Below are 57,671 nucleotides of genomic sequence, written 5' to 3' on the forward strand. Positions count from 1 at the left end.
TTTGCCCTCGGCCTGGCTGGGTTTTACGCTGTTTTTGATTATCTATTTGGGCGGCTTTATTCCCAATACCCACTATTCCTTTTCGCTGGCTGCTTTAGCCGTTTGCAGCGCTTTAACTTACATTGGCGTCATCGTCGAACGGCACGAGCCAATGCGCATCAAACGCTTACTGGATTATTGGCGACAAGCGAATTGGCGCCGAGTGGGTGAGGAACTACCCTTGAGCGCATTGAGTTTTGCGCTAAGCCTGCCGTTTGCGATATTTCTGAGCTTCCAAGAGCAACGCTTTGCCTGGCTGGACATCTCCCTGCATGCCTACCCACTGGCTGTCGCACTATTAGTATTACGCGATTGCGCCGTTTACCTGTTTTTTTGCTACGGCAAAAATCCGCAACGCGCTTTTAGCCTGAGTTTACTGTCCGCAGCGCTGCTGTACGGCATTCTCCCCGGCCTGTTCGGCGCAGTCGGCATGACCAGCGTTTCAGCGTTATTCTTTCCACTATGGGCGGATTCCGCATTCTCGGCGTTAGCTTTTGCCGCGCTGCAATGTGCGCTGATTTTACGCCTACTTTATCAACGCTGGCGGCAAAGTGTTTAAGGCCAATAGAATTTGTTGGTGCGTTAGCTAACTTTTCTTGCTTAGGCCTACCGGAATAGAGAAAATAAAGCCCAGCTACAAAAACAACAATAACTTGGCTATCGGAAAAACTGATGCGCTCTTTGCGCCGCATCGAGTACGATGGTTGCGACCAAGACCGGCGGCATGCGCGTACCAAATCCATTCATCGAACATCTTGCCGGCAAGGCTTTTTTTCGCGCCCCCACCCACCGTCCGCTCGGACTTTTTCTCGATACCAAACTATCGCTCAGCCTCACCAAACTGTTTGCCATCCCGCAGTTCGATGAAGATAGCGAACGGCAGTTTTGGGAAGAACGTTACCTAGTATTACTAAGCCCCCTCAAATGGGCGTTAGGCTTGGGAGCCGTCGCATTCCTGGTCTATATCCTGCTGGATCTGCATACAGGTAATACCTCAACCGCAGAAGCCATCTTAAGACTTCCCATAGTCCTGGTACTTTTGGGCTTATTCAGATACCTAAATGTCTGCGTAGAAGCAGCGGCAAAAATCAACACCATCGCCAAACTCAGCGCCGGACTGTCCGCAGCCAATTTAATCGCCATCTTGCTGTACGACGGTAATCCCCGCTACTACGCTGAAACCTGGCCGGCCCTATTGCCCATGTATTTTTTCAGTTACGGGCAAATGTTCATGTCGTTGCGGGCGACAATGAGTTTTGGCTGGAGTACTGCGCTGACCATGCCGCTGGCCGGCTATTGGCTTGGGCTGACTATGATTGACTTGATCCCGTCTATTCTGAACCTTTGCATCGTCAATATCTTCGGCGTCTGCACTCGTTGTCAATTGGAAGCTTACGCCCGCAAATCCTTCCGCGAAAAACGCAAAGCCCAGGTCAATGCGGAAGACAAAACCCGCTTTTTACAGCAAATGGGCCACAATCTGCGCCAACCACTTCAAGCGTTGGCCTGCTACGCCGCCGTATTGGACGCCGCGCAAACAAAGCCGGCCGGTAATAACGCGGCATTTATGCTCAACCGCATGGGCCTGGTGATAGACGAATTGAACGCCGCCTTTAACCATGTATTGGACATCGCCAACCTGGAAACCGGCCGGCAAATTCCGCAACCGGCCAATATCGATCTCAATACGCTGCTGACCAGCCTGGAAAATCAATATGCCCCGCAAGCCGCCAAGCGCGGCATCCGGCTTAAAGTAGTTTTACGCCGCCAGGAGCCTTACAACCTATGCAGCGACAGCAACATCCTGCGGCAAATTCTCGGCAATTTGCTGGATAACGCCATCAAATATACCGAGAGTGGCTGGATATTGGTCTCTGCTGTAAAAACCGGTAAGCACCGTCTGACGCTACATATCTGTGACAGCGGCCCCGGGATCGCCGAGGAAATGCGCGAAGAGGTATTCAAGGAATTTGTTCGTAACCAGCGTCGCCAGAACGACAACATAGTACCGGGCTTGGGCATAGGCTTGGCTTACGTGGCCGCAGCCGTTAAATGTTTACCCGAACACAGTCTGAGCTTGGTATGCGGTTCGCGTTTTGGCTGCGACTTTAAAATCCAACTACCGGTTGCCGAGCCGATGCTGGCTATATACATCGGATTAGATCAAAACGGCGACTTCTCCGGCTACTTTGTGATGGTGGTGGACGACGACGCCGAGGTATTGCAAGCCATCGCCAAGCAACTCAGAGCTTGGGGCTGCCTGGTACAGGAAGCAGCATCGCTCACGGAAACCACAGCACTACTAGCCGAAAACGATAGAGATCCGGATTTATTGATCACCGACTTTTACCTGGGCAACCGCGAAACCGCCCACGACATTATCGCCGCAGTCCACAGCGCTTGTGGGCCGGTACCGACCATGATCCTCTCCGCCCGCGCCATCTCGGACCACGAAAAAGCCCTGTTGCCGGCACACACCGCCGTTCTGCGCAAACCTGCCGGCGCCAAAGCCCTGAGGGAAACCATGGTTAAAACGTTGCAGATAACCAAATCCGTGTGAAGGATAGTCAACAAAGAAAATCCGTTTATTAACCATTGGCGTTAAGTTAAGCTTTGGCGCTATTAATTCCCCTCTTAGAAAAAGAGGGGCTAGGGGAGATTCTATATAAATCCCCTCAACTTCAAAGCCGTCAATTCCCCACCCCCGGCTTCCCAAACACAATCCCCCGCTCAAAAATCTTCACCAACAACTCGGTACGTTTAGCGACACCGAATTTTTGGTAAATCGGCCGCAGATGATTGCGCACCGTTTGTTCTTCTATACCCAACTGCCGAGCAATCTGCTTATTGCCTATCCCCTGTGCTAACCAAGTCAGCACTTCGAACTCGCGCGCTGTCAGGCCTAAACTGGCCGAATCGGATACCTTAGGTATTTCTGTAACATGGCCGGCATATGAATCGACAGTTCGTTGCGGGCCCACCGCGGATGCCGGCAAATAAACCTTCCCGGCCAACACGTCCCGCAACGCATCGACAAACGCCTGCCGAGATACAGTTTTGACGATAAATCCCATAGCTCCCGCCCTTAGCGCCTTAAATACCAACTCCCTATCGTCCAGCCCGGAAAACATCACCACGCACAAATCCGGAAATGCCGCCTTCAATTCCACCAGCCCCGCCAACCCATCCTTGCCGGGCAACTGCACATCCAACATAACCAGATTCAACGGCGTTTGCTGAGCCAAGGTCAACCCCTCGTCGAAGCTCTCCGCTTCAAACACCTGTAATTCCGGAATGATTTGTTTCAACAAACAAGCCACACCCTCGCGGGCGCAGAAATGGTCGTCGATCAGGAGAATATTCATGGATAGAGCCGTCCAAATGTAATTTCATCCGATTGTAAATGTTGGTTAGCTTTAATGTCGCGCAGTACATTTGTACTAGTACAAATACACCGTAGACAATATCTAAAAAAAAACAGATTATTACTGAAAATATCCCAGGCCAATAAAATGAAAATAAAAATATTCCTATTTAGCCTTATATTCATAACAAATGGGTGCGCTTTTATTGATAAACACATATTTGATCCAGCAGCATCTCATGCGAGAGTAGCACCGCTATTTCGCAGTCCGGAATGTAAAAACTATAGTGCGCCAGATGGCAAACATTGGTTAAGCACTTTAAGCGAAGACACGTCAACAAAAAATTTTGGTAGCTTTATTGTTAAAGATGAATGTGAATATCAGACAATTTCTATAAACGACTCAAACAATAAAAATACAAATGCAGATAGATTATATTTTGAGCAATGCGAAAATAAAAATCCTAATGAAAACGCATTGAAATACAAAGAAAATATTATAGAAGATAAAAAAATAATTGAAACATTAAAGAAAGATTTAGAGAAATCAAACAAAATTGCACAAGAGCATGAGAAGGAAGCTTTAAGTGTTGAAAAACAGGCTAAAAAACAGATAAGTCTAGTGCCTATAGCTAACGAAAGTAGGATTTTAGCCAATGAATGGAAAGAAACAGCCGAAAACAAAAAATCCGAACTCGATTTGGCTATTGAAAAGTTAAAAATTAGCGAAGCACAACTCGCAAGCATTAATGCCTATTCATTGGGATGTCTTACTTATTTAATAAGTAGATCAGATGAAATTTGTGAAATACACAAATCACATATATACGGTAATAGAACCGCAATGAATACCATATTTCAAGTCATGGCAACTGGCGCAGGTATTGCTGGTAGTATGTCTGGCGTCGGCGCGGCACAAGCTCTTGCGGGTTCTGCTAGTTTCCTGACCGGCAGTCAGGCCATAATGAATGAAGAGGTTTTTCAAAATGTTGTTACACCAGCAATACTAATGGAAATCAATACTAACCGACAAAATTTTTTGAACGATAAACTAACAAGTTATAAAAACGCATCCCAAGCAATAGGACTCGGAGAAATACGTTTCGACGCAATGAATTATCACAATAAGTGCTCATTTTACGATGGACTCAGTTCACTTTTGGATAAAGCTGGAAAAAATCAGATAAAGCTAGAGACCTCCAATAAAGCAATAGAAAACCTGTTAAACCAGAAGAAGGCATTGGAAAATAAAATTAGCACACTACGCGAAACCTTAGATAACGAAAGAAAGGCATCAAATCGCGATGAGTCAAAAATTAAAGATATTGAAAAAGAACTGAAATATTTAGAAGCAAAACTAAATTCCACAGACGCGGCCATACTACAAATCAGTGTCGCAACTATTCCAGAAGAAAATTCAAAAGATAAGAAATAGCAACATATAAATATTAACTCGTAAGTTAATGATCGCCATGGACTATAATTCAAATTATTTATTCAATCTTATACCAAATAAACATTTCTACGATAATAATCTTAACCCTTAACCTAACTAAATAGGTTTAACGCCACATAAATTCAAATCACTAAATTAACACATATATAGTATAACGATGATGAAAACCCTATAAAACTTAACGGGAATACTTACCCAATAAATTCCGACTCAATAAAAAAATGACACGGGAGTGCTAACATGCTGTCTTTGGCAAGCATCAAAAACCAAATTACAATGAGTTTGAATAATGACGAGCACAATCTTAAATATACAATTAATTGAATTTATTCAATAGAGGTTGTCATGGCAATAAACTTCAACGAAATATACAGTGTAATTGAACTGACAGTGACATTTATTCCATTTCATCAAGGCATCATCGAGTTGTGGAAGCTATTTGGATCCAGAACCAGAAGATATTGGGAAGCATTAAACTATATAGTGTATGGCACAGAAAACGGATTAGACGATAAAGAAGAACTGAAACGCTCTGCATCAGATATTCTTAAAGGATTTGTGGTTGGAATACCGACAACTTTCCCTAAAAGAATTCGTGATCATTATAAGAAATCTGGCAAGCAAGTGCGGCTAATTCAGAGCTTTTTATTACGCTCAGTTGGAGACAGCCCAATTACAGAGGTGTCAGATGCCGATATTCGCAATGTTTCGGATATATCCAAATTAATGGCACCCTTGGGAGTCCAACAGACAGCTACGGCATTAGATGAACTGATTCGTTTGAATATACGCAATCCTAATGATGCACAAAATATATTAGATGCAGTTCTAACCAACTTAGACGACCATAAGGATCAAATCTTAAAAAATACCTTACGGAACTGGATTAATATCTTAAATACTGAAGGACAAGATGTAAGCCCTGCTCTATTTTATGTATGGAGGGTTCAGTTTATCGAATCTTTCCTACCTGGAGTAATCCGAGCCGAACGTGAACTCGCAAATGCGCTGAAGTCGGCTGAATTCCGCTATCACAGGCAACTTCGTTCCTTTTCGGCATTTCTTGCAATTACCGAGGCTTTTGCAATTAATTTTATTTTTATTAAATCAGATTCTCACATCCAAATTATTGGTTTTCTATTCGGATTTGGAGCTCTCACACTTGGGTCTGAAGCAGGTAAAAGTCTACTTCAAACTATAGTAGGAATTGGCGCCAGATTTAGGAGATAAATATGGCAGATCTGAAGTTGTATCCCGGAGCAATTAACGCTGAAGGCAATACATATTCGCTACGATTAAGAGTTGATGGCTGGCCTTCCCACTTACCATGCAAAGCAAGTAATCACCTAGAAATCACTCCAAATAGCAATAATGAAAATATAATTGGTCTTGACCCAATACCTGGTGCATTGGGATTAGATAGCCACATCGCTCTCATCACCGGTCTTAAGCCAAATGAGAAATATGTGATAAAGCCAAAATTTCAAGCTACCAATGATGATGAAACTATACTAATAAGAACCCCGCCAGTCTCTTTAGAGCATCCGGAAGACGAGTTAGTTATCGCTCTATCATCATGCTACTTTCCTTCTGACCAATTTGTTGAATATCCAATCAGGATGGAAAATTTCATAAAAAATAATATCCCTCATCTGAAAATATTTTCTGGTGACCAGATATATGCGGATGTTCCAGCAGCATTCAATTCTATTTCACCAAAAATGTTATACCAAGACCGCTACCAGAAGGCTTTTCAAGCGGACAGACTTGGAGGCCTTCTAAAAAAGGGAGCGAATGTGTTTACATGCGATGATCATGAATATTGGAACGGATATCCCGAATCAATGCCTTATTTAACAAGGAGTTGGAGTGAGAATAAATCAAATTGGGCAAAATGTGGACAAGAAGCGTTTTGGAGAAATCAAGGTGTAATGAATATGATAGGAGATTCTCCGCTTGAATTTGAGCGTTGCTGGGCTTCCTACAAATTAGCAGGTATAGACTTATTTATTTCAGATACCCGCACTGACCGTACGAATAGAGATGCCAACAAACCTCACACATTATCTGCGCCGCAAAAGTCCGCATTAATATCGTGGATTAACACAGTTGAACGAATTGGCTTGTTGGTCATTGGTCAACCATTGATGCAGGGACCAATTAAGCTCGTTAACACACTATTTGATAACGCACTAGAAGACTATAAGCGAGAATATCAAGAGCTACTTAGCAATCTCGTAAATAATATTAACGAGCGGGGCGTAAGCTTTATTATTCTCACAGGGGACATTCACTGGGGACGCTTAGTTTACTGGGTCCCGCCGAAAAATAGTCAAGCCAAGCTGATTGAATTTGTAGCATCCCCGCTAGCAAGAGTAGGTGGAATTAACAGCTTACTAAGCACCGAATATAATGTTGGGGTACCAGAAGATGTCTCATTGAGCTCAAGTGAATTCTATAAATTCACACAAAAACTACCTGGTTTCATGGGCGTAAAAGCATTTTCCACAAACGCCAATAATTTTGGAATATTAAAATTAAAAAAGCCTTATACAGATTTTATAACAGCTGGATTTGAGTTATTGAACCTTGCCTTTCCCGAGCCGGAAACCGCAATTGACAATTGGTGTATATCAAAAAACCAAAATAGATGCAAAATTGAAGATCTACCGGTTTAAAAATCACATAGAAAGAGTTTTATTTTACCAGTTTTTACCAGGATAGCCTCAGATGAAAACAACATTCCAATGCATTGCAACAGCTTTAAATATTAGATCCACGCCACGCGGTAGTATTATTGGTGAACTGAGGCTAGGAGATCTGTTTGAAATAGATGCTCAGAAATCGGATTTAACATGGGTTTCTGGAAACGTTTTGAGCGGGATTAACACGGGAAAATCCGGAGTAGTTAGACGCAAGTGGTTGATACAGTATTTTCAAAACTCTCCTGTCCTTTCCTCAGTTAATAGAGATAAAGCAGCCCAGATAATCGCGGATCGTACTCTTGAGTTCGATACCATTAAATATTCATTAGGGGACAAAGCAAAAACATGGAAAGATTTGCAGCAAAAAGAATATGTTGACTGTTCTGGTTGGATTTACCTTTTATCTAAAGAAATATTAAATGCCTATAGTCTTTCCACTAAGCCTAGTCAATTATTTACTTATTCAGACGAGCAGATTACTAACGTAGGCAAGATCACTAGTCAAATTATTTCAGCAAATTGGTTGACTGAGGATATGTTTAAACCGGGTTGTCTGGTAGGAATCGATTTTGCTGAATATTCATGGGATCGTGATCGCGCGTTGGACATTGATCATATTGTAATTGTTGGTGAAGATGCCAATGAACGGTTCATATCTCAAAGCTCGAGCAGCGGTGGCGGCGTAAATCGTGTTGCGCTTTCAAAATGGCTCGCTAGCAATAATGGATTGATAGCGCTTGGGCGAATGCACTTAGTTGACCTCCTGGCACTACCCTAGCTTGTCATTACTCCCACCAGCTATTGTGGATTTTCCACAATAGCTGCCTCTTACTTACCGCCGCCAATCAACGCCACCATCTCCTCCCGCTGAATCACCTCTTTCTCCTGCAACAGCTCGGCCAACTTATCCAAATAACCGCGTTTCTCGCTTAATATCTTTTGCGCGCGGCGTTCTGCGTCTTCGATCAAGGCTTTGATTTCAGCATCGACGACTCGGGCAGTTTCCTCGCTGAAGTTGCGTTGCTCGTTGACGTCGCCGGGCAGGAATTGCAGTTGCTGGCGTTGTCCGTAGATTAGCGGCCCGAGTTTTTTACTCATGCCCAGGTAGCAAACCATGTTGCGGGCGATTTCGCTGGCTTTTTCCAGATCGTTTTGGGCACCGGTGGAAATGCTTTGTAGCGCCAATTGTTCAGCCACTCGGCCGCCAAGCAGGATGGCTAATTGGTCTTTCAGTTCGTTTTCGGTGGAAAGATATTTTTCCTCGACCGGCAACTGCAACGTAAAACCCAGCGCTGAGACACCGCGCGGGATGATGGAGATTTTATGTACCGGCTGGCCGGTGGGCACGTTTTCTGCGACGAGCGCGTGACCGGCTTCGTGATAAGCCACTCGGCGCTTTTCGTCCGGGCCGAGAATGCGGTTTTTCTTTTCCGGGCCGGCCATCACTCTATCTATGGCTGCTTCGAAATCTGCCATATTGACGGTGTCGCGGCCGCCGCGCGCAGCCAATATCGCCGCTTCGTTGGCGATGTTGGACAGATCGGCGCCGACGAAACCGGGTGTGCGTTTAGCAACCGTGTTTAAGTCGATATCTTTGTCCAATTGCATGGCTTTGCTGTGCAATTTCAGGATAGCCACCCGGTCGATCAGGTCGGGTTTATCCACCACAATTTGCCTGTCGAAGCGGCCGGCACGCAGCAAAGCTCTATCCAGGATTTCCGGCCTGTTGGTGGCTGCCATCACCACGACGCCGGAGGTGGCGTCGAAGCCGTCCATTTCGGTCAATAACTGGTTCAGGGTTTGCTCGCGTTCGTCGTTGCCACCCAGCATAGCCGGGCCGCCACGGGAACGGCCAATCGCGTCCAGTTCGTCTATAAAGATGATGCAAGGGGATTTTTGCCGGGCTTGTTCGAACAAGTCCCGCACCCGCGCCGCGCCGATACCGACAAACATTTCGATAAACTCGGAGGCGCTGATGTTAAAAAACGGCACCCCGGCTTCACCGGACACCGCGCGGGCCAACAGGGTTTTGCCGGTACCCGGCGAGCCGACCAACAACACGCCTTTGGGCATGCGGCCGCCCAACTTTTGCAGTTTTTCCGGGGATTTTAAAAACTCAATGGTTTCTTTTAATTCCTGCTTCGCGCTTTCCGCGCCGGCCACGTCATCAAAAGTGGTTTTAGAGGTTTCCTGCTGGATCCGGATTTTATTGCCCAAGTTCAAAAAGCCGCGCCCTGCTCCGCCGGTCATTTTCGGCAATAGCCACATCCATATGCCGGCAAAAATCGCCAGCGGAATTACCCAGTTAAACAGCAAATTGCTCAACCAGTTGTCACCGCTTCTGACCACATATTCCACTTTATGCTCTTGCAGATTTTTAACCAGCGACTCGTCCCATAGCGGCACGGTGAAGAAATGCTTGCCGATTTTCTTATCTTCTTCTTTTAATGTGCCGTTGATGAATCGCTGGGTAACCACGGCGTTTTCGACTTTATTGTCGTTAACCAGGGTTAAGAACTGGCTAAAGGGAATTTCCTGGCCCTGGATGCGTTCGCCGCCGGCGAATAGCGACATTACAAAAATCCCCAACAGCACGTATAACCATACCGGTGAACGCTTAGGCTCACTGCCGTCGGGCTGGTCGGTACCCGGTTTAGGTTTGGATAGGCTTTGCCACGTCGATTTGAGCCACGCCCAAAACACGCATAACCATTTAACAAAAGTCTGATAAAGCTCGGTTAGTCTTTGCTGGTCTATCATGACGCACTCCCCTCTTGTAGTTATCGAGGCCATTGCAGGGTCCCTAATCCGCCATTCCAGCCAAAATGGGGAACCTGTTTAGGCCTCTTTGTTCGTTCACTGTACTCCAGTTTTACCGGTTTTTAGCGAGTAAGCAAATGCACTGAGCCGGAAATATTTTCTTGAATATACGGAAATCCAGTTTTTAACTATCTCCAGGCGCCTATCTTCGTGCGAACGACGCCATTTGAGGCGCGGGTTAATGATCTAAAGTCGGACGCACTATTTTTTGTCGCTAGGAAAGTGAAAAATGCATCCAAAGCTTGGGTATTTTCGTACATCCTCATACACGCCAGTGTCGGCATAATCGCTTTATCAATTGAGTTGCTGTTTCGTCGCGTTTGCTATCTAATGACCAACGGTCAAAGCAACCGGGCGCACCGCGTCCCGCAACTCATTTTTCCCAACTTAGAAGGAGGGACAAAATGTCAAACCCGCTTAGCACGCTGATCGGCAAACTATTCACAGACCCGATCGAACAAGTCGGCATCGCTCTGCCGTCCGCTACTTTGGTAGCAGTATTCTTTAATTATCGAGAACAGATTCACCCCGCATTGCAGCGTTTGCCTGACCCGTTTGCCGCCAGCACGGCAGGTGCATTGATTTTTCTGCTGCTGACACTGGCGATCTCCCTTATTGTCAAACGCTTGTCGCACGACATACTCAATACCACTTACGATTATTTATATCGGAACCGTAAACGCCTGAAAACGGATAGTTGGTACCGGCGCGCGCAAAATCTGGCTTTAACCACCAACGACCCGTTGTTGAGTCAATATCACGAAGCCTTGGATAGGCTTAGGGACAACGACAACCCCGTGGTGGCCAAGGTGGAGGCGTTGCAATTGCAATCCAAATTAGCGCGCAGCCTGACTTTGATATTGGCCATTTTTACTGTGGTCTTGTTTATTGAGAAGTTGCTATTACTGGGATGGGTATGCGGCGGGGTTTCAGGATTAATGCTTTCCAGTTTTTGCAAGGAACGTTGGGCCGCGTCCGAAATGGTTTATCAAGCGCTTTACGAAACCTATTACCGCCAGGAGCGCCGTCACCCCATATGGACTTCCCCGGTCACTCGTATCAAAAAACCGGCGCAGCAATTACCCGAGACCGAGTCTATAGAATAAAAAATCGTCATTGACACATCAAAAGACGGCAAGAGGCGCATAGAACGAATCCTAGACCGGCGGATAGAGCGGGTATATCATCCGCGCGGCAAGCCTAATTAGAGACCTTAATCGATCAACGAGATCGTTACCCAAAAGGCGGACTTATGCATAAACCGACATATCGACTTAAAACCCTGGGTTACGCCGCGCTGAGCCTGCTCCCGCTCTCCGTTGCCGCGCAAACTGCGGCCGTTAACGGCGAGGAAAAACCCATCGCCCTATCGATTCATTTTTTGATTACGTTGGGCATCTTGGCGTTGGTTGTGCTCGCTTTTTTACTGTATTTGCGGCATCTGCAAAAAACCTTTCTGGAAACCTGCACCCGCGAAAAACAACTGGCGCTGTTTTTTCAAAGTCCGGCCGGCCTGCCGGAGGGCACGATACGCGGTGTGATCGCGATGCTGATCGTCACGGCCTCAATGTTGTTTTTGGCCTTGCCGAACAATCAGTTTCCGGACGTATTGGGCGGCATCCTCGGCACCATCATCGGCTTTTACTTCGGCGCACGCGGCCAGAATCGAGATTCGGAAAGCGCCGCATTGCAGCAAGCCCATGAAGCAACCACGCAACGCGACGCAGCGGTCAGCCAACAACAGCAATCCAAAACCGGCTCCATGCTGGAAACCGTCAGCAGCGGCATCGACATGGCGCGCACGGTGGCCGGTTTGCTGCCCAAGGAAATTGGCGGCAAATACGTCGATCTGGCGAACAAAGTCGAAAAAGGCGTAAATGTCGCCAAGGGCCTGATGGGCGAAGGTAAAATCGAAGATGCGCTGCACGCGGTCACCGACACGCAAACCGCGCTGGACCAGGATGGGCCGTTGACAGACATCCTCGGCAGCGCGGTAAAAACCTTCGGCGCCACGCTGGGGACCTTCATGCCGCCTGCTGCGTTGATCGCCGCCGTGGTGGCCGGCACCGTGAAACTGACTGGTATTTATTATCAAAAATGGAAAGCCCGGATTTTACACATGCCCTTCTCACCGGCGGCCGGTTTGACGCTGGAGCCGGTCGATGACAACACCGGCTTTATGTTGCTGCGACAAAGCCCGTTATTTCGTGCCGCGTTTCAGGCGCAGATGGAAAATCCCAAGTTTATGAAAGACGCGGTCAACGACTTTATCGGCAATGCCGATTCGGCGGCATTATTCGAAAAATATGCCGAACTGGGCGGCTTTACGACGTTGCAGCAATTTGAAGAAGGCCTGGACGAATTCCATCGCACCGCTGCCGACCGGGAATTGAAGTCTTTGATCCTAGCCCGCGACCCGGCGATGTTCGGCAGCACCGGCGGTTACGAATCGGTGTTGCAAGCCGTGGACAAACTGCACCAAAACCCCGATGCATTAAAGGACCTGGATAGCTTGATTGTGGTGACCGAGAAGCTGCAAGCGGAGGACAAACCGGTCTCCGGCATGATTAACAAAATCCTCGAGGGCCAAGCGTCATGAGGCCGAATCTGAAAATAGTCATACCGCTATTAGCAACGGTTTTGTTAGCCTCCGGCTGCGCGACCCGGCAATTGAAAAACTTCAAAGAAGCCGCTGATGAAAATAATTGGCACGAAATAGCGGGGGCGGAAGTCGATTGCAAAGCCGACGACGAGACCTGTAACCAATTGCATCTGCTGAAAGGCGACGCCTGTTACCGGCTAGCTAAACAAAACACCGACAGCATCAAAAATTATCAATGCGCAGCAGAGCAACTCGAACAAGGCATACATTTGACAACGGATTGGGCTGCGGCCGAGGCTATCGTCGGGCAACGCGCCCAGTATTTCGAAAACTGGTGCGAGTCGTTGCGCTCACTGCGTAGCGAACAGACCAGCACAGCCGCTGCTAAGCCTTACAACCAAAAGTTACACGCTTGTGCCCGCGAATTTCTGCAAGCGCCCGGCGACTTAAAACCCGCCGCCACCTTTTTTCTGCATAACGCCGAGTTGGCAGCGATTCGTTTTCAAATCAACGATACCGGCAGTTGCCAAGCGCTGAAACAATTACAACAAAACGAGAACCAAGCTGCCGCGCAGGCTGGCCAAAGCCGCTACGCCGATTATCACCGGCGCTTGTTAAACGACATCGCCGGAATCAAAGCTTCGATTCCCGGCTGCCCATAAGCCTTTAGCGGATAGGAGCCGGTCATGGCATTCAGTCGCCCACTTAAATTTCAACTGCCTATGCTGCGCGGCCGCGATGTGTTGGAAGTACAGACGCGCTTAAAAAGCCTGCAAATAAACGGTGTCGGCCAGCCCGACGGATTATTCGGTGCCAAAACCTCCGCAGCCGTGGTGGCGTATCAAAGCAGCCACGGCTTGGACAGCGACGGCATCGTCGGCCCGCTAACCTGGAGCAGTTTATTCCAGGACGACAGTTCTCCGAATATGCAACGTCCCGCCGCTAACGATGCCGGCAGCACGGTTATCGGCCAAGATTTACTCGACGAGTTAAAAACCCGGCATGCTTATCAGGACAGCGTGACCTGGCAATTGACCGATCAAGGGTTATTGGTAGGCAGCGACGATACCCCAATAGGCACTGGCGGCGAGCCGAAAACGGTAGGCAAAGTCTGGAACCAGTTCGGCAGTGCCTTGACGCATTGGTCTACCGAGTTGAAAGTGCCGGTGGAGCTGATCATCGCCACCATTTGCACCGAGTCGTCAGGCAATCAAAACGCGGTGCGCGAAGAACCGGGCTTTATCGACGAAGTGCGCACACCGCATAAAATTTCGCCAGGCCTGATGCAGACTTTGATTTCCACCGCCCGCGCGGCTTTAAACAAAGATGACATCGATAAAGCCTGGCTATTAGTCCCCAGCAATTCGATTCAGGCCGGCACCGCCTACATCGCCGGACAATGGAAGCAAACCCATTTCGATCCTCCCAAGGTCGCATGCGCTTACAACGCCGGCGGCATCTATCGTAACGACTCGGCCCGCAATCGTTGGAAAATGCGTCAATACCCGATCGGCAGCGCCGAACACGCCGACCGTTTTGTGAAATGGTTTAACGATTGTTTTGTGTTTTTCGAGAGTAACGGCGGCGCGCCCGAGTGTAGTTTTTTTAATGCCCTGCGCAAATAAGCTGCGCAGCTTTCTCCGCAAAAGTTGGGGCCGGTAGGCGGCTAAGCAAATCCATTGCAAGCACTGAGCTCCCGCCTGCGCGGGAGCGGCGATTTTTAAGTTTAGATCAATCACTAGACAGACTCTGCGATTCCGAGACGTCCCTCCCACCGCAGTTTGACAATTACCTACCCCGAGGAATCTTAGCGGTATGAAGATGTCGATTGGCAGAAGGTATTGCCGCATCGCCACCATCCATGGCATAACGTCGGCTGACCTGCTTGCCGACATTGAGGCCCAACATGCTGCAAAAACGCCTGATTGCTCTGCTGTTGCTGCTGATCCTGTTGCCGACTTTATCGGTCGGTTACATGGCCTATCGGTTTGCCATCGACAATATCCGCACGGACCGCTTTAATATTGTCAGCCGCGTCGCGGATAACCGCCATGAACAACTCAAACTGGTACTGGCACGTGCCGACACGCGCGCCCACGCCTTCCTGGCCGAGGTGCTAATGAAATGCGTGGCGGCGGAGCAATTGAACCGCGCCTGTGCCACTGATTTCATAAACGACTATTTACTCACCGAAGGCGCTGCCGGCGCGGTGTTTTTCCGGCTCGACTCCGAATCGGGCACGGTCAGCGTCGGCGAGCAGCCGGTGGCACTTTCTGATCTAAAAAATTTTCAAGCCGGACAACTGGCCGACTTCAGCAAACCGGTTCCGGACCAGCCACGTTTTTATTATGTGATTGCCAAAGATGCCAAACTGCCCTGGCAATTGTTGATCAGCTATCCGGTTAGCCTGATTCAAAGTATTTTTACGGCTCACTCCGATTTGGGCAAATCCGGCGAATCTTTCCTGGCCGACAGCAGCGGCTTTTTCGTTACCCAGCCGCGCTATGCCAATAGCCACCCTATCGCTACGCAACCCATGCAAAGCTGCCTGGCCCGGCAAAACGCGGAAATGATGGCCAGCGATTACCGGGAGCGTGCCGTCATTCATGGTTTCCGCACGATTCCGGAAATCGGCGGCGGCTGCATCATGGCGCATATCGAACAGGCCGAGGCGCTGGCCCCCATTCAGCGCCTGGAAAAACAAATGCTGCTCATCGTGCTGGTCTTTGTCGGCTTGACGACGATAATCGCCAACGCCCTGGCCCGGCGTATCGTCCGGCCCATCTCGCGCCTGACCTGCACCGCCCGACGCATTCGCGACGGCGACTTGTCGGTGCGAGCCGAAGTCCGAGGTCTGGATGAAATCGCCGAATTGGCCAACTCCTTCAATCACATGACCGATGCACTGGCGGATGCCCAACATAATCTGGAAGCGAAAATCGCCGAACGCACCCACGCCCTGCGTACCAGCGAGGAACGCTATATGCTTGCCGAACGGGCCGTTAACGACGGTATCTGGGACTGGGATATCGTGCATCACGAATACTACTTATCACCGCGCTGGAACAAGATTCTGGGTTATGCCGACGGCGAATTGCCGAACGTGGAATCGATTTTCTTCGAATTAATCCACCCCGATGACAAAGCCCGCGCCAGTGAAGCGTTTCGCAAACACTTGGAACATAACGAGCGTTACACTACCGAACTGCGTCTTCGGCACAAGGACGGCAGCTACCGTTGGGTGCTGGATCGGGGGGATGCGTTGCGCGACGCCGAGGGCCGGCCGGTGCGGATGGTCGGTTCCATCACCGACATTACCGAACGCAAGGCGGCGGAAGCCGAATTGCTGAAATACCGCGAGCACTTGGAAGAACTGGTGGCGATGGCCACCACCGAGGTCAAAGCCATCGTGCAAACCGCCGTAAACGGTGTGATTTCCATCGACAGCAGCGGTCTGATTCGGATGTTCAATCCCGCCGCCGAAAAACTGTTCGGCTGGAGCAGCGCCGAGATCGTCGGTAAGAATGTCTCGCTACTGATGCCGGAACCGGATGCCTCTGCGCACGACAGTTACATTCAGCATTTTTTAGCCACCCATCAAGCCAAAATTCTCGGCATAGAGCGGGAAGTCATCGCCCAACGCAAAGACGGCAGCCGCTTTCCGGCCAATTTGGCGGTGGGTCACGGCATTATCTCGGAGGGCCGGCATCTATTTGTCGGCTTTATTTCTGACATCAGCTTGCAGAAACAAGCCGAGCAGGAATTGAGACTGGCTAAGGAAGCAGCCGAGGCCGCCGCCAAAGCCAAGGCCAATTTTCTGGCCAATATGAGCCACGAAATCCGTACGCCCATGAATACCGTGATTGGCTTTGCCGAAGTGGCCTTGCAAGATCAAAACCTGGCCGCCGATACGCGCGGCCACATCAAAACCATCCTCAGCTCCGGCCGGCATCTGCTGGGTGTGATTAACGATATTCTGGATTTTTCCAAAATCGAAGCCGGCAAAGTAGAGTTGGAATCGGTGTGCTTCAACCTGCCGTTTGCGGTGCAAGAAGCCTTGCAAATTATGGGACTGCGCGCCGCCGAAAAAGGCTTGCGCATCGATTTGGCTATAGAAGCCGGCTTGCCCACCCATTTCGTCGGCGACCCGAACCGTTTACGGCAAGTGATTTTGAATCTGGTCGGCAACTCGGTAAAGTTTACCGATACCGGCAGCATAGGCGTCACCATCACCCGCGCGGAAGGTGTGGAGATGTTGCATTTTGCCATCAGCGACACCGGCATCGGCATGACCCAGGAACAAACCGAACACATCTTCGAATCATTTTCGCAAGCGGATACCACCACCAGCCGTCGCTTCGGCGGCACCGGTCTGGGCACCACCATCAGCAAACAAATTGTCGAGTTGATGGGGGGCCGGATTTGGGTGGAAAGCCAGGTTGGCGTCGGCTCGGTGTTTCATTTTACTGTGCATATGCCGGAATCAGCCAGCGCGGAAAACTGCCTGTACGATGTGAGCTCGGTGCATAGCGTGGCTTATTTTTCGCCGCGCCGCTTCAAGGTATTGCTGGCGGAAGACATAGAAGCCAACGCCACTTTGGCGCGCTTGCGCCTGGAGCAGCAGGGCCATCAAGTCAGCTGGGTTAAAAACGGCCAGGAAGCGGTGGACGCCTTTCGAAGCGGTGACTACGACTTGATTCTGATGGACTTGCAAATGCCGGTGCTGGATGGCATAGCCGCCACCCGACAAATCCGCGAACTGGAACAAGCCGGCAGCAGCCACATCCCAATTCTGGCCCTGACCGCCAGCGTGTTGAGCCACGAACGCCGCGAGTCGCTGGATGCCGGTATAGACACCATCGTCGGCAAACCCATTGATGTCGACGATTTATTAACGCAGATGGAACGGCTGGTGCCCAAGGGGCATGGCATTGCCAACACCGGCGTAAACATTGCCGAGCCGGCGAAAATCGCCGTCGACTTTACGCCTTTGGCCGGCGTCGCCGATTACGAGAAAGGTTTGGCAACCTGGCTGGACCCGCTGATTTACGCCGATGCCTTACTAAATTTTGCCGAACAACACGGCGCGGACGGCAGCAAATTACTGCGCAATCTGCAGGAGCACCCGGAGAATCCGGAAGCGGTCCGGCGCATCGCTCATGCTTTAAAAGGTGTGGCCGGCAATCTGGCCTTACCCGTTATCGCCGGTCTGGCAACCGAGGTTGACGCGCAATTCAAAAGCGGCGACCTGCAAAATATCCAGGAATTGATCAAGACGCTGGACGCCGCGCTAAACACCGCTGTTGCAGCCATACACCAACTAAAACTGCCGAGCAAACCGCCAGCGGTTGCCGCAACAGCCTTCGATGCGGAACGGGTCAGCGATCTTTTACTGGAATTAAACACCGCGCTGGACAGTTTGAATCCTGACCACGTCGAACCGGTTTTACAAAGGCTTGGCGCGTTTCTCGGCGAAACCGAGCTGAAAGCCATCCGCTTTGAAGTGGATAGTTTCGATTTCGACGCCGCGAAAATCCAAGTTAACCGCTTGGCGGATAAATTAGCGATCACGTTTAAGGAATAAGCCATGAAAGACAGCTACAAAGTATTGCTGGTCGACGACGAACCGAACAATTTGAAAGTGTTACAGCAAATACTCAAGGACCACTTTCAACTGCTGTTTGCCATCAACGGCGAAAAAGCCCTGGCGGCCGCCCGGGAACATCAACCTGACATCATTCTGCTGGACATCATGATGCCGAATATGGACGGCTACCAAGTGTGTACGCAGTTAAAAGCCGATCCGTTGACTGAGAAAATCCCGGTAATTTTCGTCACGGCGATGGGCGAAATGGAAAACGAAGCGCGCGGTTTCGATGTCGGTGCGGTCGATTACATCCAAAAACCGGTCTCAGGCCCTATCGTGCTGCGCCGGGTACAAACCCATCTATCGCTGGTGCGGGTGGACGAGTTGGATCAACTCGCCCGCGCCGCCATCGAAATGCTCGGCGATGCCGGCCACTATAACGATCCGTACACCGGCGACCACATCTGGCGCATGGCAGCTTATTCTGCGGCGCTGGCTCGCGCCGCCGGTTGGACGCCATCGCAAGTGGCGATGATGGAATTGGCCGCGCCCACCCACGACACCGGCAAAATCGGCATTCCACATGCCATTTTAAAAGCGGCACGGGCGCTTAATGAAGAAGAATGGCCGATCATGCAGTCGCATTCGCAAATCGGCTACGACATCTTGAATAAAAGCGACAATCCGGTCTTCAAAATGGCTGCGGAAATCGCCCGCCATCACCACGAACAATGGGACGGCAGCGGCTATCCGATGGGTTTGGCCGGTGAGGCAATTCCGGAATCCGCCAGAATCGTGGCGATAGCCGATGTATTCGATGCCTTGACCACTAAACGTCCTTACAAAGAACCGTGGCAGCTGGAAGAGACTTTAAAATCGATGCAAAGCATGGCCGGCAGCCATTTCGATCCGCGCCTGCTGGCCTTGTTTATGGAAATAATGCCGGAAATCTTACGCCTGAAAGCGGCATGGGGCCAATAAGCTACTAAATATCGTATCGGTGACGATTTTCCGTAACGATTGCAGGCGGGAAGCCGGCTTTTCTGTATCAGGCCCTATCAGGCTCTTCGCACCCAGGCCACAGCCGGCAAGGCTTGGACGCCCACTACCCCAAACCCCGTTTAATTCGATAGTTTTGGCATTTTTTATGCTGCGTACTGCTTGTCATTAAATAACCAGGGGCGCGTCATGAAAACCTACGAAAAAATACAAATCGGCGATGTCATCCACAGTAACTGGTATGGCGATGGCACCGTCGCCGATCTGAATGAATCCGGGACAGGCAAAATCAAATTCGGCAGATTCTTCGTGCTGTTCCGGGAGTTTGAGATTTTTTATGCAAACGGCTGGATGTTGTCGGTGTAAAGGCAGAGCATACTAGCCAAACAGAACACTCGAACCGGTGAGGACAAGGCCACGCACAGTCAGCGGGTTGGCTGTTCCTCTCTGGTTTGATGGGGGTATTGGGTACTCCAAAGCGCAAAGCACTTGCTTAAACACGTTTCAATGGTGGCATTAACCCAGCTGCGGATCCCTCTCTAATCAATGCATCCGCAGTGAGTTTGTCTGGCGTTTTCAAAATACCGTTTTGGTCTTGTCAGCCGGAAATTGGCTTAGCAGTGTGATATGGCAGCTAAGCGCTGCCCCGTGAATGTCGGACTGCGTGGGAGCGACGATATTTAAAGGCCGGGCTTAGGATTTAGCCGCGCTTTTACTGCCCAGTAAAATCGTATGCCTTTGATAGCCGTCGTCCGCCGCCGCAGCCGCAGCCTCGGCTTTCCGCAATTGCTCGGCCCGGTCGTGTTCTAGCGCTTCTCTCAGTACATCGCGGTAAGACCGATTGATGCTGCTGGCATATTGCGTGTCTTTTTTCTCTTGGGTTTCGGCGATGGTCTTCGTGGGTTCCGGGTCGTAACGCTCTTCAAGTTCCTCAGCCAGTTTTTTTAGCTGTTGGCTGATTGCCAGGGCTGATTGAGATGAATGGGTTTTGTTGTCGTCCAAACTAAAAATTCGGATCATTTCATCCCGCAAATTAAACCCATACACCACAGGGTCGCCGTGCTTTTGCTGAAAATCGTAGGCAATAAAAAAATCCAGCGGATTGGTGGGATTTTTATCGAAGAAGATCGTAGCGCTTTCCATGGTGTAATTCAGCGCCTCGACAAACTGCTTCCTGGCCTGCTCCATTTCTTCAAAGATAAAATCATCGGCAATTTGTTTTACGATGTATTTCATAATCCGCCCCAGCTTAAATTCGATTGACTCGTCTACCTAAAACTCGCTGCATCCTATTCTGTTTCATAGACGGCGAGCATCATTGCTACGAATTGTATCAATTTGCTTCGCTGGTGCACCTAAATGAAATATTGCCATTATCCGGCAGGTTTACACCTGGCAAAATGCCTATCCAGCCACCGGGAAGCTCATATCGGCCCGGCCAATCCTACATCGCAGACCCGCGACCTTAGCAATACCGCTAATTCTTCCGCATGTCTCGGCGAGCCTCCCCATTCCGGTGCGCACCACGCATGTGCAAAAAAAGCACTTCCGAATCAATAGAGTGCATGATTTTTCTGCATGCCAAGATGCACCCGCAAATTTCTCTAAAAACAGACTCACCAAAAATAGGTGTAACACACTGTTTATAATGGTTTTTTACATATAGTTATCACAAGAGTCATTAAACTGGCATCAGCATTGCTTAGTAAGCAGCAATACTCCAGTGTAGGAGTGGTAAACCCAAACCCCGCTCACTGTTGAGCACTAAAGACAAAGGCGTCTACTGTCAGGCTTGCAAACAAGTCGGACATAGACGCCTTTTTTTTGGCCCGTTTTTCTCAATTGACAGGAACCGACATGAAACAGAACCGCATTTTCACCCCGAAGACACTTGCCGCCGCTTTCAGCTCGGTGGTTGCGCTGGGCATATTAGGCTTTTCCAACCACAGCTTCGCCGCCGGGAAACTGGAAAAAGAAGATTTGAAGTTCGGTTTTATCAAATTGACCGACATGGCCCCGCTGGCGGTGGCTGCGGAAAAAGGTTTTTTTGAAGAGGAAGGCCTGTTTGTGCAACTGGAAGCACAAGCCAATTGGAAAGTGGTGATGGACCGGGTTGTGAACGGCGAGCTGGACGGTTCGCACATGCTGGCGCCGGCACCGTTAGCGGCCAGCATCGGCTTCGGCACCAAGGCCGACATCGTGACTGCCTTCAGCATGGGCTTCAACGGCAATGCCATCACCGTATCCAACGACATCTGGAAACAAATGAAAGCCAATGTGCCAATGGAGGGCGGCAAACCGGTGCATCCGATTAAGGCTGATTATCTGAAACCGGTAGTGGACAAATATAAAGCCGAAGGCAAGCCATTCAATATGGCGATGACTTTTCCGGCCGGTTCCCACAACCTGAAACTGCGCTATTGGCTGGCGGCTGGCGGCATTAATCCCGGCTACTATGCGCCACCGCAAGACATTTCCGGCCAGATCAGCGCCGATGCTTTGTTGTCGGTCACGCCGCCGCCGCAAATGCCGGCGACGCTGGAATCCGGCACCATCTTCGGCTATTGCGTCGGCGAGCCGTGGAACCAGCAAGCGGTATTTAAAGGCATCGGTGTGCCGGTGATCACCGACGAGGAATTGTGGAAAGACACTCCGGAAAAAGTGTTCGGCGTGACCAGCTCTTGGGCCGAGAAATATCCCAACACCTATCTGGCAGTCACTAAAGCCTTGATCCGCGCTTCGATCTGGCTGGATGCCGAGAGCAACAAAAACCGTAAGGAAGCGATTGAAATGTTGTCGCAAAAACAATATGTGGGCGCCGACGTTGAAGTACTGGCGGCCAGCATGAACGGCACCTTTGAATACGAAAAAGGCGACAAACGCTCCCTGCCCGACTTCAACACCTTCTTCCGTCACGGCGCCAGCTATCCCTCTTACAGCAGTGCGGTTTGGTACCTGACGCAATTACGGCGCTGGGGCATGATCGCCGAGCAAAAACCGGATAACTGGTATCTCGACACCGCGAAAAAAGTTTATCGCCCCGATATCTATTTGGCTGCGGCGAAAGAATTGGTGGCCGAGGGTAAAGCCAAAGCGGAAGATTTTCCGGCCGACACCGGCATCAAGCCTTCGCAAAACTTTTTCATCGACAAAATTCCGTTCGATGCCAACAAACCTAACGATTATCTAGCCAAATTTCCGATTGGCTTGAAAGGCAAACAAACCGTCTCCGGCGGCAAGATTGTCGACTAAGAAACTCTGGTGGGTGCTCTACACAAGGATCGTATGTTGATGCATGGACGCATCCTTTTTACCGACACCATTAAGACAAGCGAGCAAAGACATGACTAATACATTGATCAAATTTTTCAACATCACCGGCCTGACTTGGTTCGTACCCTTGGTCAAAATCGCCGCTGGCGAAAACCCTGCCCAACAAATGCGTCAATTATGGCTGGTCATGGGCGTCCCCATCATCGCTTTCATCTTGTTTTTAGGATTTTGGAGCGTCACTGCCGCACGCATCAACACCAGTTTGGGCGCCATTCCCGGCCCGGTCGCGGTATGGTCGGAAGTCAGCGGCTTGGTGACCGAACACTATGCGGAAAAAACCAAAATGGCCGAGTTTTACGAACGCCAGGAATTACGGAATAAAGAAAAACTGGCCGAAGACCCCAAAGCGGAAATCAAGCCCCGCCCCTACACCGGCAAACCGACTTATCTGGACCAAATATTTACCAGCCTGCGCACCGTATTCGCCGGCTTTATCATCGCTACGCTGATTGCCGTGCCTCTAGGTATCATCTGCGGCATGAGTCCGGTGTTGAATACCGCGTTTAACCCTTTGATTCAAATCTTCAAACCGGTATCGCCGCTAGCCTGGTTGCCCATCGTCACCTTGGTGGTGAGCGCCATCTATGTCACTGACGACGATTCCTGGTTCGCCAAATCGTTCGTCACCTCGGCCATCACCGTGACTTTATGCTCTTTATGGCCAACGCTGATCAACACCGCCGTGGGTGTGTCATCGATAGACCGCGACCTGGTCAACGTCGGCAAAGTGTTAAGACTGGATTGGGCCACGCAGATCAAACGCATCATTCTGCCTTCGGCATTGCCTTATATCTTTACCGGGATGCGCCTATCCTTGGGCGTGGGCTGGATGGTTTTGATCGCCGCCGAGATGCTGGCGCAAAACCCAGGACTGGGCAAATTCGTCTGGGATGAATTCCAAAACGGCAGTTCCAATTCCTTGAGCAGGATCATGGTGGCGGTATTTACCATCGGTATTATCGGCTTCATTCTCGACCGGGTAATGCACTCGTTACAAAACCTGTTCTCGTTCCAAAAAATCTGAGGATGCCGTCATGAGCGCCGCCCAAGCCAAAATCATCGAACTTTCCATGCACAAACAATCCGCTATGTCTTCCGTTCCCGCCAACGATGCGTATAAGCCGCTAGTAGAGTTAAAAAATGTCTGTAAATCCTACGGAGAAGGCAAAGACAAAACCTCCATCCTCAGAGACATTAATCTGGATATTCGCGAAGGCGAGTTTATCGCCATTGTCGGTTTTTCCGGCAGCGGCAAAACGACCTTGGTATCGATGATTGCGGGTTTAATCCATGCCGACAGCGGCGAACTATTGAAACAAGGCCAGCCCATCACCGAACCCGGCCCGGATCGCGGCGTGGTGTTTCAAAACTATTCCTTGATGCCCTGGCTAACCGTTTACGAAAACGTGGCGCTGGCGGTAGATGCGATCTTTAAGGACTGGACGCCGGAACAACGCCGCGCGCATACCGAGAAGTACGTCAAAATGGTGAACCTCGGCCGGGCGATGGACAAAAAACCCGCCGAGTTGTCAGGCGGTATGCGCCAGCGTGTTAACGTGGCCCGGGCGCTGGCCGCCAACCCGGATATTTTGCTGCTGGACGAACCGCTCAGCGCCCTGGATGCGTTGACCCGCGGCAACTTGCAAGACGAAATTCTGCAAATTTGGGAACAGGATAAAAAGACTGTCATCTTGATTACCAACGACGTCGATGAAGCCATTTACATGGCCGACCGGGTCATTCCACTCAATCCCGGCCCGGATGCCAGCTTTGGCCCGTCCTTTACGGTCAACCTGGAGCGGCCGCGCGACCGCACCGCTTTAAACCATAACGATGAATTCAAACGCCTGCGCGCGGAAATCACCCGCTATTTGATGAATATCGGCATGGAAAAAGCCCCAGCCGACGCTGGCGACAAGCTCAAGCTACCGGATGTCCGCCCCAATACCAGTAACGACTGGAAGCTGGATACCTCGGCGCTAAAACCCAGCGCCCGCGATCTGGGCAAGGCCCGCTATCTGGAATTCTCCAATCTGTCCAAAATCTACCCTACCCCGGACGGCAACAGTACCGTGAAAGTGGTGGACGGCTTCGATTTAAAAATGAAGAAAGGCGAATTCATTTCCATCATCGGCCATTCCGGTTGCGGTAAATCCACGGTGTTGTCGATGACCGCCGGCCTGAACGAAATTTCCGAAGGCGGCATTATTTTGGATAACCGGGAAATCAGCGGCGCCGGTCCGGATCGCGGCGTGGTGTTTCAGGCTCCTAGCCTGTTTCCCTGGCTGACCGCCTTCGAAAACGTGATGCTGGGCGTGGATAAAGTCTACCCACATGCCTCGCAAGACGAACGCGAGGACATCGTCGAATACTACCTGACCCGGGTCGGTCTGGCCGATGCGATGTTTAAAAAAGCCGGGGACATGTCCAACGGCATGCGCCAGCGCGTCGGTATTGCCCGCGCCTTTGCCTTGTCGCCCAAATTACTGCTACTGGACGAACCGTTCGGTATGCTGGATTCGTTGACCCGCTGGGAATTGCAGGAAGTATTGATGGAAGTCTGGGAACGCACCCACGTCACCGCGATCGTCGTGACCCACGATGTCGACGAAGCCATTCTGTTGGCTGACCGCGTGGTGATGATGACCAACGGCCCGCACGCCAAAATCGGCAAAATTCAAGAAATCGACCTGCCTCGGCCGCGTACTCGCAAGGCCCTGCTAGAGCATCCGGATTACTACAAGTACCGGGAGAGCTTGCTGACCTTCCTGTCCGAATGCGATCACACCCATTAATTTATAACCGCTTGTTTTCCTAGGGGGCCTTATGCCGCAAACACTCAAACGTCCAACCGGCACGTTACCGGCGACACTATTATCACTCACCTTCTTCAGCCTACCGGCCGCCGCCGACATTACCAAAGAGGTGGAAGACGCCTTGAATTTCTACCATTACGGCAGCAACGGCGCGGTAAAAATGGATTTGAATTACCGCTGGGAGAATGTCGATAAAGACAACTCTGTTCGTAAACCCGCCAATATGGGCGGCCAGCCGGTGGAAACCGCCAACGCCAATACGGTGCGCCTGCGGCTGGGTTTCCTGACGCCGGTTTTTCACGATTTCCAAGGTTACGCGGAATACGAAGGCCTCTACGCGGCGCAAGCCGACTACGACCGCGGCGGTACTACCTCGAACCGTGACCGCAACTATGCCGTCATTGCCGATCCTGCCCGTAACGAGCTGAATCAATTCTGGATCAGCTACAAAGGCATCGCCGACACCCTGATCAAAGTCGGCCGGCAACGCATCAAATTGGACGACGACCGCTTCATCGGTAACGTTGGCTGGCGGCAGATGGAAATGACCTATGATTCGATTCTGATCACCCACAATAATCAGACCTTGTTCGGGCTGACAGCAAACGTCGGCTATATCGACCACATCCAAAACATATTCGGCGAAACGCATTCGATAAACGCGCCGTTTTTAAACCTGAATTACAAGATTAATGACTGGGGCAACCTGATCGGTTACGGATACTGGCTGGATTACCGCGAACGCGCTAACTACGCTAACTCCTCACAAACCTACGGCTTGCGCTTCGACGGCAAATCGCCGCAGTTTTTTGACACTGTCAATGCCATCTACACGGCCGAATGGAGCAAACAATCGGACTACGGCGACAACCCCAACCACTATCAGGCTGACCGCATTAACCTGATGGCGGGGGCCAGTGCTTACAATCTGACCGTATCAGGTGCCGTGGAGCAGCTAAACGGCTACGGAGCCGGCAAATCTTTCCAAACCCCGCTGGGCACCAATCACGCTTTCCAGGGGTGGGCGGATTTATTTTTGACTACACCGGCTAATGGTATCCGCGACGTCTTCGCCACCGCCAGCTACAAAGCAATGAACGACAGCTTGATCATTACCGGCGTCTATCACGACTTTAAAGACGATACCGGCAAAATTGAATACGGTAAGGAATGGGATTTTCAGGCCCTGAAAAAGTTTGGCAAACATTACTCGCTGTTAGCCAAGTACGCGAACTTTAACAGCGATAACCCGGCGTTCCCGGACACCCAAGTGATTTGGATGCAAGGCAACGTCAGCTTCTAGGCAGCAGCGGCGCAAACTGTTTTGCACAGTTTGCGTCCGATTTCCCACCGATCTTCGCAAATAGTACCGACAACATCATGAAACTCAAATTGGTAGTGATAGGCAATGGCATGGCCGGCATGCGCACCGTTGACGAATTGATTCAAACCGTACCGGATCGCTACGACATTACCGTGTTCGGCGCCGAGCCGCACGGCAACTACAATCGCATCATGCTGACACCGGTGTTGTTCGGCGCCAAAAGCGTTGCCGACATCATGATTCACGATTTCGATTGGTATCTAAAAAACCGCGTGACCTTGTATTGCGGACCGGACAAAGCGGTTGTCGATGTGGATCGCGAACGCCGCTGTGTCATCGCCCACGACGGCACCTGCGCCTTTTACGACAAACTGTTGATCGCCACCGGTTCCTTGCCGCTGATGCTGGACATACCGGGCCGCGACGTCGAAGGCGTATTGGGCTTCAGAGACATCGCCGACGTGGAAACCATGATCGAAAAATCCGCCAGCAAACGCCATGCGGTCATTTTGGGCGGCGGATTACTGGGTCTGGAAGCCGCCAACGGCTTATTGCAACGCGGTATGCAAGTCAGCGTCATCAACCGTGCCGACCATTTGTTGAACCGGCAATTGGATGGTAAAGCTGCGGCGTTTTTACAACGGCAATTGGCGGATAAGGGCATTCAGTTTCATCTGGGTACCACCATCCAACGCATAGACAGTCAGGACGGGCATATCAGCGCGGTGACTTTGAGTAACGGCAGCGTATTACCGGCCGACATGCTGATCATGTCCACCGGCATTAAGCCCAATATCAGTCTGGCTAAACGCATCGGTCTGGCGTGTCAGCACGGCATCGTAGTCGACGACGGCATGCAGACTAGCGACCCGGCGATATTCTCGGTCGGCGAATGCGTGCAGCATCGGGGCGAACTGTTCGGTTTGGTCGCGCCGGTCTACGAACAGGCCAAAGTCTGCGCGCAACAACTGGCGGGTAAAGTCGACAGCCAATTTAAAACCTTATCGTCCGCGACGATGTTGAAAGTCACCGGCATCGATTTATTCTCGGTGGGCGATTTCGAAGGCGACAGCGAATGCCAGATTTTGCAGTTGATTGACCACGGCCTGGGCATCTATAAAAAAATCGTCCTGCGCGGCGACGTCGTCGTCGGCGTTATTTTGTACGGGGATACCAGCGACAGTGCCTGGTATCTGAATTTGGTTAAAGAAAGCACGCCGATTGCCGCGATCCGCGACCGCTTGATGTTCGGCAGAATCCCGCTCGCGCGCGCGGCTTAAATTCCTTTACCCATGAACACCATCAAAACCACTTGTCCTTATTGCGGCGTCGGCTGCGGCATCGAAGCCACGATAGAAGACCACGCGACACACCGGGTCAGCATCAAAGGCGACAGTAAGCACCCGGCCAATTTCGGCAGACTTTGCTCCAAAGGCGCGACGCTGGGCGATACCGTGTCGCTGGAAAATCGCCTGCTCTACCCCAGCATTCAAGGGAAACAAGTCGATTGGGCGTCAGCTTTAGATCATGTCGCGGAACGCTTCAATAACATTATTGCGCAGCACGGCCCCGAAGCGGTGGCGTTTTATGTCTCAGGCCAATTGCTGACCGAGGATTACTACGTCGCTAACAAATTGATGAAAGGCTTCATCGGCACCGCTAATATCGATACCAATTCCCGTTTGTGCATGTCCTCGGCGGTAGTGGGCTACAAACGCGCGTTTGGCGCCGATACCGTGCCTTGCAATTACGAAGACCTGGAACTGGCCGAATTGATTTTACTGGTCGGCTCCAATGCCGCCTGGTGCCACCCGATTGCCTTTCAACGCATTCGCAAGGCTAAGGAAACCAATCCCCATTTAAAAATCGTGGTGATCGATCCGCGCAGCACGGCCAGTTGCGACATCGCCGATTTGCATCTGCCCGTTAAACCGGGCATGGATGCGCTATTGTTCAACGGCATTTTGGCTTATTTAGCGCAAAACGGCCGGATCGATCAGAATTATATCGATAGGCATACCGAAGGTTTCGAAGCCGCATTGCAAGAAGCTGTGAAAACCGCCGGCAGTATCGAGCAGGTCGCCGCAGGCTGTGGCTTGCCTAGCGAAGCAGTCGCCACACTGTTCGACTGGTTTGCCGGCACTGAGAAAACCGTCACGGTTTATTCGCAAGGCATCAACCAATCCAGCTCAGGTTCGGATAAATGCAACGCCATCATCAACTGCCACCTCGCCACCGGCCGCATCGGCAAGCCGGGCATGGGGCCGTTCTCGTTTACCGGCCAACCCAACGCGATGGGCGGCCGCGAAGTGGGCGGCTTGGCAAACACCTTGGCTGCGCATATGGACCTGGAAAACCCGGAACACGTCGATAGAGTCGGCCGCTTTTGGGGTAGTGACAAAGTCGCCGACAAACAAGGTTTGAAGGCCGTGGCCATGTTCGACGCCATTGCCGCCGGTCAAATCAAGGCCGTATGGATTATGGCGACCAATCCGGTGGTGTCGATGCCGGACGCCGACAAAGTAAAACATGCTTTGCAGCAATGCGAATTGGTGGTGGTATCCGATTGCATCGCCAACACCGATACCGCCAAGTTGGCCCATGTGCTGCTGCCGGCCACCGGCTGGAGCGAGAAAGACGGCACCGTCACCAATCTGGAGCGGCGCATCTCTCGGCAACGGCCATTGTTTCCGGCCTCCGGCGAAGCCAAACACGACTGGTGGATCATTAGCCAAATCGGGCAACGCATGGGTTTTAGCGATGCGTTTAATTACCAATCCAGCGCCGATATTTTTCGCGAACACGCCGCGCTGTCGGCCTTCGAAAACGATGACGAGCATCAGTTACGCGATTTTAATTTATCGGCCTTTGTCCACTTGGACGGGCAAGGTTATGACGCGCTGCAACCGGTGCAATGGCCGGTCACCCACCAGCAAAGCGCAGGCGCAGCCAGAATGTTTACTGACGGCCAGTACTACACAAGCAATCGTAAAGCCCGCTTCATCCCGATTACCCCGCGTCCGCCTGTTAACGCGCCGGATAACGATTATCCGTTTACGCTGAATACCGGCCGCCTGCGCGACCAATGGCACACGATGACCCGCACCAGTCTGGCCGCCAAATTAAACGCGCACCGCCCCGAACCTTTCGTCGAGATACACCCCGCCGACGCTGAACGCCTCGGCTTAAGCGCTCGCAGTCTGGCGCAGATAGAAAGCCGTTGGGGCTCTATGCTGGCCCGCGTCGATCTCAATCCGGGGCAACAAATCGGCAGTCTGTTCGTACCTATGCACTGGACCGAACAACTCAGCAGCCACGGCCGCATGGGTGCCGTGGTCAATCCGGTGATCGATCCCTATTCCGGGCAACCGGAAAGCAAGCAAACACCGGCCACAATCCATGCCTGGCCGGCACGTTGGTATGCCACTATTTTGTCGCGCCGTCCCTTACAAATTGGCGGGGCCGAGTATCAAGTCAGTGTGCGCGGCGACCGCTATTTTCGTTACGAGTTAGCGTCTACCAAACCCGGCGAGGACTGGCGGGCCTGGAGCCGCGCGCTGCTCGCTGACACAAGACATATCGATGATGATAACTGCTGGCTGGAATACAGCGACCAACAAGCCGGCTATTACCGTACCGCTTATTTACCGAATCGCGAATTACAAGCCTGTTTGTTCGTCGGACCGGATTGCGAACTGCCCGAGCCTGGCTGGCTGGGCAGTTTATTCGCTAAAATTGAGCTGAGCCGCGCCGAGCGCCTGAGCTTGCTAAGCGGACTGCCGCCAAAAGGTGAAGCCGATATTGGCCGAATCGTCTGTTCGTGTTTCAATGTGGGCGAAAAAACTATCCGACACGCGGTGCAAGCCCAGCAATTGCAAAGCGTCGCCGACATCAGCGCCTGTTTGAGCGCCGGTAGCGGTTGCGGTTCCTGCGTCGCGGAGTTGAAGGAGTTTTTAACCAAACCCAGTTAAATTAATAGCCCAAGGGACGATGCAAGCTAAAACACAGTTATTTCCGTATTTCCAACCCATTATTTCGGTGGCCAGCGGCAAAATCGTCGGCTACGAAGCCCTGGCCCGCCAATACGACGGCAAAGGCAAAGTCGTGTCTGCCGGCGCCCTCTTCTCTTCCGCCGAGGTGGATGCCAAAACCCGGATAGAACTGGACAGGCAGGTACGTTGGCAAGCTCTGGAAAAGTTTTCGGAATTGGCCGATACGCAAAGCTATCTGGCGCTGAATATTTCCGCGGCCTGGATAGAAAATCTGCGCCAATTAAACACGCTGCCCACGCTACGGATGTTGGACGAGTTGAATATCGACCGGCGACGCATCATCGTGGAAATTTCCAATGCGCATGTCGATCCGCAAAAGTTAAAACAGATCGTGCAGCGCTACCGCAAACACGGCTTGAGTGTGGCTATCGGCGATTTCGGCGCCGGCGCCTCGCAACTGGAACGGGTGATCGCCATTCAACCCGACATCATCAAAATCGACATGCGGCTGTTCAAGCTGGCCACCAAGGGCGGCATCGCCGGCGACATCATTCATATGATTTCCCGTCTGGGTAAACGCACCGGCTGCCGGATCATTTGCGAAGGCGTGGAATCCGACGAAGCATTTTTATTTAGTTTGAACTGCGGCGCGCAATTCATGCAGGGGTTTTTGTTTGCCAAAGCCGAAGCTGATTTTCAGCATGCCGAGCTTTACGAACAACACATCGCTTCATTGCGCACTAAATTTTTGAAAAACACGCTGGTTAAGGTGCAAAAGAAAGTCAGCGCCATCAACACCACCAAGACCTTGATTTACAAGCTGGCCGAAACCTTGCAGGACGACTTTAACTTGAATGAACTGGTCAGCTGGAACTTTACTGATAGCGGCGTGATACGGTTTTATCTGTGCAACAACCACGGCGACCAGGTTTCGCCGGATTTTAATTTCAAAGAAAACCAGTGGTTTACCGATCCGCGTAAGATCGGTTTTAACTGGTCTTGGCGCCCCTATTTCTTTCAATTGCTGGCCTTGGAAAACTGCGGCGACCGCAACCGCATCGTCACTTCCGAGCGCTACATGGATTTTGAAACCAGCTTGCTGTGTAAAACCCTGTCTTTACGCCTAGATAGCGAGCGGATTTTGTTGGTGGATACCGTGGCGGGCGATTGATTTACCTTACATCGGGTGCATTCAAACAAACCGCGAAAGTCCCACAGGAGTTTTTTCAACGCCATTACTGGCGTGGCTTTGAATTGATTTAGAACTTCCCAATTTTTTGAATCCAATGGGAAAGGTCTTAAAATATACCAAGATCTTTCATAGTTGCATGATTGCAAGATCTGACCCTATCCTCCTCTCCGAACAAGCAGCGCTCGGCTAAATCGAAAATAGTGTTCAAGTTTTCTCCTAAATCGTCACACTGACCAATCAAATAGCCAAATCATCCAGCGGACTGATGACGCCCTGCCCACCCTGATTCAAAACATGGGTATAAATCATCGTCGTTTCCAGCTCACTATGCCCCAGTAACGCCTGAATGGTTCGAATATCCGAACCACGTTGCAACAGATGTGTGGCAAAAGAATGCCGAAAGGTGTGCGCGGAAACCCGTTTGGCAATACCGGCTTGCCGAACCGCAGCCTTGATAGCCTTATTCACCAACGATTGATCGATATGATGGCGTCGAGTCTCGCCGGACAAGGGATCGACCGATAAGGAACGTGCTGGAAACACATATTGCCAGCCCCACTCTCGCTCGGCATTGGGATACTTTTTAGCCAAGGCGTACGGCAAATACACCGCGCCGAAACCATCAGCCAAATCCTGTTCGTGAATCGCCTTGACCTTTTCCAAATGATTTTGTAATAAAGGCATCAGGCTTGCAGAAAACGTGGTGACCCTATCCTTGTCGCCTTTGCCGGAACGTACGGTAATCTGCTTATACCTGTACCCGCAACCGGACAGCCTCGGTAATCCGCAAACCACTGCCGTATAAAAGCTTGACCACCAACTGCGCCACGCCTTCCACACGCGGCAAAACCAGCTTGACCTCGTCTATCGTCAACACCACCGGTATATGGCGACTGGTTTTGGAACGGATAGCCTCGATGCGCTGGGGCAGCGGCATATTCAGCACCTGTTTGTATAAAAACACCAAAGCATTCATCGCCTGATTTTGGGTGGCCGATGCCACCTTGCGCTCTGTCGCCAGATAGCTTAAAAACGCTTCTATCTTGGCCTCGCTGTTTTCAAACAGCCCAGCTCGCTCATTCAGTTGATGAAACTTCACGAACTGCTTGATCCACTCGGAATACGTACGTTTGGTATGCAGCGAATAGCATGACGCGGCGAACATCTTCCAACAAAGTCGGCGATTTTGAACTTGACATAAGACTGTTAACCTCTATAGTCAGGCGAAAATATACTATATAGACAAATCTGCCTGAATTTATGGCTAATATCAGATTATCAAGGCACATTTGCCCGGTTCGGGAGTTATCAGGGCAAAAACGCCTGAAAAGACCGGCAATATCAACTTATCACGCAGATTTGCCTGATAATCATTAGTATACCCTTAAGTCATGAGCGCGCTGTCCCTCTTGCCGATCCACATCGCTTCAAAGTCAATCTCGAATAAGGGGGTTGTCCTACCCATGGCAGAGGCTCTCGCAGCTAGTTGTAGCAACCTGCAATCAAAAATCCGCAAACCAGCAATCAGCGCAATTTTCGACCGGGATTATTTGCAACTGAAATATGTCGCTGGACATCTGCGGCCGCCGGCCTAAACGTGCCTGACGAAACATATTTACCAATGGCCAATTTGCCAGCAAAAGCGTGGGTGGTGAATTTACGAAACGCAGCAATCTATTTATTTCTTCTGCACATACAGCCCTGAAGAAACTAAACGCATTTTGCGGCAATATCTTGAATTAGTTGCGTTGTAACTCCATGTGATGACTGTATATTAATGCTCCATCCCATAACACAAAAACTACGCGGAGCGCTCGACTCTGTGCAAGCTAGAGATATTGCACCTTTAATGAATTCATATGTCGTGCTTTGCACTAAATCAAGGTGACATGCTTCACCGTTGTAATATGAAGCACTTAATACATTAAGGATGGGATTAAATTTATTAAACCAAGATTTGCATGGGTTTTTATTAAAATATTGTAAGCATGCGCATTCAATAAGTTGGAGCTGGTATGGCAATGCGTGACTAATATTCTGTATATTTAAGGTTTTGAGGGTTTCTAAACGATTTTTCGGTGACAATAGCAGCCCATTGTGGTTGTTGAACTCCCTGAAACTGGGATTTAATCCGACAGTAGAAACTGATGCACGGTAATAATCACCAAAACCAAGAACGGGTGTTGACCATTTTGTAATTAATGACGGATTATGAGAGGGCTGAATTAGTCTATTTACTATATATCGATTCACTATAAATACCTGAAATCCGTTTTTAAGGTTTATCTAACTGTGAAACAATAGAATCAAAAATCCCTGGTACGTTCGCATATGCAGATTTTGAGTTTGGGCAAACTCCTTTTACCGCATTCAACATCTTGCTTATACCTAGTGCTCCAGCCATTTCCTTTTGGCTTTGAGTTCGGATACAAGTATCGATATAGTTGGAAGCGCATGAGGAGTCTTGATATCCGACTCTTATGGCATGCTTAACACAAGTTATTATCATTTCATTCTGTGCTGATAAATCTGCCTTTTTCTCTGCTGCCAATCTTTCTTCGGCTAATTTCTGCTCCATAGCAAGCTTGGCATTCAGTTCTGCCTGTTCCTTTGCAGCTTTTGCTCTTGCTTCAGCTTCCGCTTTTGCCTGTGCAGCTTTTGTCAGTGCTGCCTCCTTTGCCCTGGCTGCTTCAGCCTGTGCAGCTTTTTCCTCGGCTTCCGCCTTTTCTTTTGCCTCTTGAGCCCCTATTTGCGTTTCTATATCTAATTTTGTTTTAACATCTATATTGGAAAAAACTTCTGGATTAGAGGAATAAAACCCTCTGCCTAATCGCGCTAGTTTTGCACTGTTATTCGAAACATATTCAGGACCTAATTAAATCAAAATCTCAGAATGAATTTTGATATATTCAAAATCCGACTTCTGTATATTGTCATTTAATATGAGTCCAGCAATTAAGCACGCCAAAACTATTATAAAGCGCCTAAATTCAGTCAATCTGTACTTTAAATTTTTGCAGATTAAATCTAGTGTATACGGAAAACATACTGCTATCGAAAAAACAATGAACGATACCAGTGTCATTTTGTTAAGTGGTGTGACAACTTTATTCTCAATGATCCCTCCATAACCGATAAGCAATGCTCCTAAAAGAATGCAATAACAAAACAACCTATTCGCAAATAAAGATAACCTATCAAAGAATTTATTCATTGCAATTACCTAATCCTTTAAAAAACGACGATTAAAACCGGCCTATCTATTAATAAAATTTGAGGTTTTTAATATCTATTAAAAACCAATGAAACCCATCAATCAATTAAGCCATTGAATAAATTTCTATACTATTCATCTTATTTAGCTGGCGAATCCATACAAGACCTCAGGCTAGGTAAAACAATACAAAACTCAGCAGGCACCATGAAACGAACTAATTGTATTATGGTTATATTATTTATTGCAAAAATTGTCATATCTCGAACTGTGTTACATTAATACTAAATCTGGCCTACGTCTGCAATCCCAAATCGGCTTATGGCCAACAAATTGAGAACAATACAAATAATAGTACAATTGCCGCTATTAGCAGGCTGGTGAAAAACTCGAAAAGCCAAGTAAGCTAAGGCATAGATGAGCCGCCAACTGTTAAAATAGGCTACCTAAATTTGGAGCCTTTCAATGCGCGGACACGATGCCATCCAAAACAACTGGTTCAGCTACATCAACCTGGAAGACCGCATTCCCAAGCAGCATCCGTTGCGCCGTTTACGGCTGTTGGTCGATGGCGTACTGGCCTCGATGGATGCCGTCTTTGCCGAGCGTTACTCGCACACAGGCCGTCCCTCGATTGCCCCTGAAAAACTGCTGCGCGCCTTGCTGTTACAAGTCCTGTATACGGTCCGTAGCGAGCGTCAGTTGATGGAACAACTGGACTACAACCTGTTGTTTCGCTGGTTTGTCGGTCTGGGCATCGACGACGCCGTGTGGGAACGCACAGTGTTCAGTGCCAACCGCGAACGCCTGCTGTCCGAAGCCCTGAGTCGCGAATTTTTTGAGCGGGTACTGGCCATAGCCGAATGGCAAAATCTGGTGTCCGACGAACACTTCAGCGTCGACGGTAGCCTCATTGAAGCCTGGGCCTCGCATAAAAGCTTCGTTAAAAAAGACGGCAGCGGCCCGGACAAACCCGCCGGCCGCAATCCCGAGGTCGACTTCAGCGGCGAAAAGCGCAGCAACGCCACCCACCACAGTACGACCGATCCCGAAGCCCGGCTTTACAAGAAAGGCGAATACACCGAGGCCAAACTGCGTTACATCACCCATGCCTTGTCCGAGAATCGCAACGGCCTGATTGTCGATGTCGAAACCACTCAAGCCACCGGCACCGCCGAAATCGAAGCCGCGCAAAACATGATCAAACGCCGCGTGCCCCAAGGCGGCAGCGTCGGTGCCGACAAAGGCTACGACCAAGCGGCGTTCGTCAACGGACTCGAGTCCCGTGACATCAAAGCCCATGTGGCCCGCAAAAAGACCGGCAGTGTCGTCGATGGCCGGACCGCTCGCGGCAAAGGTTACGCCCAAAGTCTCAAGCGCCGCAAAATCGTCGAAGAAGCCTTTGGCTGGGTCAAAACGGTCGGCGGCCTGCGCAAAACCCGTCACATCGGCTTAGCCAAAGTCGCGGGTCAGGCCTTGTTTTGCTTTGCCGCCTACAACCTGACGCGCATGCTCAACCTATTGGTGTTCACGCCGAAACCGGCGTGGAGTGCACCCGCCTAGGGTGAAGTTCGCCTGAAAACCGTCCACAGACGGCTTCAGGCGAATAAAAAGCCCTTGAAACCGGGGCAAAACGCTTGAAACTCGATGTCATGACCGATTTCAACTCGAAAAAATCACTTACATCGTGGGTAAGGGGAAATATCGACGGGTTTTTCACCAGCCTGTTAGGTCGTCAGCATAGGTTCGCGGAGCATGAAAACAGTCTTTCGGGAACGTTCAAGTGTCCGCAAAGGCTGAGTAGGTCGCACGCGTTTTTCGGGTTTGTATAGCACCAGGCTTTCCACTGATAAAAATGGCAACTGGTAACAAGACCAATGCCGTTAAGTTAAGCCCCCTCTCCTGATGGAGAGGGCTGGGGTGAGGAGAATTAGAAAAGGGAAAAAGCCTTATTTTGATCCCCCTCACCCTGACCCTCTCCCGCGGGGAGAGGGGATTTTCCCTTAACTTAACGACATTGGTAACAAAACTGCTTGTTATAGCCAATCTTCCGTATCCTGATGGCCTAAAATAGTCATGATTTCGACTACGCTGCCATTGATCCGGTAATAAATGCTGTCGGTGCCATACACGCTACGCCTGTACCCAGCACGGATAGAGTCAACAGCCTGATATAGATAAGGCTGTTCAGCGATGTGTGCAAAACGATCAAGCATCCCTTGATGATATTTATCGGCCCTCTGATTACCATGCGTTTTAACGCCGTATAACCAGATTCTCTTCAAATCGGCGCGGGCTTTTTTCGAAAGTTTATAAGAGCCCATCTTGCCGTGCTTCTTCCTTGAAGTTGGCCAATAATTCGTCCGGCTGCTCGTCGATAAAACCACTCTGTTCCGCTTTAATCAGTTCAGAACGAATATGCTCGATTTCAAGCTGCCGCCGCCGTGCCTGCCGGATAAGATCGTTAATCGCCTCGCTTTTACTGCTGTACTCTGCACTGGCGACTTGGGCTTTCAACCATTCGTCGTTGGGTTCCGATACGGATATGCTTTGTCTTACCATGGTCTGACCTTTCAAAAACAGGTTGTACACCAATATAGCACCAATTTCGCACCACATAAAACAAAATACAGCGTCCAAAAAACGGACGTTTTCTGGACTGGTTAACCTTTCACTTTCTGACGCCGTTTTATAAGGCTTCCAGAGTCCACAAATCTATTCCACAAAACAAATTCCAGATATACTCTGCACTTGAGACTTATTGGACTAAAGGACAAACAAAAAATGTTGATTGGTTATGCCAGTGTCAATGTCAGAAGACGATTGCACTACTTTAATATGGTGGATTGGTTAGAAATATTTTACGGGGAGATTGCGAATGCGGTATTTCGATCCTAACAGGCAAGTGAATAACGCCGGAATATTTCCCCTTACCCACGAGAGTCGTGATTTTTTTTTGCGTTGAAATTGACCATAAAGCCAACTTTTCTAATTATCAATTACAAAAATATTGAGATAAATCGCTTTTCCCAATAGAAGATCTGTTTTGATTTTCTAGACTTGATATTTCCTGTTGGATTTGACTAGCCTGAATTTCTAATTTTTTCAGAGAAGTATTTGCGTTCTCCCCTAAAAGTTGCTTTGCCGATTGACAAGCGTCAAACCTCCTTACTGGTTCCGTTTTAACCGTGTCCAATAACGTATTCCATTGAGATTCCGCATCACTGCAACGCAGTTTGATTTTGGAAACACATTCCGGCAGGAGAGAAAGGGCAACCTTATGAGATTGTTTCTCCAGCAATTGGTTGATCAATGAACAGGAGCCGCTCATTAAATCCTTGCAGTCTTGAGTTGCTCCTTGATGTTCAATAACAGTATTCGCAAATGTTAGCAAACCATTGGTGGCATACTCCCATTGATCACGTTGTTGGCATGCTTTTTTCAAAAGTCCTTTATCTGGCAACTCGCCGACCAGATGTGAATATTCATCAAATGCAGCCCGCGTAGCTCCGAATAGCGAAGCGTATTCGGAGGAATGAAGACTTTAAATTCGTCCGATTACGTTTCACTAAACGGACCTACGGCCTAACATACACCGCCGCGAACAACAATAAGGCTAGGCCGGCATAACGCCAACCGGTATCGACATTCTGTTTGCCAGGCTTGGCAAACTCGGCTTGTTGCAGCGCTTGATCCAGGCTGTCGGTATCGCTCAGGCGTCGATACTGTAAACCACTCTCAGCAGCCAGCTGACGGAGATAGCTTTCGTGCAGCCGGCTCATATGCTCGTCGCCGGTTGCCGCCTCGCTGCCGAAAGGTGCGTTACGGGCGTTGTAGCCCTGGATCTTCTCGGGATTTAGATCCGATTCACCAAAGGACGAACGATGCGGCACGTCTTCGGGTTTGTAAAAGCCCTGGCGTTGGCCCTTGGCGTCGAACTTTGGGATGGGCGACAGTTGCTCGCCGCCAACGCCGACAATCACACCTTTTACCTTATCTTTAACTGGCGACAGATCGGGTTTGTAACGCGGATTAGGCGGGGGTGCCTCCTGGCCGTCGCTGACAAACACCAGGGTCTGGTCTTTATCTTTCAACATTTCCAGCGTACTCAGCAAGCCACTAGCGATGCGGCTGTCGGCGGCCCAGGCCATGCGCCAATCCAGCGCCGCAATCGCCGCGTCTATCTCGGCAAATCCCGAACACACGTCTATCGGTTCGAACAGCAGCGTCGAGCGCCGTTCGGTAAACACGCCCAAACCGACTTGCGAACCGCAAGGCAGTTTCAACAACTCCTGGCGCAACGCCTGTTTGACAAACTGCAAGCGGCTGACCGGCTGTTTATCCAGCTGATAGTCTTCGGTGTTCATGCTGCGGGTAATGTCGACAACAAACACCAGCCGGTACAGTGACACTTGCGCGCTGGTTTGCGGATGGAAAAACACTACCGACAAGGACAGCAAGGCCGCGGTCAGCAGCCAGAAACGGTAATCCCTAAGATTGGGGGCGATAGTCATATAGCGAAATTATCGGTCGGGAAGATAAGCGCCAAGTTAGGGCAAGCCACGCGGAAAGCCCGGCAAGGTGGTCCATAGTTGGGTCTGTTGATTAAGATCGTCCTGCTCGTCGCCGCTGCTGATTCTGTCCATCTCCGGCAACAGCCGCATCGCCACTTCCAGATTGTACTTGGCATCCCAAAAGCCGCTGTCTAACGTTAATGCTTCCCGATAGGCTTGCTTGGCCAGACCCAGCAAGGGCATCGCCTCGTTGACATTGCCGGCCTGGGCTTTCTCCATGGCTTGGCGCAGATACAGATTGCCCAAGTTATAACGGGTTTGCGCTTGCGCTTCGGCATCGGCTTGCTGCAATAACAGGTTCAGCGTCGCCAAGGCTTCGTCGTAGCGTTGGTGCCGGCTGAGATACACCGCTCTGGCCATGCGTACTTCCGGCGCCGAAGTTACCAATTCGTCTGCGCCGACATCCTGATCGGCCAGTAATTGGCCGATCAGCCGATTTTGGCCGGCTAGGCCATATAGTTGCAGCAATTGCGTCAGAGTTACTAATAAAGCTGCTGCCAATATGGCCCACAGCGCCCAGTGTTTTAACTTACGGATCACAGTCTGGCCTCGCAGAGTTTCACGCCTAGCAAACCCAGCAACATTGCTGCCGCCCAGGCATAACAGCGCGTGGATAAATCCTGCTTCGGAATCCGCTCGAAATAATGCAGGGGCCGATTCTCCAAGCGGTTGATGTCGTCAATGGCCTGCTGCAATGCACCGGGCGTTTCGGCTTCATAGGCTTGATACGGAATATGCAGACTGTTAAAGAACAGATGCAGATACCGTTCCGGCATGGCCTGAGCATTATCGTCGCGCGGGTCGTCGGGCACTTCAAACAAGCCAGGGCTGTTGGCGGTGCGCAAGAATACCCAATACAAGCTGACTTGGCGTTGTTTGAACAACTCGCGCAAGGCCACCTCGCTGTCCGGATCGATCACCGCCGCGCCGTCCGACACCAATAACACGATGCGCGAGCCGGTCACCGGCCGGCTATCGAAGAACTCCAAAGCCATGCTCAAGCCCTTGCTGACGTTCGTATAAGCCAAGGCCGGCAAGGCGGTGGCGTCTATCGCGGCATGAATGGCGGCTTTGTTTTCAGTGAGCGGCAGCACGAATAGCGGCGAAGTGCTGTATTCGGCGATGCCGATCAAATCGTGCGCTCGCTGATCGACAAACTGATTCAACAAGCGGCGGGCGGCGTTGGCTTTGGATTCCTCGCCTTGGGTTTCCGGCGTCTTGCCGGCGAAGGTGTTGTCCATGCTGTTACTGCGATCCAACAGCATGACGATGTGTGCGCCGTGGCCGATGCGCTCCACTTGCTGTTCTTGCTGATAGGCACCGGCCAAGCCCAGAATCAACCCGCCTATCGCCAGCACGCCCAGCAAGCGGATCAAGGCGCTGATAGCCAGCGATAGTGGGTCGACAGGCAATATCGCCAGCCAGGGATAGGGGTTGGCGACCACTCCCATTCTCCACATCGGCAACAGGCATAAGCCCAAACCGAGCAAGACCCAAGGATACTCAAAGCCCAAATTCATCGGCTGCCTCGCTCGATTTCCCGGCAATGCAGGCACAGGGTTTTGAGTTTTTGCAGATCGTGTTCTTGCGGCATTATCGAAGCGTCACCGAAAAAGTAACGATTGGAATAATCGAAAAACCAAGTCAATTCGTCAGCGATGCTGCGATATTCCGGGTGGCCCTGATAAAACTCGGCCAATTTGTGCAAAAACACCGGCTTACCGTGAAGACCGTTAAACGCCGTATGCACTGCGGCAAGTGCTTGCGGTAATTGTTGAAGGCCAAGGTTTTGCAACTGACGCTGCGCGCGCTTGAATACGCTGCGTTTCGGTAGTCCCGGTAAATAACCGTAAAGCCAAGCCAAACGCAAAGCGATGCCCAGCGCCACCGTCAGCGACACGCATAAGCGCCGGACAATTGCCGCGTCATCCAACAAGCTCGGCGCTTGGTCCGGGCGCATGTATTCGCCGTGTTCATCCTGCCTGACCACCAACTCCCGCAATGGCGCGGTCGTGAAGGTCCAGGCCGCGACCGGCTGTTCTAGAGTTTGCCCGTGCTGCTGAAAGCGCAAGGTAAAACCGGGTATGCTCAAGGCTTTCACTTCCAGCGGTGCGTAAAATTGCTGATATTGCAGATCGATTTGATAGCGCTTGCCGTCATTGCCGGCCGTTTCCTGCACAGTCACCGCGTTCAGTTGTAACCAGCGATTCAAGCGGCCCGGCGTCGGCAGACTGCTACGCTCCAACTCCATACCGGCGCGCGTTTCAAGCACAATACGCTGCGGTAAGGTATCGCCGATCACATACCCGAACGGCCGCGGCGTTTGCAGTTGAAAATCGCGTAGTGCTTGGCTGGACGTACCGGAACACGCCGCCAGCAGCAGCGTGACGAATGCCCATGCCGAACCGCGAAAAAGCCCTTTCACGGCCACTGTCACCCGGCTCTCCTTAAAAAATATTGCCCCAGCTGCTCGGCGCGGTAGCCGTTGTCGATAAACAGCGGCTCACAGCCCGAGGCCCGAAACTGCTGTTGCAATTGCTCCCGGCGCTGGGCAAATGCCTGTTCTATCTTGCGCTTCAAACCGGGACGCAACCACAGCGTGCGGCGCTTGCCGGATTCCAGATCCTGAATTTGAAACAGCCCCCAATCCGGTAAGCGGCTGTATTCGGTTTGGTCCCACAGCACCAGCGGTATCAGGTCGTGGCGACGCAAGTTCTGTAAAATGGCTTGCAGCTGCGGCAACGGAAAATGAAAATCCGACGCCAGAAACACCAAGGCTCGATGCTTGGGTAGATAGCGTTGGGCTTGCTGCAAACCGGCCGAACCGGGTTGCAGGTCGAGTGTTTCCAGGCGTTTTGCTGTCGATTGAATCCGACCTAGGTGTTTACCAGCCGGCAAATAACAGTCGGTGAGCACCAGCTGGTTAGCCGCAATAAACCCTACGTTATCGCCGTATTCCAGGGCCGATGCGGCAATCGATAACAGCATATCGGCCATTACACGGCGCTTGTCGTTATTGCCGCCGAAACGCATGGAAGCAGACAAATCGGCCAGTAAATACACGTCGATAGCACTGTGTTGTTGCTGCACCCGCACTTGATAATTTCCGAACGGGTCGAGCAGGCTGGCCCGCAGATCGATGCGTCTGGGGTCCGGACGGGCGATCAAGGTGTCATGGCGCTTGAACAATTGGCCGTTGCCGACCATCTGTCCGGGGTGCGCGCCGGGAAATACACCGACTGCCGGGCGTGGCAGGCGGTATTGGAAAGGCTTTATCGTGGCCGACATCGTTTTAGCGAGTACCTTATTGGCTGACAACTAAATTGGCCAGCACGGCCGTCACAACCAAGTAGCCGGGAATGGAAAATTTGAGCGGCACCCGCATCAATAAGGCCACTACGCCTGAGTACGTTTGCGCATTACGGCTATGGATGGCTTCGCCGAACAGCCATAGTAGGGAGTTAAGCAGACATAAAGCCAGGATCGTGAAAAAACCGACATCGCTGAACAAGAACGATTTGTTAGCCAGCAGCGAGATGCGCTCGCTAGTATCGATAAAATTGGCGGTCAGAATGCCGATCATCAGGCCGCCCTCGTCGAAGGCCACCAGAAAAAACGTGTAGGTAAACCGCCGCAAGCGCCGGCTGAATTCGGTCAAGGCGGGAAAATGCAGCGATAGATATAACACCGGCAGGCTCAGACAAAACAGTAAGGTGCCGACCACCGCCAATAAAATCCAGAACTTAAAGCCCACCGCGTCGTTCAAGGCGCTGGTGTAATACGCGGCGTAAGGGACGTCGGCATGTTTATCCAAGCTACTGGCGATAAACGAGCAAATAAAGCCGACGCCGGACCAAGTTAAATAGGTGTCCAATAAGTGGCCGAGGCCGGCATGCGGCAGCATGGCGTGCAGAATCGATTTAATGTTCATGACTGTTACGGTGCGGCGATTTGGTTGAGTATGCTGTCTATCAAGGTGGGAATAATGTCGTCTTGGCGATAGCTATACATCGGGTTCAGGAATATCCGGTGCGACATGGTGACGGCGAAAACCGCCTGTAAATCCTCCGGCAACAGGCTGTCGCGATTTTCCAGCCAGGCCCGAACTTTGGCGGCACGTATCATATAGCTGACGCCGCGCGGACTGGCGCCGGCCTGCAACAGGTTGTTCATCTCCACATCGGCTAAAGCGATGCCGAATGCGCCGGGATCGGCGGTGGCTTTCCATAAATCCAAGGCGTATTGGCGCAACGCGGCGCTGGGCTGGATGCTGTCTTGAATCGCCGCCGCCCAGTCGTTGAGCTGGTAATAAGGTATTTGGCTGGCGGCCATTTCCCCGATCAAGGCATCGACATCGTGGTAACGCGGATTGAACAGCAAATCGTCCAGCACGGTGTCGTCACTGGGTGTGTTGATGTTGATTTCCATGAAAAACCGGTCGCGAGCGGCCGCCGGCAATTCAAAGGTTTCTTCTTTTTCCACCCGATTGCGGTCGGCAAATACCTGAATGTGCGGCATCCGGTATTCGCGATTGAACGCGCCGATACTACGCTCGGCCATCACCCGCAACAGCAGCGAATGCACTTGCGGCCGGGCCCGGTTGATTTCGTTAAAAAAGAACACGGACAGCTGTTCGCCCTGCTTCAACAAAGGGCCGGGATCGACGCAGGGCCGGCCTTCTTGATTTAAATAGGTGTAATAGATCAAGTCGGCCGGCATTAAGTCGATGGTGCCTTCGATACGCTGGTAGTGACCGCCCAGACCTTGGGCGATGGCCCGCAATAAGGTAGTCTTGCCCACGCCGACCTGGCCTTCCAGCAACACATGGCCGCGGGCGAATACGGCTATCAGCAGATTTCTTACCGCCGCCTGCTGGCCGACGACGACCTGGTTGATTTGTTGTTCCAACTGCAACGCACTGGCGCGCCAGTCGCTGAGGGTTTGCTTGCTTGTCATAGCTAATTGAGCGCTGTTGATTAAAGCCAATACCGCAAAAAAAACTCCGGTGCTGGGTTGCCATGCCGCCAATTGCAGACATACGCGCCGCTGATAACGGGCCGTCGTGATCTAAGCGGCATAGCAACGGCCCGGAGCCGTGAGGTTTCGTTTAGAAGCTGTTTAAAGGCTACTGCACTCGCGAAGTTCTTAAACAGCTTGCATGGGTTGAGCACGCCGTTGCCTTGGGCATTCCCTGGTCTTCGCTTCGGCAGAATAATCTTCGATTCCCTCCGCATCATTAGTTACCGCCATCCCTGGCGGCGTCCTAAGGGTTCTATCCTCGTGGTCACTGTCGGCGTGCGCACTGCGCATCCCGACCCACCCGGTGCTTATTGGCCTTCGACGTCGTAAACGAACTTGCCGGTTTTCGCCAGCAATTCAGTACGTTTGGCGTTGCGGGCTTCCATTTCCTTGATCGATTGCGCTTGTTTGTTCAGCTCGTTGGGATCGTGTTTCGGGTCGTATTTGCTGCCCGCCACTTGCGCCGGATAACCCGGTTTTGGTTCCCAGCAATTGCCGGCTTCTTTGCATTTGGTGCCGTCGTAGGCTTTTGCTGCGCCGGACAGGCCAAAAGCCAGCAGGACCGCGCCTAACATTACTAATTTGTTCATGTTGATCTCCTAATAAATTGTTGGATAACCCTCACCCTGCCCTCTCCCCTGGGGAGAGGGTTCAATACCTACTTCCAAGGCAAACTCAAGCCGCCTGGAGTTAGCTGTATAGTGGCTTTATTCCCTCTCCCTCGGGGAGAGGGCTAGGGTGAGGGCGTTTATTTCAACCACTCCGCTTTCTTCGGATCGCCTTTGTAAATGCTGCGTAAGAAAGACATGATGTGCAGCATGTCGTCGGTGCTGAAGTTGACGTACTGCGGCCCCATCATGCCGTTGGCGCCACCGAACAGGATTTCGAACAAGCCCTGGTCGGTCAGGCCGCGCGGATAAGTCCAGTAGTCGTCGGCCAGACCGGGGCCGAGTTTGCCTTCGGCTTCATGGCCGTGGCAGCCCGAGCAACCGGTCATGTACAAGCTCTCGCCTTTTTTTGCCGCTTCGGCATCGCCGTTATACGGGTTTTTGCCGGTTTGCATGAATTGCTTGAATTTGTCGGTGTTACCGCCTTTTTTGGCAAAACTCAAATCCAGCGCTTCCCCGGTCAAGGCATGGCGCAGGGTGATGTCGGCCTGGGCCGTACTTGCCGCCACCGCTGACATCGACAGCACGGCGCCAGTCAAAAATGTTTTCAATTTCATTCAAGGTTTCCTGTTTAGTTCATGGACACGGCGGTTTCGGGTTGATCCAGCAACGGAATGCCTTCCGCTTCCAGCAACGCTTCGATATTGTCCTGCCCGTCTTTGATGATTTTGTTCAATTGCCCCAGCAAAGCGCTGTCGTCCTTACGCACGCCAATGGAAGTGCTGTAATGCAAACCCACCTTTTCACCGTCGGCGCGCTTGGCGTTGTCCGGAATGACAGTCATCGTCAGCGGCGTAGCCGATGCCTTCACGTAGCGGGCCGCGGCGGGTCCCCACAAGATGGCGATTTCCGCTTTGCCGGAAGCCACTTCGTTGACCAGTTTGTCGTTGTCGTACTTGACGTACTGGTTACGTTTGGACTTGAAGCCGGCCAACTCTTGTTGGTAATTGAACATATCGTTGTAACGGCCGATGGCCCGCAGCATGGTTTCGGCCGGAGAGCCCGGTGCGAAAGCAATCCGCTGGGCTTGCTTTAAGGCCGGGCTATCCCAGTTCTGCAAGTCCAACCCGTCTTTTTCGCGGCTGATAAACACGTAGCCGGACCTGTAGTAAGGTGCCGTGGTCAACAAACGTGGGTCGCCGGCATCGACGCCCATCACCACGTCGCACAAGCCTTTATCCAGATAATCGCGGATAAAGTAGCGCGGGTCGGTCCAACTGACGGTTTCCAATTTGCGGCCCAGTTCTTCGGCCACATACTGCGCCAATTTGTTTTCAAAGCCTTCGCCGTTTTTATTGGAGTAAGGCATTTCGTTTTCAGCCGTGCAGACTTTTAAAACCGGCTGTTCGGCTTGAACTGTGGAAAAACCAAAGCCCAATGCCAACGCAGCCACAATGCGTGTGCTTGTTTTCATAGTGATTCTAGGAATTAAGTAGACTCGTTGCCTCGTTCCCACGCGCTGCGCAGGAACGCCTTAGTAACCGCGCTGCGGCAGATCATCGCCACCGCAGCGCGGTTAACCTGAATTCCCACGCAGCGCGTGGGAACCAGGAAAGCTTTCTACAACGCGAACACCATCACGCCGCCACCCATTTGGGTGTAGTGCGCCAACTCTTTAAACGCACCCACTGCACCCAGACCGGCAGTCGGATCGGCCAAGTCAAATACCAGACCTACGCCAGGCCAGCCGCCGACACCGTAATAAATCGCCACATACTGCTTGTTGTTGTGTTTATAGGTAATCGGATGGCCGATGACGCCGGAAGGCAATTTAAACTTCCACAGCTCTTCGCCGGTTTTGGAATGACGGGCTTTGATATAGCCGTCCAAAGTGCCGTAGAACACCAAGTCGCCGGCTGTGGCTGTGGTACCGCCCCAGACCGCGAATTTCTCCTGAACTTCCCATTCCATTTTGCCGGTGACGGCATTCATGGCTTTGACTTGACCCAAAGTGCCTTTGGGACCCGGATACATGTTCAAGGTCGCGCCGACGAAGAACTGGCCGGCCCGGTAAGGCAGCATGAACGGTTCCCAGTCCATGCAGATATGGTTGGTGCCCATGAAGAACAGTTTTTTGTTCGGATCGTAAGACTCGATACCCTGGTTGTGGTAACCCATCGCCGACGGGCAGATACCGGTGGCTTGGTGGTCCATGTGTGTCGAATATTCCGGATCGCGGATCGGCAGACCGGTTTTCAGATCGACTTTTTTCACCCAGTTGACGGTGTCGTCGATTTTGAAGGCATTGACCAAGCTGCCGTTTTCGCGGTTCAAGGTATACACCAAGCCGTTACGGTCCGGGTGCGTCAGCAGTTTGGTCATTTTGCCGTCGACCATTTGCTCGGACAGACCCATGTAGTTGACGCCGGCGTAGTCCCATTCGTCATGCGGGGTTTTTTGGTAACCGAACTTGGCTTCGCCGGTGTTTACATCGCGGCCCCAGATGGTCATGGTCCATTTGTTGTCGCCGGGACGCATGGTTTCGTTCCACGGCGCCGGGTTACCGGAGCCGTAATACAACATTTCTAAGTCGCTGTCGTAAGCGTACCAGCCCCAGTTGGTGCCACCGCCGATTTTCCAGGCGTCTCCTTCCCAGGTTTTCAGACCCAAACCGAATTGGCCGTAATGTGGGTTAGCGCTGTTGAAGTCTTTGGATAATTTGATGTCTTCATCCGGACCGGTGGCGTAAACGCGCCAGGCTTGCTTACCATCTTTGATGTTGTAAGCGGTGGCGTAACCGCGCACCCCCAACTCGGCACCGGAAGTACCGACGATGACCTTGTCTTTCACCACGAACGGTGCGACGGTCAACGTCGAACCCATGGCGATGTCGGAGTTTTCCATTTTCCACAGTACTTCGCCGGTCTTGGCGTTAATCGCCACCACATGACCATCCAGCTGGTTTAAGAAAATGGTAGCCGGATAATCTTTGCCGGCCGGCGCATAGGCCAAGCCCCGGTTGACCACGTCGCAACAAGCGACGGCGCGCGCCGCTGGATTTTGCTTGGGTTTGAACTGCCAAAGGATTTTATCGGGCTCATCCAGGCTGATGGCGAAGACGTTGTTAGGGTAAGGGGTGTGCACGTACATGATGCCATCAACAACCAGAGGTCCACCTTCATGACCGTTGAGCACGCCCGTGGAAAACGACCACGCCACTTTCAGATTTTTGACGTTGTTGGCGTTGATGTCGATCATTTCGCTGAAATGCGTCGAACCGTAATCCTTGGTCTGCATCACCCAGTTGGTGTTTTGCTTGGCTAGTTGTTCCAGTTCTTTATTCGCTTGCGCCGATGACGACACGGCCAAGGCCGCAGCCGTGACTAAGGCCGTGGTCGATACCTGCTTGGCAAACCGTGAAATTTGCATGAATCCTCCTATGTTGTTTATTAGGTTGCATGGCCCGGCAAATCGGTTGGTTAGGGGAGCCTTCCGTTAAAAGCGGATAACGCCATCGGCATTTCCGGGCAAAATCAATCACACGCTGCGCTTAATTTTGGCGTCCATCCGTGACGCGAGATTTTGCTTTGCGGCAGAAATCTCCTTCACTTTTCACATCAGCAATCTCAATCAAGTCGCACACAATATTGACTTAGACCTACCGGGCCATGCTGGCGCAAATGGTAAAGAAGGCGGCCTATCGGGCGTTACGGAATAATCCATAAATAGCCTGGGAATTCCGCGAAAAAAGTCCTGGAAGTTTTCCCGGTCGCACGCAGCCGCACGCCGTGGCAAAACGGGAAAAGCTCCCATGGTTTCCCGGCATAAAAATCGGCATCATGGCGGGGCAAGAAGCGCCAGCTAGGGATAGCACCGGTTCTGCCGGGGGCGTTTCTTGCTCATCCACACCAAAAACCAATCAGGACACGTAGTTAGTGGCGAATAAAATCAGCGTTTTATTAGTAGACGACCATGCGGTGGTCAGAGCCGGTTACAAGACTTATTTATCCTTGTCGGAACGAATAGGCGCCGTCTATGAAGCCGATAGGGGCGAGACCGCTTGCCAGGTATATGACAAGCAGACGCCGGATGTGGTGGTGATGGATTTATCCATGCCCGGTCTGGGCGGTTTGGAATCGGTGCGGCGCTTATTGGTTCGCTATCCCCATTGCAAGATATTGGTATTTTCGATTCATAACGAACTGGTCTATGTCACCCGCGCGATCAAGGCCGGCGCCAAAGGTTACATCACCAAAAATAATGAGCCGGACACGCTGGTGACCGCAGTCTGCACGCTGGCGGAAGGCGGCACGTATATCGAACCGGCTTTGGCGCAGCAATTGGCGGTGAATATGGCTATCGGCCAGGATGAGGCATATAAGGTTAAATCGCTGTCGCCGCGCGAATTCGACATTTTTTGCCTGCTGGCCAATGGTTTGAGTACCCGTCAAGCGGCGGAAAAATTATGTTTGAGCTACAAAACCGTCTGCAACCACAGTACGGCGATCAAAGAAAAATTAAACGTCAAAACCATGTCGGAATTGACACTGCTGGCTGGTCGCCAAGGTATTATCAATACCGGCAGCGAACTGTATGAGCACAGCTAGCGCGGAACAGACCCTTCCCTATTAACCCGGCCCTATTTATCCCTGGCATGCCGTTCGGGCTGAGCGAGTCGAAGCCTAGGCCGGTGTGCGCTTCGATAGACTCAGAGCTAACCGGTTTAACAACGCTGTGAATGGGCGCTTGCGACCGGAACTCCCGGTTGTAAGCCTGCAAATCCCTTTCCCAAGCAACTGGCTCAAGACCCCCGATTCAAGCCTTCCGGGTCTAAAAGCTGCGCCAGTCTTAATCATTACTTCATTATATTTTCATCTTCAATTCATGTTGAATGGTTATTGTGCCGACTGAATAACCTTATTAAAAAAAGTAATTAAGCATCATCGAGAAGCGACGCGGTATCGGATGTTGGCCGTTTGCTTCCATTCATATGGGCAATTCATTAACGATTACCCATCCGATCAAAACGTATTCATGGGAGATATTATGAATGCACGTCTATTTATATTTCAGCTTTTGCTGATTTTTCTGGGTGTATGCGAATTTGGTAGCGTCCAGGCGCTTGAACTCAAACCCAATTCCGTCGAAATCTTCGTGGGTGAACTAGCCAAGATTGCGGTCACAAAATCATCCGGAAGCATCAGTGTAAAATCCAGTAATACCAGTGTGGCGACAGTCACTTACGCCAGCGGTATCGGTAGCATCAAGGGTGTAAAAGCTGGTTCTACGACGGTCACGGTGAGAGATCGTAAGAGCTCGAAGCGCGTGGAAGTCAAAGTCATCAGCGCCCCTTCTCCCGTCTTGACGATTTCGCCGGCCGTATTGGCGGTCAATGTGGGCGGCACTGCCACCGTCACGGTCACCAACGCCTCCGGCACAGTAAACGTTCAATCGTCGGACAACTCAATTGCCAGCGTCGGCTATGCCAATAATCTCGCTACCATAAAAGGTCTTAAAGCCGGCTCGGCCACGGTGACCATCCGCGACAGCAAGACCTCCAAAACGGTCGCAGTGACGGTATTAAATACCACGGCTGTCGGCGAATACACCCTGCTGGCCTGGAATGACTTAGGTATGCATTGCATGGACGGCCTGGATTTTTCCGTGTTCGCAATCTTGCCGCCCTACAACACTTTGCATGCGCAATTGAAAGACAAAAACGGCAAGTTAGTCAGTAGCAACGTGTTGCTGACTTATGAAGCAGTCGCCGACAGTAGCGGCTCTATCAATACCAGCAGCGCCAACAAAACCAATTTCTGGTCTTGGGTCGGCGAGTTGGTAGGCTTGAATCCGGCACCGGATGTCGGGGTTAACCTGGACGGACTCGCCAGCGGAAACCCCATGCCCGGCAACAAAACGCCATCCCTAACACCCGCGCCGATGACCTACAACACAGCGTTCGGCTGGTTCGAGGCCGAGGGTATTCCGGTGACGCCCTTCGACGACAAAGGTAACAAGAACTTCTATCCCACCGTTAAGGTCGTCGCCAAGGATGCGCTGAGCGGTAAAGTACTGGCTAGCGCCACCACCGTATTGCCGGTCAGCGACGAGATGACTTGCAAAGGCTGCCACGCATCCACTGACACCAATAACAATGCCGCACAAACGGCTGCCAAACCGGTGGCGGGCTGGGTGTTCGATGCCGATCCCGACAAAGATTGGAAGCGTAACATTCTGCGTCTGCATGATGAAAAACAGGCGGGGAGTAAATTATTCAACGATGCACTGACCACATTGAATAGCAAAGGCTACAAATCAGCAGGCTTACTGGCGACGGCCGATGCTGGGCAACCGGTTCTTTGCGTGGCGTGCCATGCCAGCAATGCCTATTTCGATAAGGAAAACAAGACCACGGTGATGGGCGGCATGACCGGCATTGCGCCATTCACCCAGTCCTTGCATTTAAAACATGCCGATGTAAAAGACCCTGCCACCCAGTTAACCCTGGATAGCCTGGACAACCGCAGCGCTTGTTACCAATGTCATCCGGGATCGGTAACGCAGTGTCTGCGTGGCGCGATGTCCACCGCCACGGACGCCAGCGGCGATCCGTCTATTAGTTGCCAAAGCTGTCACGGCAATATGAAAGCGGTCGGTAGTGCCACTCGGCAAGGCTGGTTCAACGAGCCGACCTGCGAGTCTTGCCACAATAGCGCCGCGCCCGGCAAACGCGCGATTTCAGGCATCGACGCCACCGGCAAAGCGATTGTGCCAACAGATCATACCTTTGCCACCAATGCCAATACGCCGGTTCCCGGATTGAACTTGTACCGCTTCAGTAAAGGCCACGGCGGCTTGCAATGCGAGGCTTGTCACGGTGCGACACACGCGGAGTATCCCTCCACACATGCCGACGAAAACCTGCAAAGCATCGCCGTGCAAGGACACGCCGGCACGGTAGCCGAATGTAAGGCTTGCCATGCCACGGTACCGAATACGGTAAACGGCGGCCCGCACGGCATGCATACCACCGGCGATGCCTGGGTTAAGCAACACGAAGACGCCAATAAAAACGGCACAGCCACTACGCCAAGCTGTAGCTATTGCCACGGTACGACCAGCGCCGGCACTCCCTTGAGTGCGGTAAAGGTTGCGAAAACCATTGATGCCGACGAGTTTGGTATTAAGAATTGGCCGGCGGGTTATCAAGTGAGTTGTTTTAGCTGCCACAACGGACCCAATCCGTAAAACCTCAGACAACAGATCGCCCCGCAAGGGGCGATTTTTTTGCGGGTTTACATGCTAACAACAGCAACATAGCCTTGAGGCTAATGTTATGTTGATTCCGACCATACATAAATTTGGCGCCCGCAAATACGCGAGGTTATTGAAATCAACACACAACACTCGCTGGCGCCATCATTTCTAAGTCAGCAGGACTGACGAATTGCCGAGACTGCCTTTAGATTTATTTCTCCAGCTTCGCTTTCAAGCCGCTCAAGCCGTTCTTGAAAAACTGCGTCATTGCTTTAACCGCCGCTTCGTCACTTAAATTGTCCGGCGGGGTATTGCCGGTATCGCCGCGGTAGAATCGGCTTTTGATGGTTACCACGCTGCTGTCGGCGGTCTCCCCTGCCGTGACTTTCACATCGACCGTATGCGAACTGGTCGGAATCGCTTTGGTATTTTCGGTTTTCAACCGGTAGCTGTATTCGTGTTCGGCTTCGTTGTAATAATCCAGTTCTTCAGTGATGGTTTCATCGTTTTGAAACGTCAACGTACGCAGACCGCCGGACTGATTCTTGCCGTCACCCGTGCTCTTTTTTAAGTCGCTATGCCAATTGGCAATGTCGTCGAAGTTTTTTAATTCGCTCCAAACCTTGGCGAGCGGTGCTTGAATCGTCACCGATTCCTTGGCTTTTTGCGGCGTCGGGCCGTGAGCGTGAACTTGCCAGGAAAGTAGCAAAAAGCTGAATGAAAGCATGATGTGTCGCATGGGCAATCCCGAAGGGTGGTGAAAACCGGGTATTATCCAGGCGCACCGCCAGCGTTCATCGGGAATAAACCCCGAATAGATCCGGGGAAACTTCATTTAGCCTACTGCCATCAGCTGCCGAAAGGCACGCGCATAGCCAAGCCTATTCGGTAAAACCGATCAACAGCTCCCAGGTTCGATCAGCATTTATTGCTGTAGATTTAGATCGCTTGGTCTTGTTTTTCGATAGTCAACATAATCGATTTTTGTTGGCCGCTCGCACTGGTCTGAGTGATCACGACTTGTAGCGGCAACTGCGCGGCGCTAACGCTGTCAGTACTGAAGCTTAACGATTGGCTATTAAAACTCAGCCAAGCGGGTAACGGCTCGCCGTTACCCATTTTTGCCGAAACCGTGCTGTCTCCCGCCGTTGTAGGCAGTACTCCGGCTGGTAGCGCAAAACTAAATCCACTTGAATAGTTATTAACCTCAACGTTGGCGACGATCTGCACCTGACCTCCCGCTACCAAGGTTTGGGACGCCAATAAATGCACGGTATTGCCTAATTGCGTAGGCGCCGTATCACCCGTCGTCAAACCGGTGGTGGTACTTCCACCGCCATTGATCCCCGAGTCCGCAATATTGAATTGCACGGTCCGGTTGCTGTCGGTACCGCGTAGCGCCGAAAGCGCCAAGCCGCCGGCTTTACCGCCACCGTTGGAGCCGTCAGCCGCACTGCCATTTCCGCCACTGTTCGGTACAGCGGTACCGGCGTCGACGATATCAGTTGGCGTATCGACGGCAGGGCTTTGTAGGATGGTGACAACTGGATTGCCGCCGGCTAGCGTGTAATTGCTGGCCAAGCCGCCATTACCGCCGTCTCTCAAGGCCAAGGTTCCAAGATCGACCGGTTTATCGATACCGGCGCTGCTATCCGACATTTGACCAGCCCCGCTTAGCGACAGAGTTTCATTGCCGACCAAGGTGCCTAAATTGAAAACATCGGCATTTACAAGGTTACTGCCGTCGAACACCCTCGAACCGGTTAAATGGATGACGTAAGGCAAAATTATGCTGGTAGTGTTATCACTGTAACTGATTGCGTAGTTGTTGCCACCGTTGCCGTCGGAAACGCTAATACCGCTAACCGTCACGATGCCGCCACCGCTGGCGTTCTTATCGATAAATGTGTACACACCGCCGGATAAGCTGTCCGCGCCGAAGAGTTGGCTACCGCTGCCGGCTTTGATGATTGGGGTGCCCGAGGCGGACGTGGTGCCGTCGTAAGTTTTGATAATGTCGCCGGTGGTCAAAACCAGGTTGGCTGGGCTGATGTCGGCTCTAAAGTCACCGCCAATCAAGGTATAGTTGCTGGCCAGACCGCCGTTACTGCCATCGCTGAGAGCCAACGAGCCTAGTGCAACCGTTTTACCGGTGCCGACGTTTTTATCCGCGACCGCTCCGACTCCGGTCAGGGTCAGTGTTTCACCGCCGACCAGAGTAGAGGTCGTCAAACTGGCGGCATTGATGGCGGTGGTGCCGTCGTAACTACGACTGCCGGTGAGGTTGACCTGGTAAGCCGTAATATCCGCGGTATGCGTGCCGCCGCTCAGCGTATAGTTGCTGGCCAAGCCGCCGTTGCTGCCGTCGGCCAACGCCAAAGTCCCCAGCGTCACCGCTTTGCCGGTGCCGACGTTTTTATCGGCGACCGTGCCGGAGCCACTCAGGTTCAGGGTTTCGCTACCGAACAAGCTGCCGGTCGAGAAGATGCCGGCCGCCACGTTGGTACTGCCGTTATAGGCGCGATTGCCGGTCAGACTGACCACGAACGGCGTGATGGTACTGCTGGTGTTATTGACGTAACTGATCGAATAGTTGGCGCCGCTGTTGCCGTCGCTCACCGTCACGCCGCTGACGCTCACCGTTTTATTACCGCTGCCGGCGTTTTTGTCGGTGAAAGCGAATGTCCCGCCGCTCAGACTATCGCTGCCGTACAGCGTACCGCCGGTCAGCGTGGCGGTGCCGGCTGCACTGGTGCCGCCGTCATAAACCTTGCTGACGTCGCTGGTGCTGACGGTCACGCTGGCGGCTGAAATATCGGCGGTATGCGTGCCGCCGCTCAGCGTATAGTTGCTGGCCAAGCCGCCGTTGCTGCCGTCGGCCAGCGCCAAAGTCCCCAGCGTCACCGCTTTGCCGGTGCCGACGTTTTTATCGGCTACCGTGCCGGTGCCGCTCAGGCTCAGGGTTTCGCCGCCGACCAAGCTGCCGGTCGAGAAAATGCCCGCCGCCACGTTGGTACTGCCGTTAAAGGCCCGATTGCCGATCAGACTGACCACGAACGGCGTGATGGTACTGCTGGTGTTATTGGCATAGCTCACCGAATAGTTGGCGCCGCTGTTGCCGTCGCTGACGGTCACGCCGCTAACAGTCACCGTCTTGTTGCCGCTACCGACGTTTTTGTCGGTGAAGGCAAAGGTGCCGCCGCTGAGGCTGTCGCTGCCGTACAGCGAGCCGCTCGTGATGGTTGCGGTGCCGGCCGCCGTGGTGCCGCCGTCGTAGGCCTTGCTGACGTCGCTGGTGCTGACGGTCACGCTGGCGGCTGAAATATCCGCGGTATGCGTGCCGCCGCTCAGCGTATAGTTGCTGGCCAAGCCGCCGTTGCTGCCGTCGGCCAGCGCCAAAGTCCCCAGCGTCACCGCTTTGCCGGTGCCGACGTTCTTGCTGGCGACGGTGCCGGTGCCGCTCAGACTTAGGGTTTCGCCGCCGACCAAACTGCCGGTCGAGAAGATACCGGCCGCCACGTTGGTACTGCCGTTAAAGGCCCGATTGCCGATCAGACTGACCACGAACGGCGTGATGGTACTGCTGGTGTTATTGGCATAGCTCACCGAATAGTTGGCGCCGCTGTTGCCGTCGCTGACGGTCACGCCGCTGACGCTCACCGTTTTATTACCGCTGCCGACGTTTTTGTCGGTGAAAGCGAATGTCCCTCCGCTCAGACTATCGCTGCCGTACAGCGTACCGCCGGTCAGCGTGGCGGTGCCGGCTGCGCTGGTGCCGCCGTCATAAACCTTGCTGACGTCGCTGGTGCTGACGGTCACGCTGGCTGCTGAAATATCCGCGGTATGCGTGCCGCCGCTCAGCGTATAGTTGCTGGCCAAGCCGCCGTTGCTGCCGTCGGCCAGCGCCAAAGTCCCCAGCGTCACCGCTTTGCCGGTGCCGACGTTCTTGCTGGCGACGGTGCCGGTGCCGCTCAGACTTAGGGTTTCGCCGCCGACCAAACTGCCGGTCGAGAAGATACCGGCCGCCACGTTGGTACTGCCGTTAAAGGCCCGATTGCCGGTCAGACTAACCACGAACGGCGTGATGGTTAAGGTGCCGTTGACATAACTGAAATCATAGTTGCTGGCAGTGTATCCGCTCCCGGTAATGGTGTAGCTACCCGCGTTGGTCGCGCCTTGCGAGGTGCCGCCGTAGCTAACGCTGCCGCCCAATACGCTTGAGGTTTCGCTGTTGACGAAGCCGGTGATATTGACACCGTGACCGCCACTGTAGCCCAAGCCGTTGTAAGCGCGGCTGTCGTCACTGGCGGTCACGGTCAGCGTTTTTTTGTTGACCGTTAAGGTTCCGCTGGCGCCTCCGGTGCCTATTGTCGTCGAATAACCGGCCCCGCCACTGATCGCGGCCGAACCGACCGCGCCGTTGACGGTATAGCTGCCGACCGCGCGGGCAGTGCCGGCCGTTCCGCCGACGATGCTAAAACTGGGCGTGCCACTTAAACCCGCAACGGTGGCGGAGTCCGTCACGCCGTCGTCGTTGACGTAACCCGAAAACGCGCTGCTCGCGCTCGGATCGGCGTCGCCGTAGGTTTTGCTGATGTTGCCGACGTCGACTCTCAGGCTAGGCTGGTAGTCATAGATCAGGTGATTGCCCGCGACGATTGTTGCCGGCGCGTTGCCATCGTAAGTTTTGTTGTATAGCCTGGGGAGAGCCGAACCCGCCGCCCCAGTCAGGCCTCCCTCGGTCGAGCCGGATGGACTGTGCATATACAC

The 57,671-nt window shown here is 51.8% G+C and carries 45 protein-coding genes (2 of these 45 cut by a window edge); 23 read left to right on the plus strand and 22 right to left on the minus strand.

The features are described 5' to 3' along the window. Together JWZ98_RS11900 and JWZ98_RS11905 are read left to right on the plus strand one after the other, a co-directional pair. Window positions 1-598, plus strand: the 3' portion of a protein-coding gene (locus JWZ98_RS11900) for an ABC transporter permease (RefSeq protein WP_101052333.1). It extends 698 nt beyond the left edge of the window; the window shows 598 of its 1,296 coding nt (coding positions 699-1,296); its start codon lies off the left edge, out of view; the stop codon is at window positions 596-598. Between the two features lie 141 nt (window positions 599-739). Further along, complete coding sequence (locus tag JWZ98_RS11905) at window positions 740-2,599, plus strand: hybrid sensor histidine kinase/response regulator (RefSeq protein ID WP_205450229.1); 1,860 nt, start codon at window positions 740-742, stop codon at window positions 2,597-2,599. Between the two features lie 130 nt (window positions 2,600-2,729). On the opposite strand, the gene JWZ98_RS11910 is transcribed toward JWZ98_RS11905, so the two are convergent. Further along, window positions 2,730-3,404: a response regulator transcription factor gene (locus tag JWZ98_RS11910; protein WP_033156222.1), complete on the minus strand. Its 675-nt coding sequence runs from the start codon at window positions 3,402-3,404 to the stop codon at window positions 2,730-2,732. Between the two features lie 147 nt (window positions 3,405-3,551). Here JWZ98_RS11910 and JWZ98_RS11915 point away from each other — a divergent pair, with 147 nt between their 5' ends. From JWZ98_RS11915 to JWZ98_RS11930, 4 genes are all read left to right on the plus strand, one after another. Further along, entirely contained in the window at window positions 3,552-4,838 is a 1,287-nt protein-coding gene (locus tag JWZ98_RS11915) for a hypothetical protein (RefSeq protein WP_033156221.1), read from the plus strand. A 366-nt stretch (window positions 4,839-5,204) separates the two neighbouring features. Beyond that, window positions 5,205-6,089 (plus strand): hypothetical protein, encoded by an 885-nt coding sequence (locus JWZ98_RS11920; protein ID WP_033156220.1) that lies wholly within the window; start codon window positions 5,205-5,207, stop codon window positions 6,087-6,089. A 2-nt stretch (window positions 6,090-6,091) separates the two neighbouring features. Further along, the gene (locus JWZ98_RS11925) at window positions 6,092-7,537 is read left to right on the plus strand and encodes an alkaline phosphatase D family protein (protein WP_033156219.1); all 1,446 of its coding nucleotides are present in this window, start codon (window positions 6,092-6,094) and stop codon (window positions 7,535-7,537) included. Between the two features lie 52 nt (window positions 7,538-7,589). Continuing rightward, window positions 7,590-8,342: a hypothetical protein gene (locus tag JWZ98_RS11930; protein WP_033156218.1), complete on the plus strand. Its 753-nt coding sequence runs from the start codon at window positions 7,590-7,592 to the stop codon at window positions 8,340-8,342. Window positions 8,343-8,392: 50 nt separating this feature from the next. On the opposite strand, the gene ftsH is transcribed toward JWZ98_RS11930, so the two are convergent. Next, entirely contained in the window at window positions 8,393-10,324 is a 1,932-nt protein-coding gene (gene ftsH, locus JWZ98_RS11935; protein ID WP_033156217.1) for an ATP-dependent zinc metalloprotease FtsH, read from the minus strand. 464 nt (window positions 10,325-10,788) lie between these two features. Between ftsH and JWZ98_RS11940 the strand changes: the two genes are divergently transcribed. From JWZ98_RS11940 to JWZ98_RS11970, 7 genes are all read left to right on the plus strand, one after another. After that, complete coding sequence (locus JWZ98_RS11940; RefSeq protein ID WP_033156216.1) at window positions 10,789-11,490, plus strand: hypothetical protein; 702 nt, start codon at window positions 10,789-10,791, stop codon at window positions 11,488-11,490. A 146-nt stretch (window positions 11,491-11,636) separates the two neighbouring features. Then, a complete protein-coding gene (locus tag JWZ98_RS11945; RefSeq protein ID WP_033156215.1) occupies window positions 11,637-12,983 on the plus strand; it encodes a hypothetical protein in 1,347 nt (448 codons plus the stop codon). After that, window positions 12,980-13,648 (plus strand): hypothetical protein, encoded by a 669-nt coding sequence (locus JWZ98_RS11950; protein WP_033156214.1) that lies wholly within the window; start codon window positions 12,980-12,982, stop codon window positions 13,646-13,648. The genes JWZ98_RS11945 and JWZ98_RS11950 overlap by 4 nt, the downstream gene beginning before the upstream one ends. A 24-nt stretch (window positions 13,649-13,672) precedes the next feature. Beyond that, window positions 13,673-14,611, plus strand: coding sequence for a peptidoglycan-binding protein (locus tag JWZ98_RS11955; RefSeq protein ID WP_084153255.1), 939 nt, complete (start codon window positions 13,673-13,675; stop codon window positions 14,609-14,611). A 281-nt stretch (window positions 14,612-14,892) separates the two neighbouring features. Next, entirely contained in the window at window positions 14,893-18,570 is a 3,678-nt protein-coding gene (locus tag JWZ98_RS11960) for a PAS domain S-box protein (RefSeq protein ID WP_051669856.1), read from the plus strand. Window positions 18,571-18,573: 3 nt separating this feature from the next. After that, window positions 18,574-19,554 (plus strand): HD domain-containing phosphohydrolase, encoded by a 981-nt coding sequence (locus JWZ98_RS11965; RefSeq protein ID WP_033156213.1) that lies wholly within the window; start codon window positions 18,574-18,576, stop codon window positions 19,552-19,554. A 207-nt stretch (window positions 19,555-19,761) separates the two neighbouring features. Beyond that, on the plus strand, window positions 19,762-19,938 hold the full coding sequence (locus JWZ98_RS11970; protein ID WP_165385954.1) for a hypothetical protein: 177 nt from the start codon (window positions 19,762-19,764) through the stop codon (window positions 19,936-19,938). A gap of 327 nt (window positions 19,939-20,265) precedes the next feature. Here JWZ98_RS11970 and JWZ98_RS11975 read toward each other — a convergent pair whose 3' ends face one another. Continuing rightward, window positions 20,266-20,808 (minus strand): hypothetical protein, encoded by a 543-nt coding sequence (locus JWZ98_RS11975; protein WP_033156212.1) that lies wholly within the window; start codon window positions 20,806-20,808, stop codon window positions 20,266-20,268. Window positions 20,809-21,429: 621 nt separating this feature from the next. On the opposite strand from JWZ98_RS11975, the gene JWZ98_RS11980 reads away from it, so the two are divergent. The 7 genes from JWZ98_RS11980 (at window position 21,430) to JWZ98_RS12010 (ending at window position 32,208) form a co-directional block, all read left to right on the plus strand. Next, window positions 21,430-22,824: a CmpA/NrtA family ABC transporter substrate-binding protein gene (locus tag JWZ98_RS11980; RefSeq protein ID WP_033156211.1), complete on the plus strand. Its 1,395-nt coding sequence runs from the start codon at window positions 21,430-21,432 to the stop codon at window positions 22,822-22,824. A 91-nt stretch (window positions 22,825-22,915) separates the two neighbouring features. Beyond that, window positions 22,916-23,929 (plus strand): ABC transporter permease, encoded by a 1,014-nt coding sequence (locus JWZ98_RS11985; RefSeq protein WP_033156210.1) that lies wholly within the window; start codon window positions 22,916-22,918, stop codon window positions 23,927-23,929. Window positions 23,930-23,975: 46 nt separating this feature from the next. Next, complete coding sequence (locus JWZ98_RS11990) at window positions 23,976-25,700, plus strand: nitrate ABC transporter ATP-binding protein (RefSeq protein ID WP_240348358.1); 1,725 nt, start codon at window positions 23,976-23,978, stop codon at window positions 25,698-25,700. A 31-nt stretch (window positions 25,701-25,731) separates the two neighbouring features. Continuing rightward, window positions 25,732-27,024, plus strand: coding sequence for an alginate export family protein (locus JWZ98_RS11995; protein ID WP_205450231.1), 1,293 nt, complete (start codon window positions 25,732-25,734; stop codon window positions 27,022-27,024). A gap of 77 nt (window positions 27,025-27,101) precedes the next feature. Beyond that, complete coding sequence (locus tag JWZ98_RS12000; RefSeq protein ID WP_051669854.1) at window positions 27,102-28,325, plus strand: FAD-dependent oxidoreductase; 1,224 nt, start codon at window positions 27,102-27,104, stop codon at window positions 28,323-28,325. A 12-nt stretch (window positions 28,326-28,337) separates the two neighbouring features. Then, a complete protein-coding gene (locus JWZ98_RS12005) occupies window positions 28,338-31,016 on the plus strand; it encodes a nitrate reductase (protein WP_205450232.1) in 2,679 nt (892 codons plus the stop codon). 19 nt (window positions 31,017-31,035) lie between these two features. Then, window positions 31,036-32,208: an EAL domain-containing protein gene (locus JWZ98_RS12010; protein ID WP_205450233.1), complete on the plus strand. Its 1,173-nt coding sequence runs from the start codon at window positions 31,036-31,038 to the stop codon at window positions 32,206-32,208. A 258-nt stretch (window positions 32,209-32,466) separates the two neighbouring features. Here the strand turns inward: JWZ98_RS12010 and JWZ98_RS12015 are convergent, their stop codons facing one another. The 3 genes from JWZ98_RS12015 to JWZ98_RS12025 form a co-directional block, all read right to left on the minus strand. Further along, a complete protein-coding gene (locus JWZ98_RS12015) occupies window positions 32,467-33,069 on the minus strand; it encodes a tyrosine-type recombinase/integrase (RefSeq protein WP_205450234.1) in 603 nt (200 codons plus the stop codon). Next, window positions 32,978-33,394 (minus strand): phage integrase N-terminal SAM-like domain-containing protein, encoded by a 417-nt coding sequence (locus JWZ98_RS12020; RefSeq protein ID WP_205450235.1) that lies wholly within the window; start codon window positions 33,392-33,394, stop codon window positions 32,978-32,980. Before JWZ98_RS12020 ends, JWZ98_RS12015 begins: the two co-directional genes overlap by 92 nt. Window positions 33,395-34,504: 1,110 nt before the next feature. Next, a complete protein-coding gene (locus JWZ98_RS12025) occupies window positions 34,505-34,807 on the minus strand; it encodes a hypothetical protein (protein ID WP_205450236.1) in 303 nt (100 codons plus the stop codon). Window positions 34,808-35,908: 1,101 nt separating this feature from the next. On the opposite strand from JWZ98_RS12025, the gene JWZ98_RS12030 reads away from it, so the two are divergent. Next, entirely contained in the window at window positions 35,909-37,006 is a 1,098-nt protein-coding gene (locus JWZ98_RS12030) for an IS5 family transposase (RefSeq protein WP_205450237.1), read from the plus strand. Between the two features lie 473 nt (window positions 37,007-37,479). Here the strand turns inward: JWZ98_RS12030 and JWZ98_RS12035 are convergent, their stop codons facing one another. The 14 genes from JWZ98_RS12035 to JWZ98_RS12100 form a co-directional block, all read right to left on the minus strand. Continuing rightward, window positions 37,480-37,767, minus strand: a complete 288-nt coding sequence (locus tag JWZ98_RS12035) for a type II toxin-antitoxin system RelE/ParE family toxin (RefSeq protein ID WP_205450238.1) — start codon at window positions 37,765-37,767, stop codon at window positions 37,480-37,482. Beyond that, window positions 37,754-38,062 (minus strand): type II toxin-antitoxin system ParD family antitoxin, encoded by a 309-nt coding sequence (locus JWZ98_RS12040; RefSeq protein ID WP_240347960.1) that lies wholly within the window; start codon window positions 38,060-38,062, stop codon window positions 37,754-37,756. Before JWZ98_RS12040 ends, JWZ98_RS12035 begins: the two co-directional genes overlap by 14 nt. A gap of 376 nt (window positions 38,063-38,438) precedes the next feature. Beyond that, window positions 38,439-38,906, minus strand: a complete 468-nt coding sequence (locus JWZ98_RS12045) for a hypothetical protein (RefSeq protein WP_205450239.1) — start codon at window positions 38,904-38,906, stop codon at window positions 38,439-38,441. Window positions 38,907-39,021: 115 nt separating this feature from the next. After that, window positions 39,022-39,957, minus strand: a complete 936-nt coding sequence (locus JWZ98_RS12050) for a vWA domain-containing protein (protein ID WP_205450240.1) — start codon at window positions 39,955-39,957, stop codon at window positions 39,022-39,024. A gap of 36 nt (window positions 39,958-39,993) precedes the next feature. Next, a complete protein-coding gene (locus JWZ98_RS12055; RefSeq protein WP_101052339.1) occupies window positions 39,994-40,557 on the minus strand; it encodes an MxaK protein in 564 nt (187 codons plus the stop codon). Continuing rightward, a complete protein-coding gene (locus JWZ98_RS12060) occupies window positions 40,554-41,537 on the minus strand; it encodes a vWA domain-containing protein (protein WP_101052340.1) in 984 nt (327 codons plus the stop codon). The genes JWZ98_RS12055 and JWZ98_RS12060 overlap by 4 nt, the downstream gene beginning before the upstream one ends. Further along, window positions 41,534-42,454, minus strand: a complete 921-nt coding sequence (locus JWZ98_RS12065; RefSeq protein ID WP_205450241.1) for a nonribosomal peptide synthetase MxaA — start codon at window positions 42,452-42,454, stop codon at window positions 41,534-41,536. Before JWZ98_RS12065 ends, JWZ98_RS12060 begins: the two co-directional genes overlap by 4 nt. Beyond that, on the minus strand, window positions 42,451-43,305 hold the full coding sequence (locus JWZ98_RS12070; protein ID WP_205450242.1) for an MxaS protein: 855 nt from the start codon (window positions 43,303-43,305) through the stop codon (window positions 42,451-42,453). The genes JWZ98_RS12065 and JWZ98_RS12070 overlap by 4 nt, the downstream gene beginning before the upstream one ends. Before the next feature lie 16 nt (window positions 43,306-43,321). Continuing rightward, window positions 43,322-43,948 (minus strand): MxaP protein, encoded by a 627-nt coding sequence (locus JWZ98_RS12075; RefSeq protein WP_205450243.1) that lies wholly within the window; start codon window positions 43,946-43,948, stop codon window positions 43,322-43,324. A 5-nt stretch (window positions 43,949-43,953) separates the two neighbouring features. Then, entirely contained in the window at window positions 43,954-44,973 is a 1,020-nt protein-coding gene (locus JWZ98_RS12080; RefSeq protein ID WP_205450244.1) for a MoxR family ATPase, read from the minus strand. Window positions 44,974-45,344: 371 nt separating this feature from the next. Further along, on the minus strand, window positions 45,345-45,626 hold the full coding sequence (locus JWZ98_RS12085; RefSeq protein WP_101052345.1) for a methanol dehydrogenase [cytochrome c] subunit: 282 nt from the start codon (window positions 45,624-45,626) through the stop codon (window positions 45,345-45,347). Window positions 45,627-45,784: 158 nt separating this feature from the next. Beyond that, complete coding sequence (gene moxG, locus JWZ98_RS12090) at window positions 45,785-46,261, minus strand: cytochrome c(L), periplasmic (protein ID WP_205450245.1); 477 nt, start codon at window positions 46,259-46,261, stop codon at window positions 45,785-45,787. A 14-nt stretch (window positions 46,262-46,275) separates the two neighbouring features. Next, the gene (gene moxJ, locus JWZ98_RS12095) at window positions 46,276-47,118 is read right to left on the minus strand and encodes a methanol oxidation system protein MoxJ (RefSeq protein WP_205450246.1); all 843 of its coding nucleotides are present in this window, start codon (window positions 47,116-47,118) and stop codon (window positions 46,276-46,278) included. A 146-nt stretch (window positions 47,119-47,264) separates the two neighbouring features. Further along, a complete protein-coding gene (locus JWZ98_RS12100) occupies window positions 47,265-49,073 on the minus strand; it encodes a methanol/ethanol family PQQ-dependent dehydrogenase (protein ID WP_033156197.1) in 1,809 nt (602 codons plus the stop codon). Window positions 49,074-49,579: 506 nt separating this feature from the next. Between JWZ98_RS12100 and JWZ98_RS12105 the strand changes: the two genes are divergently transcribed. Together JWZ98_RS12105 and JWZ98_RS12110 are read left to right on the plus strand one after the other, a co-directional pair. Continuing rightward, window positions 49,580-50,251, plus strand: a complete 672-nt coding sequence (locus JWZ98_RS12105) for a response regulator transcription factor (protein WP_205450247.1) — start codon at window positions 49,580-49,582, stop codon at window positions 50,249-50,251. Between the two features lie 439 nt (window positions 50,252-50,690). After that, window positions 50,691-52,892, plus strand: a complete 2,202-nt coding sequence (locus JWZ98_RS12110; RefSeq protein ID WP_205450248.1) for a hypothetical protein — start codon at window positions 50,691-50,693, stop codon at window positions 52,890-52,892. Between the two features lie 220 nt (window positions 52,893-53,112). On the opposite strand, the gene JWZ98_RS12115 is transcribed toward JWZ98_RS12110, so the two are convergent. Both JWZ98_RS12115 and JWZ98_RS12120 read right to left on the minus strand, forming a co-directional pair. After that, window positions 53,113-53,640: an SRPBCC family protein gene (locus JWZ98_RS12115; protein WP_205450249.1), complete on the minus strand. Its 528-nt coding sequence runs from the start codon at window positions 53,638-53,640 to the stop codon at window positions 53,113-53,115. A gap of 200 nt (window positions 53,641-53,840) precedes the next feature. Continuing rightward, window positions 53,841-57,671: the end of a YDG domain-containing protein gene (locus JWZ98_RS12120; protein ID WP_205450250.1), read on the minus strand. Its footprint extends 5,814 nt past the window's final position; the window shows 3,831 of its 9,645 coding nt (coding positions 5,815-9,645); its start codon lies off the right edge, out of view — the gene reads right to left on this strand; it ends in the stop codon at window positions 53,841-53,843.

Source organism: Methylomonas sp. EFPC1 (assembly GCF_016925515.1).
GTDB classification, from domain to species: Bacteria; Pseudomonadota; Gammaproteobacteria; order Methylococcales; family Methylomonadaceae; genus Methylomonas; species Methylomonas defluvii.

What these genes read in the sequence shown, in the direction of transcription:
- JWZ98_RS11905 (WP_205450229.1), top strand. Translation starts at nt 740, where the DNA reads ATGGTTGCGACCAAGACCGGCGGCATGCGCGTACCAAATCCATTCATC.
- JWZ98_RS11910 (WP_033156222.1), bottom strand. Translation starts at nt 3,404, where the DNA reads ATGAATATTCTCCTGATCGACGACCATTTCTGCGCCCGCGAGGGTGTG.
- JWZ98_RS11915 (WP_033156221.1), top strand. Translation starts at nt 3,552, where the DNA reads ATGAAAATAAAAATATTCCTATTTAGCCTTATATTCATAACAAATGGG.
- JWZ98_RS11920 (WP_033156220.1), top strand. Translation starts at nt 5,205, where the DNA reads ATGGCAATAAACTTCAACGAAATATACAGTGTAATTGAACTGACAGTG.
- JWZ98_RS11925 (WP_033156219.1), top strand. Translation starts at nt 6,092, where the DNA reads ATGGCAGATCTGAAGTTGTATCCCGGAGCAATTAACGCTGAAGGCAAT.
- JWZ98_RS11930 (WP_033156218.1), top strand. Translation starts at nt 7,590, where the DNA reads ATGAAAACAACATTCCAATGCATTGCAACAGCTTTAAATATTAGATCC.
- ftsH (WP_033156217.1), bottom strand. Translation starts at nt 10,324, where the DNA reads ATGATAGACCAGCAAAGACTAACCGAGCTTTATCAGACTTTTGTTAAA.
- JWZ98_RS11940 (WP_033156216.1), top strand. Translation starts at nt 10,789, where the DNA reads ATGTCAAACCCGCTTAGCACGCTGATCGGCAAACTATTCACAGACCCG.
- JWZ98_RS11945 (WP_033156215.1), top strand. Translation starts at nt 11,637, where the DNA reads ATGCATAAACCGACATATCGACTTAAAACCCTGGGTTACGCCGCGCTG.
- JWZ98_RS11950 (WP_033156214.1), top strand. Translation starts at nt 12,980, where the DNA reads ATGAGGCCGAATCTGAAAATAGTCATACCGCTATTAGCAACGGTTTTG.
- JWZ98_RS11955 (WP_084153255.1), top strand. Translation starts at nt 13,673, where the DNA reads ATGGCATTCAGTCGCCCACTTAAATTTCAACTGCCTATGCTGCGCGGC.
- JWZ98_RS11960 (WP_051669856.1), top strand. Translation starts at nt 14,893, where the DNA reads ATGCTGCAAAAACGCCTGATTGCTCTGCTGTTGCTGCTGATCCTGTTG.
- JWZ98_RS11965 (WP_033156213.1), top strand. Translation starts at nt 18,574, where the DNA reads ATGAAAGACAGCTACAAAGTATTGCTGGTCGACGACGAACCGAACAAT.
- JWZ98_RS11970 (WP_165385954.1), top strand. Translation starts at nt 19,762, where the DNA reads ATGAAAACCTACGAAAAAATACAAATCGGCGATGTCATCCACAGTAAC.
- JWZ98_RS11975 (WP_033156212.1), bottom strand. Translation starts at nt 20,808, where the DNA reads ATGAAATACATCGTAAAACAAATTGCCGATGATTTTATCTTTGAAGAA.
- JWZ98_RS11980 (WP_033156211.1), top strand. Translation starts at nt 21,430, where the DNA reads ATGAAACAGAACCGCATTTTCACCCCGAAGACACTTGCCGCCGCTTTC.
- JWZ98_RS11985 (WP_033156210.1), top strand. Translation starts at nt 22,916, where the DNA reads ATGACTAATACATTGATCAAATTTTTCAACATCACCGGCCTGACTTGG.
- JWZ98_RS11990 (WP_240348358.1), top strand. Translation starts at nt 23,976, where the DNA reads ATGCACAAACAATCCGCTATGTCTTCCGTTCCCGCCAACGATGCGTAT.
- JWZ98_RS11995 (WP_205450231.1), top strand. Translation starts at nt 25,732, where the DNA reads ATGCCGCAAACACTCAAACGTCCAACCGGCACGTTACCGGCGACACTA.
- JWZ98_RS12000 (WP_051669854.1), top strand. Translation starts at nt 27,102, where the DNA reads ATGAAACTCAAATTGGTAGTGATAGGCAATGGCATGGCCGGCATGCGC.
- JWZ98_RS12005 (WP_205450232.1), top strand. Translation starts at nt 28,338, where the DNA reads ATGAACACCATCAAAACCACTTGTCCTTATTGCGGCGTCGGCTGCGGC.
- JWZ98_RS12010 (WP_205450233.1), top strand. Translation starts at nt 31,036, where the DNA reads ATGCAAGCTAAAACACAGTTATTTCCGTATTTCCAACCCATTATTTCG.
- JWZ98_RS12020 (WP_205450235.1), bottom strand. Translation starts at nt 33,394, where the DNA reads ATGTTCGCCGCGTCATGCTATTCGCTGCATACCAAACGTACGTATTCC.
- JWZ98_RS12025 (WP_205450236.1), bottom strand. Translation starts at nt 34,807, where the DNA reads ATGGAGCAGAAATTAGCCGAAGAAAGATTGGCAGCAGAGAAAAAGGCA.
- JWZ98_RS12030 (WP_205450237.1), top strand. Translation starts at nt 35,909, where the DNA reads ATGCGCGGACACGATGCCATCCAAAACAACTGGTTCAGCTACATCAAC.
- JWZ98_RS12035 (WP_205450238.1), bottom strand. Translation starts at nt 37,767, where the DNA reads ATGGGCTCTTATAAACTTTCGAAAAAAGCCCGCGCCGATTTGAAGAGA.
- JWZ98_RS12040 (WP_240347960.1), bottom strand. Translation starts at nt 38,062, where the DNA reads ATGTGGTGCGAAATTGGTGCTATATTGGTGTACAACCTGTTTTTGAAA.
- JWZ98_RS12050 (WP_205450240.1), bottom strand. Translation starts at nt 39,957, where the DNA reads ATGACTATCGCCCCCAATCTTAGGGATTACCGTTTCTGGCTGCTGACC.
- JWZ98_RS12060 (WP_101052340.1), bottom strand. Translation starts at nt 41,537, where the DNA reads ATGAATTTGGGCTTTGAGTATCCTTGGGTCTTGCTCGGTTTGGGCTTA.
- JWZ98_RS12070 (WP_205450242.1), bottom strand. Translation starts at nt 43,305, where the DNA reads ATGTCGGCCACGATAAAGCCTTTCCAATACCGCCTGCCACGCCCGGCA.
- JWZ98_RS12075 (WP_205450243.1), bottom strand. Translation starts at nt 43,948, where the DNA reads ATGAACATTAAATCGATTCTGCACGCCATGCTGCCGCATGCCGGCCTC.
- JWZ98_RS12080 (WP_205450244.1), bottom strand. Translation starts at nt 44,973, where the DNA reads ATGACAAGCAAGCAAACCCTCAGCGACTGGCGCGCCAGTGCGTTGCAG.
- JWZ98_RS12085 (WP_101052345.1), bottom strand. Translation starts at nt 45,626, where the DNA reads ATGAACAAATTAGTAATGTTAGGCGCGGTCCTGCTGGCTTTTGGCCTG.
- moxG (WP_205450245.1), bottom strand. Translation starts at nt 46,261, where the DNA reads ATGAAATTGAAAACATTTTTGACTGGCGCCGTGCTGTCGATGTCAGCG.
- moxJ (WP_205450246.1), bottom strand. Translation starts at nt 47,118, where the DNA reads ATGAAAACAAGCACACGCATTGTGGCTGCGTTGGCATTGGGCTTTGGT.
- JWZ98_RS12100 (WP_033156197.1), bottom strand. Translation starts at nt 49,073, where the DNA reads ATGCAAATTTCACGGTTTGCCAAGCAGGTATCGACCACGGCCTTAGTC.
- JWZ98_RS12110 (WP_205450248.1), top strand. Translation starts at nt 50,691, where the DNA reads ATGAATGCACGTCTATTTATATTTCAGCTTTTGCTGATTTTTCTGGGT.
- JWZ98_RS12115 (WP_205450249.1), bottom strand. Translation starts at nt 53,640, where the DNA reads ATGCGACACATCATGCTTTCATTCAGCTTTTTGCTACTTTCCTGGCAA.